The sequence below is a fragment of the Lawsonibacter sp. LCP25S3_E2 genome, assembly GCF_052117285.1.
GTDB lineage: Bacteria > Bacillota > Clostridia > Oscillospirales > Oscillospiraceae > Lawsonibacter.
In genome coordinates this window covers 111,430-167,925 of sequence record NZ_JBQKJL010000005.1, presented here as the reverse complement: position 1 = coordinate 167,925, position 56,496 = coordinate 111,430, and the positions used below count along the sequence as shown (strand labels likewise).

The 56,496-nt window shown below is 58.1% G+C and carries 54 protein-coding genes and 5 tRNA genes (2 of these 59 cut by a window edge); 29 read left to right on the top strand and 30 right to left on the bottom strand.

Annotation, left to right across the window (positions count from 1 at the left end):
• The 4 genes in view from ACTQ3R_RS06715 to ACTQ3R_RS06700 are tightly spaced (at most 36 nt apart) and all read right to left on the bottom strand, a layout consistent with a single transcriptional unit that may run on beyond the window.
• Positions 1–163 carry the start of a HAMP domain-containing sensor histidine kinase gene (locus ACTQ3R_RS06715; protein ID WP_441778370.1) on the bottom strand. It extends 1,328 nt beyond the left edge of the window, so 163 of the gene's 1,491 nt are visible here — the first part of the coding sequence; it begins with the start codon at positions 161–163; the stop codon falls past the left edge of the window.
• Positions 164–199: 36 nt separating this feature from the next.
• Positions 200–703 carry a hypothetical protein gene (locus ACTQ3R_RS06710; protein ID WP_441778369.1) on the bottom strand — a complete coding sequence of 168 codons (504 nt, stop codon included), beginning with the start codon at positions 701–703 and terminating at the stop codon, positions 200–202.
• A 13-nt stretch (positions 704–716) separates the two neighbouring features.
• Positions 717–1,394 (bottom strand): response regulator transcription factor, encoded by a 678-nt coding sequence (locus ACTQ3R_RS06705; protein ID WP_441778368.1) that lies wholly within the window; start codon positions 1,392–1,394, stop codon positions 717–719.
• An 18-nt stretch (positions 1,395–1,412) separates the two neighbouring features.
• A complete protein-coding gene (locus tag ACTQ3R_RS06700; RefSeq protein ID WP_441778367.1) occupies positions 1,413–2,048 on the bottom strand; it encodes a ubiquitin in 636 nt (211 codons plus the stop codon).
• A 193-nt stretch (positions 2,049–2,241) separates the two neighbouring features.
• On the opposite strand from ACTQ3R_RS06700, the gene ACTQ3R_RS06695 reads away from it, so the two are divergent.
• Positions 2,242–3,423 (top strand): hypothetical protein, encoded by a 1,182-nt coding sequence (locus ACTQ3R_RS06695; RefSeq protein WP_441778366.1) that lies wholly within the window; start codon positions 2,242–2,244, stop codon positions 3,421–3,423.
• A gap of 41 nt (positions 3,424–3,464) precedes the next feature.
• Here ACTQ3R_RS06695 and ACTQ3R_RS06690 read toward each other — a convergent pair whose 3' ends face one another.
• Positions 3,465–4,130, bottom strand: a complete 666-nt coding sequence (locus ACTQ3R_RS06690; protein WP_441778365.1) for a hypothetical protein — start codon at positions 4,128–4,130, stop codon at positions 3,465–3,467.
• A 190-nt stretch (positions 4,131–4,320) separates the two neighbouring features.
• Between ACTQ3R_RS06690 and ACTQ3R_RS06685 the strand changes: the two genes are divergently transcribed.
• Genes ACTQ3R_RS06685 through hslO form a run of 3 tightly spaced genes read left to right on the top strand, consistent with a single transcriptional unit; the run spans position 4,321 to position 6,257 of the window.
• On the top strand, positions 4,321–4,626 hold the full coding sequence (locus ACTQ3R_RS06685) for a YerC/YecD family TrpR-related protein (RefSeq protein WP_441778364.1): 306 nt from the start codon (positions 4,321–4,323) through the stop codon (positions 4,624–4,626).
• Positions 4,623–5,372 carry a class I SAM-dependent DNA methyltransferase gene (locus ACTQ3R_RS06680; RefSeq protein WP_441778363.1) on the top strand — a complete coding sequence of 250 codons (750 nt, stop codon included), beginning with the start codon at positions 4,623–4,625 and terminating at the stop codon, positions 5,370–5,372. The genes ACTQ3R_RS06685 and ACTQ3R_RS06680 overlap by 4 nt, the downstream gene beginning before the upstream one ends.
• A gap of 6 nt (positions 5,373–5,378) precedes the next feature.
• The gene (gene hslO, locus ACTQ3R_RS06675) at positions 5,379–6,257 is read left to right on the top strand and encodes an Hsp33 family molecular chaperone HslO (protein WP_441778362.1); all 879 of its coding nucleotides are present in this window, start codon (positions 5,379–5,381) and stop codon (positions 6,255–6,257) included.
• A gap of 35 nt (positions 6,258–6,292) precedes the next feature.
• On the opposite strand, the gene pfkA is transcribed toward hslO, so the two are convergent.
• On the bottom strand, positions 6,293–7,309 hold the full coding sequence (gene pfkA / locus ACTQ3R_RS06670; RefSeq protein WP_441778361.1) for a 6-phosphofructokinase: 1,017 nt from the start codon (positions 7,307–7,309) through the stop codon (positions 6,293–6,295).
• 258 nt (positions 7,310–7,567) lie between these two features.
• On the opposite strand from pfkA, the gene ACTQ3R_RS06665 reads away from it, so the two are divergent.
• From ACTQ3R_RS06665 to ACTQ3R_RS06635, 7 genes are all read left to right on the top strand, one after another.
• Positions 7,568–7,643, top strand: a tRNA-Val gene (locus ACTQ3R_RS06665).
• Positions 7,644–7,661: 18 nt separating this feature from the next.
• Positions 7,662–7,738: transfer RNA gene (locus tag ACTQ3R_RS06660), tRNA-Asp, on the top strand.
• Positions 7,739–7,741: 3 nt separating this feature from the next.
• Positions 7,742–7,817 (top strand) — tRNA-Phe (locus ACTQ3R_RS06655).
• A 34-nt stretch (positions 7,818–7,851) separates the two neighbouring features.
• Positions 7,852–7,927: transfer RNA gene (locus ACTQ3R_RS06650), tRNA-Gly, on the top strand.
• Positions 7,928–7,965: 38 nt separating this feature from the next.
• Positions 7,966–8,040: transfer RNA gene (locus tag ACTQ3R_RS06645), tRNA-Cys, on the top strand.
• A gap of 240 nt (positions 8,041–8,280) precedes the next feature.
• Entirely contained in the window at positions 8,281–9,567 is a 1,287-nt protein-coding gene (locus ACTQ3R_RS06640) for a hypothetical protein (protein WP_441778360.1), read from the top strand.
• 385 nt (positions 9,568–9,952) lie between these two features.
• Entirely contained in the window at positions 9,953–11,869 is a 1,917-nt protein-coding gene (locus tag ACTQ3R_RS06635; protein ID WP_441778359.1) for an oxidoreductase, read from the top strand.
• Positions 11,870–11,976: 107 nt separating this feature from the next.
• Here ACTQ3R_RS06635 and ACTQ3R_RS06630 read toward each other — a convergent pair whose 3' ends face one another.
• From ACTQ3R_RS06630 to ACTQ3R_RS06610, 5 genes are all read right to left on the bottom strand, one after another.
• A complete protein-coding gene (locus ACTQ3R_RS06630) occupies positions 11,977–13,398 on the bottom strand; it encodes an MATE family efflux transporter (protein WP_441778358.1) in 1,422 nt (473 codons plus the stop codon).
• A gap of 164 nt (positions 13,399–13,562) precedes the next feature.
• Positions 13,563–14,363, bottom strand: a complete 801-nt coding sequence (locus tag ACTQ3R_RS06625; RefSeq protein ID WP_441778357.1) for an enoyl-CoA hydratase/isomerase family protein — start codon at positions 14,361–14,363, stop codon at positions 13,563–13,565.
• Between the two features lie 95 nt (positions 14,364–14,458).
• Positions 14,459–15,877 carry a sodium:solute symporter family protein gene (locus ACTQ3R_RS06620; protein ID WP_441778356.1) on the bottom strand — a complete coding sequence of 473 codons (1,419 nt, stop codon included), beginning with the start codon at positions 15,875–15,877 and terminating at the stop codon, positions 14,459–14,461.
• Positions 15,878–16,000: 123 nt separating this feature from the next.
• Positions 16,001–16,945 carry an amidohydrolase family protein gene (locus ACTQ3R_RS06615; RefSeq protein ID WP_441778355.1) on the bottom strand — a complete coding sequence of 315 codons (945 nt, stop codon included), beginning with the start codon at positions 16,943–16,945 and terminating at the stop codon, positions 16,001–16,003.
• A gap of 296 nt (positions 16,946–17,241) precedes the next feature.
• Complete coding sequence (locus tag ACTQ3R_RS06610) at positions 17,242–17,889, bottom strand: TetR/AcrR family transcriptional regulator (protein ID WP_441778354.1); 648 nt, start codon at positions 17,887–17,889, stop codon at positions 17,242–17,244.
• 415 nt (positions 17,890–18,304) lie between these two features.
• Between ACTQ3R_RS06610 and ACTQ3R_RS06605 the strand changes: the two genes are divergently transcribed.
• From ACTQ3R_RS06605 to ACTQ3R_RS06580, 6 genes are all read left to right on the top strand, one after another.
• A complete protein-coding gene (locus tag ACTQ3R_RS06605; protein WP_441778353.1) occupies positions 18,305–18,562 on the top strand; it encodes a hypothetical protein in 258 nt (85 codons plus the stop codon).
• Positions 18,563–18,665: 103 nt separating this feature from the next.
• Positions 18,666–19,880: an ABC transporter substrate-binding protein gene (locus ACTQ3R_RS06600; protein ID WP_441778352.1), complete on the top strand. Its 1,215-nt coding sequence runs from the start codon at positions 18,666–18,668 to the stop codon at positions 19,878–19,880.
• Positions 19,881–20,042: 162 nt separating this feature from the next.
• Complete coding sequence (locus ACTQ3R_RS06595) at positions 20,043–20,954, top strand: branched-chain amino acid ABC transporter permease (RefSeq protein WP_441778391.1); 912 nt, start codon at positions 20,043–20,045, stop codon at positions 20,952–20,954.
• 10 nt (positions 20,955–20,964) lie between these two features.
• A complete protein-coding gene (locus ACTQ3R_RS06590) occupies positions 20,965–22,035 on the top strand; it encodes a branched-chain amino acid ABC transporter permease (RefSeq protein WP_441778351.1) in 1,071 nt (356 codons plus the stop codon).
• Positions 22,032–22,883 (top strand): ABC transporter ATP-binding protein, encoded by an 852-nt coding sequence (locus ACTQ3R_RS06585; protein WP_441778350.1) that lies wholly within the window; start codon positions 22,032–22,034, stop codon positions 22,881–22,883. The genes ACTQ3R_RS06590 and ACTQ3R_RS06585 overlap by 4 nt, the downstream gene beginning before the upstream one ends.
• A 16-nt stretch (positions 22,884–22,899) precedes the next feature.
• Entirely contained in the window at positions 22,900–23,601 is a 702-nt protein-coding gene (locus tag ACTQ3R_RS06580) for an ABC transporter ATP-binding protein (RefSeq protein WP_441778390.1), read from the top strand.
• A 95-nt stretch (positions 23,602–23,696) separates the two neighbouring features.
• Here ACTQ3R_RS06580 and ACTQ3R_RS06575 read toward each other — a convergent pair whose 3' ends face one another.
• From ACTQ3R_RS06575 to mraZ, 12 genes are all read right to left on the bottom strand, one after another.
• Positions 23,697–25,367 carry a putative manganese-dependent inorganic diphosphatase gene (locus ACTQ3R_RS06575; protein ID WP_441778349.1) on the bottom strand — a complete coding sequence of 557 codons (1,671 nt, stop codon included), beginning with the start codon at positions 25,365–25,367 and terminating at the stop codon, positions 23,697–23,699.
• Between the two features lie 155 nt (positions 25,368–25,522).
• Positions 25,523–26,665 carry a cell division protein FtsZ gene (gene ftsZ / locus ACTQ3R_RS06570; RefSeq protein WP_441778348.1) on the bottom strand — a complete coding sequence of 381 codons (1,143 nt, stop codon included), beginning with the start codon at positions 26,663–26,665 and terminating at the stop codon, positions 25,523–25,525.
• A 207-nt stretch (positions 26,666–26,872) separates the two neighbouring features.
• Entirely contained in the window at positions 26,873–27,784 is a 912-nt protein-coding gene (locus ACTQ3R_RS06565; RefSeq protein WP_441778347.1) for a cell division protein FtsQ/DivIB, read from the bottom strand.
• A 44-nt stretch (positions 27,785–27,828) separates the two neighbouring features.
• Positions 27,829–29,088: a UDP-N-acetylglucosamine 1-carboxyvinyltransferase gene (murA, locus tag ACTQ3R_RS06560; RefSeq protein WP_441778346.1), complete on the bottom strand. Its 1,260-nt coding sequence runs from the start codon at positions 29,086–29,088 to the stop codon at positions 27,829–27,831.
• A 282-nt stretch (positions 29,089–29,370) separates the two neighbouring features.
• Positions 29,371–30,489, bottom strand: coding sequence for an undecaprenyldiphospho-muramoylpentapeptide beta-N-acetylglucosaminyltransferase (gene murG, locus ACTQ3R_RS06555; protein WP_441778345.1), 1,119 nt, complete (start codon positions 30,487–30,489; stop codon positions 29,371–29,373).
• 21 nt (positions 30,490–30,510) lie between these two features.
• A complete protein-coding gene (locus ACTQ3R_RS06550) occupies positions 30,511–31,728 on the bottom strand; it encodes an FtsW/RodA/SpoVE family cell cycle protein (RefSeq protein ID WP_441778344.1) in 1,218 nt (405 codons plus the stop codon).
• Between the two features lie 97 nt (positions 31,729–31,825).
• Complete coding sequence (mraY, locus tag ACTQ3R_RS06545; protein ID WP_441778343.1) at positions 31,826–32,812, bottom strand: phospho-N-acetylmuramoyl-pentapeptide-transferase; 987 nt, start codon at positions 32,810–32,812, stop codon at positions 31,826–31,828.
• A 63-nt stretch (positions 32,813–32,875) separates the two neighbouring features.
• Complete coding sequence (locus ACTQ3R_RS06540; protein ID WP_441778342.1) at positions 32,876–34,390, bottom strand: UDP-N-acetylmuramoyl-L-alanyl-D-glutamate--2,6-diaminopimelate ligase; 1,515 nt, start codon at positions 34,388–34,390, stop codon at positions 32,876–32,878.
• Between the two features lie 136 nt (positions 34,391–34,526).
• Positions 34,527–36,968, bottom strand: a complete 2,442-nt coding sequence (locus tag ACTQ3R_RS06535; protein ID WP_441778341.1) for a penicillin-binding transpeptidase domain-containing protein — start codon at positions 36,966–36,968, stop codon at positions 34,527–34,529.
• Positions 36,969–37,121: 153 nt separating this feature from the next.
• Positions 37,122–37,688, bottom strand: coding sequence for a hypothetical protein (locus ACTQ3R_RS06530; protein ID WP_441778340.1), 567 nt, complete (start codon positions 37,686–37,688; stop codon positions 37,122–37,124).
• A gap of 16 nt (positions 37,689–37,704) precedes the next feature.
• On the bottom strand, positions 37,705–38,667 hold the full coding sequence (gene rsmH / locus ACTQ3R_RS06525) for a 16S rRNA (cytosine(1402)-N(4))-methyltransferase RsmH (protein ID WP_441778339.1): 963 nt from the start codon (positions 38,665–38,667) through the stop codon (positions 37,705–37,707).
• A gap of 75 nt (positions 38,668–38,742) precedes the next feature.
• On the bottom strand, positions 38,743–39,159 hold the full coding sequence (gene mraZ / locus ACTQ3R_RS06520) for a division/cell wall cluster transcriptional repressor MraZ (protein WP_441778338.1): 417 nt from the start codon (positions 39,157–39,159) through the stop codon (positions 38,743–38,745).
• Positions 39,160–39,548: 389 nt separating this feature from the next.
• Between mraZ and ACTQ3R_RS06515 the strand changes: the two genes are divergently transcribed.
• The 4 genes from ACTQ3R_RS06515 (at position 39,549) to ACTQ3R_RS06500 (ending at position 42,516) form a co-directional block, all read left to right on the top strand.
• The gene (locus ACTQ3R_RS06515) at positions 39,549–40,121 is read left to right on the top strand and encodes a uracil-DNA glycosylase (RefSeq protein WP_441778337.1); all 573 of its coding nucleotides are present in this window, start codon (positions 39,549–39,551) and stop codon (positions 40,119–40,121) included.
• Positions 40,122–40,253: 132 nt separating this feature from the next.
• Positions 40,254–40,811, top strand: coding sequence for an RNA polymerase sigma factor (locus ACTQ3R_RS06510; protein ID WP_441778336.1), 558 nt, complete (start codon positions 40,254–40,256; stop codon positions 40,809–40,811).
• Entirely contained in the window at positions 40,792–42,270 is a 1,479-nt protein-coding gene (locus tag ACTQ3R_RS06505; protein ID WP_441778335.1) for a stalk domain-containing protein, read from the top strand. The genes ACTQ3R_RS06510 and ACTQ3R_RS06505 overlap by 20 nt, the downstream gene beginning before the upstream one ends.
• 60 nt (positions 42,271–42,330) lie before the next feature.
• Positions 42,331–42,516: a hypothetical protein gene (locus ACTQ3R_RS06500; protein ID WP_441778334.1), complete on the top strand. Its 186-nt coding sequence runs from the start codon at positions 42,331–42,333 to the stop codon at positions 42,514–42,516.
• A 38-nt stretch (positions 42,517–42,554) separates the two neighbouring features.
• Here ACTQ3R_RS06500 and ACTQ3R_RS06495 read toward each other — a convergent pair whose 3' ends face one another.
• The 6 genes from ACTQ3R_RS06495 to ACTQ3R_RS06470 form a co-directional block, all read right to left on the bottom strand.
• The gene (locus ACTQ3R_RS06495) at positions 42,555–42,680 is read right to left on the bottom strand and encodes a hypothetical protein (RefSeq protein WP_441778333.1); all 126 of its coding nucleotides are present in this window, start codon (positions 42,678–42,680) and stop codon (positions 42,555–42,557) included.
• An 18-nt stretch (positions 42,681–42,698) separates the two neighbouring features.
• Positions 42,699–43,448, bottom strand: coding sequence for a tocopherol cyclase family protein (locus ACTQ3R_RS06490; protein ID WP_441778332.1), 750 nt, complete (start codon positions 43,446–43,448; stop codon positions 42,699–42,701).
• Positions 43,449–43,541: 93 nt separating this feature from the next.
• Positions 43,542–44,123: a peptidoglycan-binding domain-containing protein gene (locus ACTQ3R_RS06485; protein ID WP_441778331.1), complete on the bottom strand. Its 582-nt coding sequence runs from the start codon at positions 44,121–44,123 to the stop codon at positions 43,542–43,544.
• On the bottom strand, positions 44,120–45,376 hold the full coding sequence (locus ACTQ3R_RS06480; RefSeq protein WP_441778330.1) for a peptidoglycan-binding protein: 1,257 nt from the start codon (positions 45,374–45,376) through the stop codon (positions 44,120–44,122). The genes ACTQ3R_RS06485 and ACTQ3R_RS06480 overlap by 4 nt, the downstream gene beginning before the upstream one ends.
• An 8-nt stretch (positions 45,377–45,384) precedes the next feature.
• On the bottom strand, positions 45,385–45,792 hold the full coding sequence (locus ACTQ3R_RS06475) for a spore cortex-lytic protein (RefSeq protein WP_441778329.1): 408 nt from the start codon (positions 45,790–45,792) through the stop codon (positions 45,385–45,387).
• A gap of 298 nt (positions 45,793–46,090) precedes the next feature.
• Positions 46,091–47,419, bottom strand: a complete 1,329-nt coding sequence (locus ACTQ3R_RS06470) for a sodium-dependent transporter (RefSeq protein WP_441778328.1) — start codon at positions 47,417–47,419, stop codon at positions 46,091–46,093.
• A gap of 189 nt (positions 47,420–47,608) precedes the next feature.
• Between ACTQ3R_RS06470 and ACTQ3R_RS06465 the strand changes: the two genes are divergently transcribed.
• From ACTQ3R_RS06465 to ACTQ3R_RS06430, 8 genes are all read left to right on the top strand, one after another.
• The gene (locus tag ACTQ3R_RS06465) at positions 47,609–48,982 is read left to right on the top strand and encodes a DUF512 domain-containing protein (protein WP_441778327.1); all 1,374 of its coding nucleotides are present in this window, start codon (positions 47,609–47,611) and stop codon (positions 48,980–48,982) included.
• 55 nt (positions 48,983–49,037) lie between these two features.
• Positions 49,038–50,363: a ribosome biogenesis GTPase Der gene (gene der / locus ACTQ3R_RS06460; protein WP_441778326.1), complete on the top strand. Its 1,326-nt coding sequence runs from the start codon at positions 49,038–49,040 to the stop codon at positions 50,361–50,363.
• A 1-nt stretch (position 50,364) separates the two neighbouring features.
• On the top strand, positions 50,365–51,054 hold the full coding sequence (locus ACTQ3R_RS06455) for a glycerol-3-phosphate acyltransferase (RefSeq protein ID WP_441778325.1): 690 nt from the start codon (positions 50,365–50,367) through the stop codon (positions 51,052–51,054).
• 168 nt (positions 51,055–51,222) lie between these two features.
• On the top strand, positions 51,223–52,224 hold the full coding sequence (locus tag ACTQ3R_RS06450) for an NAD(P)H-dependent glycerol-3-phosphate dehydrogenase (protein WP_441778324.1): 1,002 nt from the start codon (positions 51,223–51,225) through the stop codon (positions 52,222–52,224).
• A 261-nt stretch (positions 52,225–52,485) separates the two neighbouring features.
• A complete protein-coding gene (locus tag ACTQ3R_RS06445; RefSeq protein ID WP_441778323.1) occupies positions 52,486–53,628 on the top strand; it encodes an alanyl-tRNA editing protein in 1,143 nt (380 codons plus the stop codon).
• A 12-nt stretch (positions 53,629–53,640) separates the two neighbouring features.
• The gene (locus ACTQ3R_RS06440) at positions 53,641–54,954 is read left to right on the top strand and encodes a putative ABC transporter permease (protein ID WP_441778322.1); all 1,314 of its coding nucleotides are present in this window, start codon (positions 53,641–53,643) and stop codon (positions 54,952–54,954) included.
• A gap of 32 nt (positions 54,955–54,986) precedes the next feature.
• Entirely contained in the window at positions 54,987–55,613 is a 627-nt protein-coding gene (gene tmk, locus ACTQ3R_RS06435) for a dTMP kinase (RefSeq protein ID WP_441778321.1), read from the top strand.
• A 126-nt stretch (positions 55,614–55,739) separates the two neighbouring features.
• On the top strand, positions 55,740–55,952 hold the full coding sequence (locus ACTQ3R_RS06430; RefSeq protein WP_441778320.1) for a hypothetical protein: 213 nt from the start codon (positions 55,740–55,742) through the stop codon (positions 55,950–55,952).
• A gap of 37 nt (positions 55,953–55,989) precedes the next feature.
• Here ACTQ3R_RS06430 and ptsP read toward each other — a convergent pair whose 3' ends face one another.
• On the bottom strand, positions 55,990–56,496 hold the end of the coding sequence (ptsP, locus tag ACTQ3R_RS06425) for a phosphoenolpyruvate--protein phosphotransferase (RefSeq protein ID WP_441778319.1). The gene runs 1,107 nt beyond the window's last position; 507 of the gene's 1,614 nt are visible here — the last part of the coding sequence; its start codon lies beyond the right edge, outside the window — the gene reads right to left on this strand; the stop codon is at positions 55,990–55,992.

Below are 56,496 nucleotides of genomic sequence, written 5' to 3'. Positions count from 1 at the left end.
CCAGGGTGATCATCAGCAGCAACAGCAGGTCCATTACCAAAAAAACTCCCAGCTGCCGCAAAAAAAATCCGATGTTCAGCCGGAAAGCCAGAGAGGAATCCCGAGCCGCGGAGATGGGATCCGCCGGAGGCGGCGACTGAAATTTATGGTGTTGTCTGCCCATGGCGGTCTCCCCCCTTTCCTCTGACATGCAGGATGTTTACTTCTGATCCTTCATCCAGGCCCAGATGGCCTCCAGGTGTTCAAAGGACACACAGCTGCCGCCTTTTTCCAAAAAATCCAGCTGCCGCTGCTCTTCCGGCGTGCGGCGGCTGCCCTTGTCCCGCAGGGACTGGCGCATGGAACGGGTCACCATGTTCACCATCCGCCGCTTGATCCACCCCACCTTTTTCGGGGCCCAGCCTCCCTGGAGGTAAAAAATGGGCGCGTCAGGCACATAGTTGGCCTTGGCCAAGGTGTCCAGCGTCTGTTGGGATGCGGGGGACATGCCCACGCCGCACACCCCTTTCACCTGAAAGCGCTTCACCGCCTGGTCCACGCCAGTGATGTGACCGGCCATCAGCGGCCCCATAAAAAAGACCTCAGTACCCTTGTCCAGCCCGCCGGCCTGGGCAAGGCTATAGACTTTCATCTTCTCCGCCTTGCCCAGCATTTCGGCATATTCCTTGGTAAAGCCGGTGTTGGAACGGTATACGATCACCATAGCATGTTCCTCCCTAGTCTTCCTTAATGACATAGCCCACTCCCCGGACGGTGTGGATGAGCTTGATGCCAAAGGCGTCGTCCAGCTTGCCCCGCAAAAAGCGGATGTACACATCTACGGAGTTGGTTTCGCCCACAAAGTCAAAGCCCCACACCGCATCCAGCAGGGCCTCTCGGGAGAGGACCCGCCCTTTGTTCTCCAGCAGATGGCGCAGAAGGTCAAATTCCTTCTTCGTCAGCTCCACCGGGGTTCCTCTCACGGTGACCTGGTGGCGCTCCACATCCATGGACACCTCTCCGGCGGAAAGACATGTCCCCGTCCCTGGCCCCGTCTGATTGCGCAGGGCCGCCCGGATGCGGGCCAGCAGCTCCTCAATGGCAAAGGGCTTGGTCACATAGTCGTCCGCCCCGGAGTCCAGACCGGACACCTTGTCCATCACGCTGTCCCGTGCGGTAAGCATGATGACGGGGACCCGGCTCTCCTTGCGCAGCCGGCGCAGCACCTCCATCCCGGAAAGCTGGGGCAGCATAATATCCAGCAGGATCAAATCAAACTCCCCGCTCAGCGCCCGCTCCAGGCCTTGCCGGCCATCAAAGGCCTTCTCCACGGTGTAGCCCTCATACTTCAGTTCCAGCTCCACCATCCGGGCTAATTTCTCTTCGTCCTCCACCAGGAGGATCCGTTCTCCCATGGATCTCACCTCATATCCTTACGGCTTCTCTTCGTCCTTGCTCTTGTCGGTCTCATGCTTCTCATGCTGAAGCTTCAGCTCGTCCATCACCTGGCGGCCCAACTCCGACGCCGTGTCCGCCACACTGCCCATCACGCCGTTTAAATCCTCCCGCTCCAGGTCGGGACCGGAAAAGCGGTAACGAAAGCCCACAAACAGCCCCAGAATGAGCACTGGGATCACCAGCCAATAGGCAAAAAACAGCAGCAGTACCAAAATAAGCACCGGCAGAGCGGTGATAGGCTTGTCTTTGCGCCAGATCTCCAGCTCATTGTCAATGAGCCAGCGGCGTAAGGTGGTAAACAGGTTCCTTCCGCTGCCTTTGGACCAGACCACCTTCACCCGAACGCTTCCCGGCTTTTTTTCTTTTTCCTTCCGGCCCTTCTTTTCCCCCAGGGGAGACAGTGTCTGCGTAACCGGCGGCGGGGGCGGCGGCATCTCGCTGCGTGTGGAGAAATACGCCCCCTCCTCCCGAGGAATCGCTCCCCGCTCCTCCAAATAGATGATGGCATCCAGCAGGTTTCCACCGCTGTATTCCAAGGCCTGCTTGGCCTGGGCGTAGGTAACGCCGGTCTTTTCCCGCAGCTGCTCCACCTGCTCCAGTGTGATCTCCATGTCTGCCACCCTCCTTTCCCGGCTGTCGCCCTTAGTTTGCTCCAACCATACCACAGATGGGTTGAAAGCCCGTTTATCTCACATTAAAATCCCATTAAAACCCGGTCTTTCGCCGCCTTAGGGGAGCTTGCCCATCCGATTATACTATGATATAATAGTTTGCGCAACTGCGCTGGAAAGGAGGAACCGCCCCATGAAATCCCTGCGCCGCACGGCCGTCACCCTGCTTACCCTGGTTTTGTGCCTGGGGCTGTTCCTGCCCCTGCCCGCCTCCGCCGCAGACCTCTATTTCACTGCCATTAACGAACGCATCGAGTTTCTCACTTCGGACACCATGCCCTTTTGGTCCGGCGGAACGCTCTATGTGCCCTATACTCTTTTTGATAAAAATCTCAACTCCACCCAGACGGATCTGGGGATCACCGTCAGCTACAACAGCCGTACCAAAACCTCGGTCACCCTCTATAACCTGCGCCAGCAGATGCTCACCTTCGACCTGGTCTCGGGCACCTGCCGGGATGATCTGACCGGGGAGGTGTTTCCCTACCGGGCCATCATGCGAAACGGAAAGCCCTACCTCCCTTTGGAAATGGTATGCAACTTCTTCGGCCTGAGCTGGTCCTATAACACCCTGCCCGACTTCCCCCAGAGTTATCTCATTCGGATCATGACCGACGAGGTGGTTTTGGACGACGCCGCCTTTATTGGTGCAGCAGGTTATCTGCTGGATCGCCGTCTCCAGGCCTATACCCAGAGCCTCAGCCCCGGTGAGACCACCACTACACCTGGGACCAGCGCCGTTCCGGGTGAGGAGATCGGTAAGGAGGAAGAGGTCACCCCCACCAACATTCCCACCTATCTGGCCATCCGCTGCGAGAGCGGGGAGAGCATCCCTTCCATCCTCAACACTCTGGACACCGCCGGGCGCTTTGGGGCATTTTTCCTGACCCCGGAACTTCTTCAGTCCCAGGGAGACCTGGTGCGCCGGATGCTGGGCACCGGTCACAGCGTGGGGATCCTGGCCATGGGTGAGACGGTTGAGGAGAGCACACAGCTGCTGGAACAGGGACAGCGTGCACTGGAACAGCTTACCCTTACCCGCACCACACTGGCCTATGTGCCCCAGGATCAGATGGACGCCTTGGAACAGGCCGGCTGGGTCTGCTGGGATGAGACTCTGCTGCTGGAGCCCTCCTCCAGCATCGGTGTGTCCGCCTATTGCAGCCGTATTATGGGCCGCCTGGAAGGCCGGAATCTGGTCACGTACCTCACCTTGTCCGGAAATGAAGACGGAGCACGGGTCCTGTCCACTCTGCTGCGGCAGCTGTCCGAGGAGCACTTCGTGGTAGGAACCCCCCTTGAGACCCGCCTTTGATCCATATTTGCATAAAAAAGGCAGCCTATCGGCGGCCTTTTTTATGCCTTATCCTGCCGCTCCAGCGTCAGTGTAAACACCGGGCAGCCCTCCGCTGCCGGAGCAGCTGCTGCTTGGGGCAAGGAGACCTCGATCCCATCCTGGGTCAGACACCAGCCCTCCAAAGGCCGGGCCGCCTGGGCTTTTTGGGTCCAATCCCCGTCCAGGAACGGATCTCCCCCTGCCCTTCTGCCCTCTCCTTGGCGGACCAGCTCCTCCCATAGCCGTCTCTTCCATCCCCGCTTTTTCCCCACAAGCGCCTTTAAGGGACAGGGAGCTCCCTGGCGCACCTTCCACACGTCTCCCCAGCGCACCCGGTTAGGACGCCCGTCTCCCCTGGTCTCCCATCCGGTAAAGCGCAGACTGAGCAGTCCTCCCTCCAACAGGGCGACCTCGCCCCGCAGCTCCCCTTGCCAGGGTGTAAAGGGCCGCGCCCGCTCCCTTCGCTCCCCCAGTTCCAAACAGGCCTTCCAATAGACCTCCCGCTCCCACCGTTCCCGCCAGCTCCGGGCCAGACGGGCATAGTAGCGCGTGATCCACCTGCCTCCCAGCCCGGCTCCGGATACCTCAGGCCAGCTTAGGGTATACTCCAATACCGGTTCCCCTTCCAAGGTCAGAATGCGATGTACCTCCTGCCAGCTCACCTGGACCCCATTTTCCCGGCTCATAACGGGCCCCCCTTCCGTCTTTTCCTCATCCTATGCGCCTGTGGTCAAAAAAGCTTCCCTTTTACGGTAAATCGCAAAAGAAAATTTACAGAATGTTGTTTACTTTTATATGGCACAGTGCTAAAATGTATACGGCTCGAAGATTGGCACTTTTTGGTTTGCCATATCGCAGATGAAGGAGGACAACACCATGTCAAAATTTCTGGACAAACCCGCCAGTGATACCCTGTATCGGGCATTTGCCGCCCTGGAGACCGAGGAGGAGTGCCGCCGCTTCCTCCAGGACCTGTGCACCGTGTCGGAGCTGAAGGCCATGGAACAGCGGATGGATGTGGCCATGCTGCTGGATGAAGGGCTTATTTACAGTGATATTCTCGAGCGCACCGGTGCCTCCAGCGCTACCATCAGCCGGGTAAACCGCTGTCTTCATTACGGAGCGGATGGCTACCGGGCCGTGATCCCCCGGCTGCGCAAGCAAGAGCAAGAGGAAGAATGAGCAGCTACGATTTTCTGGCCGGCTGTTACGACCGGCTGACCTATGATGTGGACTACGCCGCCTGGGCCGACTACATCGAAAAGCACTTTGCCCGCCGGGGTCTGCCGGGAAAAACCGTTTTGGATCTGGCCTGCGGCACCGGCTCTCTCACCCATGAGCTGGCCCTGCGGGGGTATGAAATGATCGGGGTGGACCTCTCAGCGGAGATGCTCGCCGAGGCGGCAGAAAAAAACCGGGGTGTGGGCCCCATTGAGCCCATCTTCCTGTGTCAGAGCATGGACAAGCTGGATCTGTATGGGACGATCGATGCCTGCGTATGCTGCTTGGACAGTGTCAACTATGTGACCCGCCCCCAGCAGCTCCAAAAGGCTTTTGAGCGAGTCCACCTATTTCTTATGCCCGGAGGTCTCTTTCTCTTTGATGTGAACACCCCCCAGAAGCTCCAGGCTATGGACGGCCAGGTGTTTTTGGACGAGACGGAGGACACCTACTGTGTGTGGCGGGGAGAATTTTCCCGCCGCAGTGGAATTTGCTCCTATTTTATGGATATCTTCCGTCTGGATGAGGAGACGGGCCTGTGGGAACGGGGCGAGGAGCTCCACCAGGAGCGGGCCTATTCCCTGGAGGAGCTTACCGCCATGCTGGAAAAGGCGGGCTTCCGGGACATCAAAACCTATGGCGAGCTGAAAATGCGTCCTCCCGTTCAGGGGGAGGGACGTGTATTTTTCGCGGCAAGAAAGGATTAATCAAGTATGCACGACGAGATCGTAAGAGCAATTACCGGAGACGGCCTGGTCAAGGCAGCGGCCGTCACCGGCCGGGATTTGGTGGAACGGGCCCGGAATATCCACACCCTGCTGCCTATGGCCACCGCAGCCTTGGGACGGGCACTCTTGGGCGCCTCCATGATGGGGGATATGCTCAAGGAGGAAGCGGGGTCCCTTACTCTCCAGATCAAAGGAGGCGGCCCTCTGGGTACTATTCTGGCCGTTTCCGACTGTGAGGGCAACGTCCGGGGCTATGTCCAGAACCCTCATGTGGAGCTGATGGAAAAGTACCAGGGCAAGCTGGATGTGGGAGCGGCAGTGGGCCAGGACGGCACCCTCACTGTGATCAAGGACATTGGCCTGAAAGAGCCCTATGTAGGGTCCATCGGGCTGTTCTCCGGGGAAATCGCCGACGATCTGGCCATGTATTTTGTGGAAAGCGAGCAGATCCCCACCGCCTGCGCTCTGGGGGTCCTGGTGGGGCTGGACCAGAGTGTCACCGCCGCAGGCGGCTATCTCATTCAGCTGCTCCCCGGTGCCAGCGAGGACATGATCACCAAGATCGAAACGGGGGTCCACGCCATGGGCTCCGTGAGCCACGCCTTGGCCGACGGTCTGGACGGTGAAGGGCTTTTGCGGGCTGTGCTGAAGAATTTTGATCTGGAAATTCTGGAAAAACACCCGGTGGAGTACCGGTGCTACTGCTCCCGTGACCGGGTGACCCGCGCCCTCATCAGCATGGGCAAAAAGGATTTGGGAGAGCTCATTCAGGACCAGGGCAAGGCGGAGCTTACCTGCCAGTTCTGTGATCAGGTGTACCATTACTCCAAGGAAGAGCTGGAAGAAATTCTTCAATCTATGTAAAAAAACCGAGGGGAACCATTCCCCTCGGTTTTCATTTACCGGTTGCAGCCAAACGAATCGTTGTTGGTCAGCGCTTCCAGTACATCATACCGGTCCATCTCAAAGGCCTTGGTCATGGCCAGAGCCTCCTCCATGTCCAAATCCACGATCCGTCCGTCCCGTGTGGCCACGATCCGGTTGCCCTTTCCGGCCATCAGAACCTGTACTGCCTCATAGCCCATGCGGCTGGCCGTCTCCCGGTCCCGTGCCGAGGGAGAACCGCCCCGCTGGATGTGGCCCAGCACAGTCACACGGGGATCAATGCCGATCTCTTCCTTAATACGGCTGGCAATCTCGAAGGCGCTGGCCGCACCCTCAGCCGTAACCACCATGTAATGGGTAGAACCGGCCAGACGAGCACGGCGGATATTCTCCACCACGTCATTTTCAAAGTCCAGAGGCCGCTCCGGGATGAGTACCGCCGTAGCGCCCACAGCAATGCCCACATACAGGGCCAGATACCCCGCGTGGCGGCCCATGACCTCTACCACCGAGCAGCGCTCGTGGGACTGCATAGTGTCCCGAAGCTTATCGATGCACTCGATGGCCGTATTGCAGGCGGTGTCAAAGCCAATGGTATAGTGGGAACAGCCGATGTCGTTGTCAATGGTAGCAGGAATGCCTACCACACTCAGCTTCTGTCCGCTCTCCGCAATCTGGCGGGACAGGGCCAGGGCTCCCCGGAAGGTGCCATCGCCGCCGATGGCCACAATACCGTCCAGCCCCAGGAGCTTGCAGGTGCCGATGGCCTTTTCTCTGCCCTTACGGTCCATAAACTCCTCGCTGCGGGCTGTATAGAGGATGGTGCCGCCCTTGTTGATGATATGGCTGACGCTGGAGCTGTTCAGCCGCACAAAGTCATTGGAGATCAAGCCGCTCCAGCCCCGCCGGATTCCAATACACTCGATCCCCTGACCTATCGCCGTACGCACAACGGCCCGTACCGCTGCGTTCATTCCGGGCGCGTCGCCTCCGCTGGTCAGCACTCCGATCCGCTTTACCTGATCGCTCATAATGGGAAGCCCTCCTTATTCTCTCATCAGCCATGGGTCCGCCTCATTTTTCCAGGCCGGGCCATGTGGCTTCATTATGTCATTATTCCCCGCCCTTGTCAAGAACAGCCGCTTCCTTCAAAAAACACCTGCAAAAAGAGCCTTTTCCACCAAAAACCAGCCTCAAAAATTTTTCGTGGAAAAATGTGATTTTCCTGTTGACAAGTGCTGGTTCCTCTTGTATAATAATCAAGCCGTCGCAAGTGAGGCGGCCGCTTCGGGAGCATAGCTCAGCTGGTAGAGCACATGCCTTACAAGCATGGGGTCACAGGTTCGAGCCCTGTTGTTCCCACCACTTCCCCCATGACTACCTGGCTCGGTAGTTCAGTTGGTTAGAACGCCGGCCTGTCACGCCGGAGGTCGAGGGTTCAAGTCCCTTCCGAGTCGCCACTTGCCTCTGTAGCTCAGTTGGTAGAGCAGAGGACTGAAAATCCTCGTGTCGTTGGTTCGATTCCGACCGGAGGCACCATCCCCCGTGAGCTCTCTTACGGGGGAGACAAAATGCGAGTGTAGCTCATCTGGTAGAGCGCCACCTTGCCAAGGTGGAGGTAGCGAGTTCGAGCCTCGTCACTCGCTCCAATTACGGAGCAAAGACCTCTTTGCTCCGTATTTAATAAGGTGCCATAGCCAAGTGGTAAGGCAGAGCTCTGCAAAAGCTCCACTCCCCAGTTCAAATCTGGGTGGCACCTCCAAAAAAGAAACACCAGCCTGTAGGCTGGTGTTTCTTTTTTGGATTCCGGCGGCTCAAGGCCGCCTCCTCCCTTCGGAGTTTCAAATGCTCGGGGTCGGCAAAGCCGAACCTGCGCAATTCTTCGCTGCGCTCCGAATTTACGCCGCACTCGCGGCGCGGCTCAGAAGGGCCGTTTGATGATTTGGCAGCGGCATCTAAGTGGTACAGACACCAATAATATGTAATTTGTGAGGAGATCTGCATGCCATTAAGAAACATTGATGGACAGTATATTCCATCTTTTTTTAGTATCATTTTGGAAACCAATGATAAGATCAATGTTGCAATCGAAGCGAATCCCGCAACGTTTGCGCATGAATTCGTTCACTATCTCCAAGACCTAATTTTACCGTATAATATTCGGTTAAATTTAAGTAAGATTCGTTGGTTTTATGATATTTCTGAAATTGCATGTCGCAAAGGGTATTTAAAACGTCCCTTCGAGGAGTGGAATCGCGATTCGCAACTTCTGAAACTTCAATATCAATACACCATCGGAGATGGAAAGTTTATAGATCAAGTAGCCGACATCGGTGAGCCTCTTATTTCATCCGAAGAATTCTGTGCATTTGATGAATCATTTACTCGCAAACAGCGAAAATCCACAATTTATAAATATTCTATACCAATAGACAACATGTCAGAAAATTATAATATAGGCGCCAGAGATTTATTAGAGTACATTGCTCACAAAATCGAAAGGAAACATTTTCCCGCTAATTCTGCAGTTTCACAATTTCCATATGAATCTGTAGATATCCTTTTTGAAAAGTATGGACTATCTCGCCTGCCAGTTGCCACTCGACTGTGCATCGCAGAATATTGTCTCTACAATGATAATCCAATTCGTTTTATGTTTCAGCAGTTTCTTAAAAACGACAGTATGCGAGCGTTCTTCTCCAGCTATGGCTTAGACCACAAAGGACTATATCAGTTACTTTTGCTCTCAGGTTTTCAAACGACCGACGGTATTGCAGAAAGCCTATTGCATAAAACCAACAGAAGGTTAGAGCAATTTAAAACTGATCTTCAAACTGGTTATGGTCAGTTTCCTCAAATAGTGGAATGGGTTTCGGAAGTAAGTAAATTTGCGAAAGATCGATTATCGAATCGTTTTATTTTTACGGATCTGTTTCACATGAGCACTCCAGAACTTCATAATTTTATGAAAGAAACCATTTCTACCGTTGGAATCCCTCTCGTTATGAATAAAAAGGGGGAATATATTTCTTTCCCAAACACTCAAAGCCAGGAAGAAAGAACTACACAAGAATTTATACAATTTTATATTCTTGAGAATTTCTTGCTTTTTATAGAAGATAGAAAAGCGAACTCCTGTCCTATTCGAAAATTCTGTCACTGCAACTATACCGTTGATTGCAATGGAGGCTATCTATTCGATCGAGAAAAAAGAATCAAGAAAAATGATGCCTGCCCATTTTGGAATTTTTTAAATGCGTACAAATTATCAGATATACAGTATAGATGATGAATTTAAAGAGAGGCTGCAAACTATTTCTACCAAAACGCTAACACTATGGTGTAAAAATTTTGAGGCAGACACCGCACTCTCCGCCCCTTTGGGCATAGGTTTGACAATGCCACTGGATTAAACTGTGCGGAGACATGTTCCATCAAATTCTGAACCTTACCGCGTATATCAACTACCTTATAAGAGGCACCTGCAAGCAGGTGCCTCTTTTTTAATTTTGGGAAAAACAAAGGACTTTGGAAGGACAGAACCGGCGCTCCTGGGCAATTCTTCCCCTGGGCTCGTTGACATTTTCCCACACCCATGGTATAATTTTGACGCGCGTAAAATTACTATTTTTCACCAAGAAACCGGTACGCTTAGAACAAAGGAGGGACTTGCTGTGAACGTTTCCAAACTATTTGAACCTGGCAAAATTGCAAATCTGACAATCAAAAACCGCATTGTTATGACTGCCATGGGCGTCTGCTTGGGCGGCGCCGATGGTCAGGCCACCCCAGAAATCATCAAATACTACGAAGCACGGGCCAGAGGGGGCGTAGGTCTTATCATCACCGAAGTGACCCGCGTAGACGACGTAGACGGAAAAGGCATGCCCCATCAATTGGGTGTCACCGACCTTAAACACATCGGGCCGCTCCAGCAGCTTACCGATACGGTCCACAGCTACGGCACCAAACTTTTTATTCAACTGCAGCACCCAGGCAAGGAAGGCATGGCTGCCCTGAATGCAGGCCGTCCCCTGGTGGCACCCAGTGCCATTCCCAACAGCAAGGGAGCCATGCCCAGGGAGCTGAGCATACAGGAAATCCATCAGCTCGTTCAGAAGTTTATTGCAGGCGCAAGGATTGCACGCCTGGGCGGTGCGGACGGCGTAGAAATCCACGCAGCTCACGGCTATCTTATCAACCAATTCCTCAGTCCCCGCCACAACCATCGGACCGATGAATATGGAGGCTCCTTTGAAAACCGGCTGCGTTTTGCTCTGGAGATCATTCAGGGAATCAAACAAGCCTGTCCCGGTTTCCCTCTGAGCGTACGCATCAGCGCCGACGAATTTATGCCCGATGGAAATAGCCTTCAGGACGGGGTCAAGATTGCACAGGCCATGGTGGAGGCCGGCGCCGATGTGATCAATGTAAGCAATGGACTGCATGAGAGCGGCGTCACCATTATGGAGCCCTATGCCTATCCGGAGGGCTGGAAAAAGCACCTGGCCAAGACGATCCGGGCCGCCGTATCGGTCCCTGTCATTGCGGTCAATACCATTAAGTCTCCAGAAACGGCGGAAGCATTGCTGGAGGAAGGTGTCAGTGACTTCATTGGGGCCGGCCGCAGCCTCCTGGCTGATCCAGATTGGCCCAACAAAGCAAAAAATGGGGTTCCTGAGACCATCCGCAGCTGTGTGGGATGTATGCAGTGCTTCTCCGAGCTGGCCATGGGGCGCCATATTGGGTGTGCAGTCAATCCGCGAACCGGTCGGGAGCTATACTTCCCCGCCCCCATCCGTGACCGCAGCGGTGAGTGCGCCGTGGTGGTCGGCGGCGGCCCTGCCGGTATGGAGGCCGCAGTTACGTTGGCCCATCGGGGATACCATGTGACGCTGTTTGAGCAGGAAGCTCAATTGGGCGGTGCTCTTAACTTAGCGGATAAGCCTCCTAAAAAGCACCTGATCACCCGTCTGCGCGACACCATGATCGGCGAGCTGGAGGAAGCCGGTGTCCAGATCCGGTTGAACACCAGAGCCACCCCCGAAGCAGTCCGTGCCCTGAAGCCTGCTGCTCTGTTCCTTGCCTGCGGCGCCCAGCCCATCGTTCCTACAATTCCTTCCGCTAAGACCATGTACACGTTTGCCGATGTGCTTACCGGCAGCGTCACAGTCACAGGCCGGGTCGCTGTCATCGGCGGAGGTCTTGTCGGCCTTGAAACCGGAGAATTTCTTGCCGAGCAGGGCTGCCACGTCGTGTTAGTGGAACAGATGGAGGAAGTTGGACAGGGCGTATACGCCAGCGTGGTCTTTACCCTCGTCAAGGCGTTAAAGGAACACGGGGCAGAGATTCTCACCGGCCATCGGCTCACCGCAGTCACACAGCAGGGTATCGAAGCCCAAACCGGAGAGCACAGCGTCCAAATTCCCTGTGATTTTGTGGTGCTTGCTCTGGGCTCCAAGCCCGATTCCCACACCCTGGCCGAATTCCAAACCGCTTTCCCCCAGGCTGTGGTGATTGGCGATGCGCTGGCAGGACGGCGCATTATGGAAGCCACCCGAGAGGGCTATCTCCAGGCCCTACACATTTAACCTCCCGCTCAGTCAAAATGTTCTGTCCTTTCTCTCCAGGCACAGCGGAATCATAACAAAATTCCGGAGAAGCAGATGTTTGCCTCTGCTTCTCCGGAATTGTTTTTTTAGGAACGTACTCGTTCCCCGCTCTCCCCCATCTGCTGCCAACGCCTGCTCTGCCAGCAGAATCGGGCATAGGACAGAACCGCCCTGACCAACCAATCGATGATCATGGCTCCCCAAATAGCTTCCAGTCCCCAGCCGAACACATGGATCAGCACATAGGAGAGCGGAATCCGCACCACCCACATACCTGCCAGCGAAATGTAGAAGGGCCAGCGCGTGTCCCGCGCACCGCGCAATACCCCGGCCAACACCACGCCCACAGCCAGGAAGGGCTCTGCAAACGCCTCAATCCGCAGCATTTTAGCCGCCAAAAGAATCGTTGGGCCATCATCGGTGAAAAAGCCAATAATGGGCGCCGCACAAAGAAACATGATCGTACTGGTCACCAGCATAACACCGATTCCCAGACGGTTGCACCACCGGCCGTAGCGCACTGCCAGCTCCCGCTTTCCCGCGCCCAGAGACTGGGCCACCAGCGTGGTCCCGGCGGTGGCAAAGCCGTAAACCGGCAAATAACAGAGCTTTTCACCCGTATCCGCCAGGAGATTGGCAGACAGTGCCATCGTGCCCAGCCCCGTGATCATAGCCGTAGCCGCAATCTGTCCCAGAGAGATGGTCACCCGTTCCATGGCTGCGGGAGTTCCCAGGGCAATGGCTCGCTTGATGATCTTCCTGTCCGGACAAAACCCCTCCTTCAGCCCGATCCGGTAGGCCGCAGGCCGCAAAAACAGCACCGCCATCAAGCTGACACCGGAAAACACAATAGAGGCAGCGGTGGCCGCAGCCGCTCCGCTGACTCCCCAGCCCGCCCGATGCAGGGTAAAGCTATGCCCGAACAGGGTCATTTGGGTGGTGGGATAAATCAAAAAATAATTGCCCACAACGTTGATCAGATTCGTCATGATATTGAACTTCATGGGCGTTTTCGTATCACCGGCACAGCGCAGAATGCTGGAACAGACAATCAATGATACATTGAACAAATACGCCATGCCAATAATCTGCAAGTAGCTCCGGGCCATGGGGATCACCACCGGGTCGGCATGCATCCAAACCGGAAGCCAGGGAGCCACCACAAGGGTCACCAGCGCCGTCAGCAAGAGGCCCACCACTACGGTAGCCAGAACCGACTGCCGGATAATTTTCTTTGCCTGATCAAAATTTCCTTCGCCAATGCTGTGGGCAACCAGCACGGAATATCCGACCCCCACCGCATTCATAAAGCCATTGATCAGCCAAATGGTAGACATGGTCACTCCCACAGCAGCTGTTGCATCCACACCGATGCTGCCTACCATGGCCGTGTCCACATAATTAACCGCCGTCTGCAAAAGCAGCTCCACGATCGTAGGCCACGACAGCAACACCACTTGCTTCCATGGTGGAATGCTTCCATCCAATATGCTTCCCGGTACCGCCATTTTCCTTGCCTCTTCTCCTTGACGGCCCCTCACAGGCCCGTCCGCTTACGCAAAAATTTCGTTCCCTATGTAAAACCAGGGAGATGATGCATCTGAATCTTTCAAGACACCACGCGGAGAGGGGGATTGTCTCCCCCTCTCCGCCGGCAATTCTGTGATACGGCCTACCTGCCGAAAAATTCGCAGTTGGGCACTCCATGATTTTCCACCACAGAGCGCAGGCCTCTCTTGCTGTCCTCGGTGGCAAATACGATCTCAGCCGCCTTCAGTTCAAACTCACGTGCCTGCTCAATGTTGTTCTGGGTGGCCATCCGGACGCAGTCCTTATAGTACTTTACCGCAATGGGCGCTGCTTTGGACATTTTTTTGGCAATGGCCAAACCAACTTCCTCCACCAGTTCGTCCGCCACTACCTTGCTGGCAAGGCCCAGCTCATAGCACTGCCGCCCGGTAAAGTCCTCGTTGAGGAACATATAATCCAAAACCTTGTTTCTGCCAATCCACATGGGCAGGCGAAGAGAACTCATGCCCCAGGACCCCACCGTACCATAGTAAATATCTCCATCGTGCATGCGGAACCCCTCACCCACGATACGGATATCAAAGGCATTGAACAGCGCCGTGGATCCTCCGATACACCGGCCTTTGGCCGCTACCAAAGTGGGCTTGGGATAGCAGTCTATGCGCTCAACCAGCCGATTTCCCAGCACGGAAAAGCTCTCCGAAATCTCCTCGGTTGCTCCGTTCAGGTTTTTTGTAATATCCCCGCCGTCCGCGCCATAGGAGAAATCCGGTCCGTTGCTTTTGAGCATGACCGCCCGCACTACGTCATCCTTTTCAAAGGTCTCCAGCGCATCCATCAGCTCTGCCATCATACGCTTGCTCACCGAATTGAGGGGCGGATAATTTAATGTAATCACGCCAACCCGCTCCACTTTTTCTGTAAGGATCGTCACATATTCCATAATCATTCTCCATTCTGCCCTTGCCCTGGGCTCTCAATGTTCTGTCCCCACAGGGCGTTTCGTGCCGCCCTGCCTGCAGTCACCATAGAGGAGGCCTACTTCTCTTCCTTGGCGGAAGCGACCACCTCTGCCACCTTCGCCGTATTCTCCGTGGGAGAGTGCTTGGTGCACAAGCTGACAATCACATAGGCGATGATGCCGGGAACCACGGGGAACACGCTGGAGAAGGGAACGGTAATCACTCCGAAAATACTCAGCAGTGCAGTGCCCATGCCCACAGCTGCCGCGGCGGCAGCGCCCTTGGTGGTGCCGCGTTTCCAAATAATTCCGCCTACCAGAGGCACCAAGGTACCGGCCAGCATGATGGTGTAGCCCACGGAAAGCAGGTCAATAACATTCTCAAAAATGGTGGCACAGATGACCGCCGCAATGGAGACGATCACATTGACCGCCAGATTCAAACGCTTCTGCTGGGCCTCGCTGGCATTCTTATTGATAAATCCACAATACAGGTCATGCACCACCAGAGCATCGGTGGCCACCAGAGCACCGCTGGCAGTGGACATGATCGCCGCCAAAATGGCACAAATCATGATGGCACACACCAGAGGGGGCACTTTATTCATCAGCAGAACAACAAATGCGCTGGTGCCGGCCTCGGGGAACTCCGCGCCGCCCCACATGCCAATGTAAACCATAAGGAACGCAAAGAGGAACATGGGGACACAGCTGAGCAGATGGCCCCAAAAAGCGGTATTCTCCGTTTTGGCGGAGGCTGCGCGCTGCACAGAGGTCTGATCCACCAACACAGAAAGCACCATGGGTCCCACAAACATCATCCACAGTTCCGGGGTAATGTTAAACAGGTCAAACTTTTCCGCCGGATAGTAGGAATGGACCACATCCAGGCCGCCCTGCGTGAGCATGGAGACACCTACCACCAGCACGCCCACGATGATCACTCCCACCTGGAACACCGCCGTGGCGTAAGACCCCCACAGGCCGGCAAACATGGTATATACCAGCATAACCGCCGCTGTGATCACCAGTCCAATGACAGGGTCAATTCCAAAGGCCGAAAAGATCGCCTTGGAGGCCACCAATTGCCCGCCCATGGAAGCGGCGCAGGCAAAGGGACCGATGCCGCTGTAAAGGAGGACAATGAAGTTTCCGGAATATCTTCTCTTAAAATAGTCCGAGAAGGACACCAGCTTATTGCGGTAAATAAACCGGGTCATGCAGAAGGCATGGACCACACAGGCCAGGCCGCAGGCGATGGCATACCAGGCGCCCGCCACGCCCAAGGAGACGGCATATTGTGTGGTGCCAATAACCACACCCGATCCAATGCTGGCGCCAACCGCCGATGCAATGATAAACCAAAATCCAGATTGTCCCGACGCGGTCAAAAAGTCCTTTGTCGTACTGGCGTGGGACCGGCCCCGCAAACCAATCACCACATTGATCACCATGAAAATGACGAACGTTAAAATGATAAGTGTATACAGATCCATTCCGATAGACGCCTCCTGTCAAATTACAATTTTTACACACACGGGCTATATTGTCTCTGGGCTATCTATGCGTTACCTCCTCCCTTTCTCCTTGTTCCACACATACCGGGCTTCCTGTTTCATTTATAGCTCTTCATAAAACCGCTTAGCATTATGATATAAAATGTGCTCCTTGGCATCGTCGCTGAAGGGCAGCGCTTCCACCTGTGCAATGATATCTTCCACCGGCACACTTTGCGTGCCCCAGTTGGAGGCAAAACAAATTCGCTCCTTCAGACTGTTCTCACCATAGTACAAATACGGCTCATAGCCCGATCCCCGCATAGCCATTTTTTCCGGCGAATGGGTTTCAAAGTTCAAATACACATTCTCATGGCGAAGGGCCAGACACATAAACTCCAGTACCCAGGGCCATCCGCTCACACCGGCCATGATCTTCAGCTCCGGGAAATCCCTGGCCACCTGGTCAATATAACGCGGATGGCCAATATCATAGGGCACAGCCTTGGAAAGATTCAGGCTGCAATAAATATGTACCGGAATCCCCAGCTCACACGCCTTGCTGTAAAGGGGATAATTCCGCTTATCGCTGGCAGGCAGCTTGGTGCGGAAAGCGGTCAGATACAGGGCATGCAGCCCATATTCTTTCACGCACGTCTCTAACTCGCGTACCGCTTGCTCCCCTTTATTGGGATCTACATAAATAAAGCCTTTCAATTTATTGGGATACGCCTGAACCAGTTCCGCCGTTTTTCTGTTGTCGTGATCTCCGTCGCAAGTAATGCCCCATTCAATTCCAATCTCATCCAGGTGGCGTACAAATTGCTCGGGCTTCATGGCATTCTGTTCCGCCGCTGCATGAACCACTTGTTGGAAGCCCTCTTTTCCCTGCTGCTCATATACCTCGTCAAGCTCCTGGATGGTAAGCCCTACCTGCGCGGCAATTCCTGGCCCATAGGAATTTTTGTAACCGCGATACTGGGGATCCAGACACATGGTACTGAGTGTGTTTGCCAATTCGTTTGCCCCCATGGGCATATCCAGGCACAAATCAATTACCTTTCTCATAGGCTCCTCCTTTACGTTTTGCTCTTTATCCAGTTTTTGCTTTACTCAAGTATTTCGTTAGTCAAAAAATAGCACAATTATTGACGCACGTCAATAATTGTGCTTTACAAATTTTTCTGGGCATTTTTGTGCAAATCAATGGTTTTCTTTCGTGCAGATCGCCCAGGTATTTGCTGCCTATCCTTCTCCCCAAGAAACCGGGAGGGATAAACCTTCCGGGCTGCGTGACTTTGTCCTGCGGGATTGCGGCACAGATCCGACAAAAAAGCGCCGGAGACGAAGCTCCGGCGCTTTCATTATTTCTCAGCTTTTTCAATCAATTCCGCAAGGACAAAGGTACGGTCTAAAATCGCCTCCATCTCTTCCTTCGTTAGGTCAAAGGTAGGCATAATCGCATACTTGCCCAGGCAATCCATAAATTCCCTGTCACTCAGTTTTATCGTACCATAGTATTCTCCCACTACCATAGCACGGCCTACGCCTTCTACCATCCGTACGTGGATACGGAATTCCTTGCCGTCCACAGGCTTTCCCCGGTATACAAAGGCATCCCGGCTATCGGAGTAATACCGCTCAATCTGATCCGCAGAAGCCGATACATCCAAAGTTGCAAATTCGGAAGCCACTATAAACTCAATAAACAACGGATTGAGGAGCATCATCCTGCGATACATCAGATATTTCAGCATCAGACGCACCATAGGCTCCTGCCCCAGGGGAAGAACGGTCGAGACAACCTGCTCAATTCCCTGGAATTCTTCCCGAAACAACACCTGCATGATGCTCTCTTTGTTTTTGAAATAATAGTACACCAAAGAGCGCGGTACACCCAGGTAGTCGGCCACATCTTTGATTGCCGTCTTTGCATATCCGTTTTCCCTGACCACATGCTTTGTCGCCTCAAGGATATTCTTTCGCATTTCTGCACTTTTTTTATAAGCCATGTCGCACAAACCCATCCGCTTTTATTTGGTTCATTATATCACCCTTTACCAATAGGGTCAATTATAAAGTCCTTATATGTCCTCGGTCAGCTGCAAGCGGGTTGTGAAACAGACACAGCGGGCCCAGTCCCCTTCCGGTACGTTCTGTGTTCGATTCAATGCTCCAGGCAAGTTTCATTGTCTCTTCCTCCTACGACGTTTGCCCCAATCCAGTCCCTGCGGCCTCTCCGCCTCTCGTCAGAGGAAAATTCCCCAGGTTTTGGGATATTCTTTTGTGAGAATCGCTAATTTTTCCGAAATTTTCCCCCTTTTATTCTGTCATTCCTGTGGAGAACGACAGTTGACTTTTGTTTTTCCTTCTCTTAGAATAAATGCATATATCGTTTGCCGCACTTGCAGGAAGGGAGAACCTGGGATGATGCTGGTTCATTGTAATCCAATGATGAATGCCGGCCGGTCCGCCGCCTATGGCGATGGGGACTCTTGTTCTTGCGCCTATTTTCAGGCTTCCAACGCCAATTTCATGATTTTTTCTGTGGACACCATGGTCATGGTGTCCATTTTTCTTATTTTAGTCGTGGCTGTCCTGTGCGGAGCACTGGCCCAAATGATTCCAGCCGCTATTTTTCTTTCCCTGGCCGGCACACTGTTTTACAATCTGAACACCCCCTAAAGAACAACCGTACCGTGACCATCTCTTCGATACAAAAGCGGCTTCGTTCTTGCGGGAATGAAGGCCGCTTTTTTGTATAATCACTTAAAAAGGAGCAATTAGAATGAAGAAGTTACTCTCTCTTGCCCTGGCTCTGGCCATGACCATGAGCCTGGCCGCCTGCGGCGGAGGCAGCAGTTCCTCCTCCAGCCAGAGCGGCGCCGCCTCCAGTGCTTCCGGCGCCTCCAGCAGCACCTCCGGTGAGGCCGCCAATGCCTTTAAGCTGGGCGGTACCGGCCCTCTGACTGGCGGTGCCTCCATCTACGGCTTGGCTGCCCAGCGCGGCGCCCAGATCGCCGTGGATGAGATCAACGCCCAGGGCGGCGACATCCAGTTTGTCCTGCGCTATGAGGACGATGTGAACGACCCTGAGAAGGCTGTCAATGCCTACAACGCACTGAAGGAGTGGGGCATGCAGATCTCTCTGGGCTCCGTCACTACCCAGCCCGGCATCGCCACCTCCAGCTACAACTTTGCCGACAGCATCTTTGCCCTGACCCCCTCCGCCTCCTCCCCTGATGTGATCTCCGGCAAGGACAACGTCTATCAGATGTGCTTCTCCGACCCCAACCAGGGTCTGGCTTCCGCCCAGTATATCTCCCAGCAGAAACTGGGCGAGAAGGTGTTCATCATCTGGAAGAGCGATGACAACTACTCCACCGGCATTAAGGATAAGTTCATGGCCGAGGCTGAGCAGCTGGGGCTGAATGTGGTAGGCAACGCCACCTTCACCACTGACACCGCCACCGACTTCACCGTTCAGCTGACCCAGGCCAAGCAGAAGGAAGCTGACCTGCTGTTCCTGCCCATTTACTATCAGCCCGCCTCTCTGATCCTGAACCAGGCCAACGCCATGGGCTATGAGCCCAAGTTCTTCGGCGTGGACGGCATGGACGGTATCCTCACCATGAAGGGCTTTGACACCTCTTTGGCTGAGGGTGTTATGCTGCTGACCCCCTTCAACGCCGACGCCCAGGATGAGGCCACCCAGAGCTTCGTGAAGGCCTATCAGGACAAGTACGGCGAGACCCCCATCCAGTTTGCTGCCGACGCCTATGACTGCGTCTACGCCTACAAGCAGGCCCTGGAGACCGCCGGCTGCACCCCCGACATGAGTGCGGCGGACATCAACACCAAGCTGAAGGAGACCTTCCCCACCATCACCTTTACTGGTCTGACCGGCGACGGCGCCGGCATCACCTGGGATGCCACCGGCGCGGTGTCCAAGAGCCCCAAGGGCATGGTCATTCAGGACGGCGCTTACGTGGGTATGGACTGATTCCCGTTTGACACAATACGCGCTTCCCAGGGGACTGCGTGGCAGTCCCCTGGGACACGTGTTTCCTTGCAGCAAAAGGGGACGCATGGGAAAGGGGCCGGAAGGGCCCGGCGTTTTTCCCATGCGCCCTGAGAGAGAAAAGGTGAGTGAATTATGGATTTCTTGACCCTGTTGGATTACCTGATCCGGGGCCTGAGCCTGGGCAGCATCTACGCAATTATCGCCTTGGGCTATACCATGGTCTACGGAATCGCAAAAATGCTGAACTTTGCCCACGGCGACGTGATCATGGTGGGCGGCTACATCTGCTTTTTCACCATGTCTGGCCTGAGCACCTCCTTTGCAGAGGGTTCCCTGGCCGCGGCGGTGATTCCCGCCCTGGCGGGCGTCCTGCTGTCCATGGTGGTATGTACCGCTCTGGGCGTAGTCATTGAGGGGCTGGCCTACAAGCCCTTGCGCCAGGCTCCCTCTCTGGCGGTACTGATTACCGCCATCGGCGTGAGCTACTTCCTCCAGAATGCGGCCCTGCTGATGTGGTCTTCCAGTCCCAAGGTATTTTCCCCCATCGTGGGCAACGGCCTGCTTCAGGTGGGCCCTCTGAGCATCTCCTATGTTACTCTGGTGACCATCGCTGCCTGCGTGGTCATCATGATCGTGCTGACCTCCTTTACCGGCCGCACCAAACTCGGGAAGGCCATGCGGGCGGTGTCAGAGGACAAGGGGGCTGCTCAGCTCATGGGCATCAACGTCAACCGCACCATCTCCATGACCTTTGCCATCGGTTCGGCTCTGGCGGCCATCGCAGGCGTGCTGCTGTGCTCTGCCTACCCCACCCTGACCCCCACCACCGGCTCTATGCCCGGCATCAAGGCGTTCACCGCCGCCGTGTTCGGCGGCATCGGTTCCATCCCCGGAGCTCTGCTGGGCGGACTGCTCCTGGGTATCATTGAAATCTTTGCCAGCGCCTATATCTCCACGCAGCTGTCCACCGCCGTGGTCTTCGGCGTACTCATTATCGTGCTGCTGGTCAAGCCCGCGGGCCTGCTGGGCAAGACCGTGCGGGAGAAAGTGTGAGGTGGCCGGCATGAAAAAGAATATTTTGACCATAAACAAATCCACCCGCTCCATGCTCTTTACCTACACCCTGGTCATTGGTGCCTTTGTGATCATCCAGCTTCTGCGCACCTTTAAAGACGGAGGCGTGGGTGCGGTACTGGAGGGTCAGCTCATCCCCATCTGTGCCTATGTGACCATGGCTCTGGCTCTGAACCTGGTGGTCGGCATTTCCGGCGAGCTGAGTCTGGGACACGCAGGCTTTATGAGCATCGGTGCCTTTATGGGCTGCTCCGCCGCCAGCGCTCTGGCCGGTGTGATCCCCTCCGCTCCGGTGCGTCTGGCCGTAGCTATGCTGGTAGGCGCTGCCCTGGCCGGCTTCTTCGGCTTTCTCATCGGAATTCCCGTACTGCGTCTCAATGGCGACTACCTGGCCATCGTCACTCTTGCCTTCGGTGAAATTATCAAGAGCCTGCTGACCAACGTCTACTTGGGTATGGATTCCAACGGCTTCCAATTCAGCTTCCTGGAAAACCGGAACATCCTGGGCGAGGGCAGCATCGAGCTCATCAAAGGCCCCATGGGTGTGATGAACGCCCAGCGCATCTCTTCCTTTATCGCAGGCTTTGTGCTGGTCGTCGTTACCCTGATCGTCATCTTCAACCTGGTCAACAGCCGCACCGGCCGGGCCATCATGGCCGCCCGTGACAACCGCATCGCCGCCGAAAGCGTAGGCATCAGCGTCACCAAGTACAAAATGATCGCCTTTGTCACCTCCGCCGCCCTGGCGGGGGCCGCCGGTACCCTCTATGGCTGCAGCCAGGTCACCTTCACCGCAACCAAGTTTGACTTCAACACCTCTATCCTTATCCTGGTGTTTGTGGTGTTAGGCGGCCTGGGCAACATGTGGGGCTCGGTCATCGCCGCCGCCGCCCTGACCGTCCTGCCTGAGGCCCTGCGCCAGTTTGCCGACTACCGCATGCTGGTCTACGCCATTGTGCTGATCCTGGTCATGCTGGCCACCAATAACCCCACGCTCTGGAACTGGTACGCCCGCTTCCAGAGAAAAAAAGCAGAGGAGAAGGGAGGCGCTGAGCAATGAGCAAATTTCAAAAAGAGCCGGTGAAGCTGGTGCCAGTGCCCAGCACCAACAAAATCCCCGAGCGTGATATTGACAAAAGTCCCATTTTGGAGTGCCGCCACTTAGGGATAGACTTCGGCGGCCTGGCGGCCGTGAAGGATTTCAACATGGCTATCGGCCGCACGGAAATTGCCGGCCTCATCGGCCCCAACGGAGCAGGCAAGACCACCGTCTTTAACCTTTTGACCAAAGTCTATCAGCCTACCCGAGGCACCATCCTTCTGGACGGCATGGACACCAACAGCATGAATACCGTCCAGGTGAACAAGGCCGGTATTGCCCGTACCTTCCAGAATATCCGCCTGTTCAATAACCTCACCGTGGAGGATAACGTGAAGCTGGGCCTTCACAACCACATTGACTGCGGCATGTGGAGCAGCATCTTCCGCCTGCCCAAGTACTGGAGCTCTGAGAAGAAGGCACGGGAAGAAGCCATGGAGCTTCTGTCCATCTTTGACATGGGCTATCTGGCCAAGTTCAAGGCCAGCTCCCTGCCCTACGGCGCCCAGCGCCGTCTGGAGATCGTCCGCGCCCTGGCCACCAAACCCAGCCTCCTGCTTCTGGACGAGCCAGCGGCGGGCATGAACCCCTCGGAGACGGCGGAGCTTATGGAGACCATCGTCAAAATCCGGGACACCTTCAACATCGCCATTTTGCTCATCGAGCATGATATGAGCCTGGTCATGGGCATCTGCGAGGGCATTGCGGTACTGAACTTCGGCCAGATCATCGCCAAGGGCACTCCCGATGAGATCAAGAATAACCCGGTGGTCATCGAGGCCTACCTGGGCAAGCAGAAGGAGGCGTAAGGACGTGGAAAACACCCTGCTCAATGTAGAAAATATCAACGTCTATTACGGCGCCATCCACGCCATCAAGGACGTGTCCTTTCATGTAAACCAGGGGGAGATCGTCACCCTCATCGGCGCCAACGGCGCGGGCAAGACCACCACCCTGCAGACTGTCTCGGGCCTGCTGCGGTCCAAGACCGGGCGCATCACCTTTGAGGGCAAGGAGATCCAGCATATCAGTCCCGACAAGCTGGTCTCTCATGGTCTGGCCCAGGTGCCCGAAGGCCGCCGGATTTTCCTTCAAATGTCTGTGGAGGAGAACCTTGAGATGGGCGCCTACACCCAGCCCCCCGCCGGGATTCCAAAGGACCTGGAGATGGTCTTTGACCTGTTCCCCCGGCTGAAGGAGCGCCGCAGGCAGATTGCCGGCACCCTGTCCGGCGGTGAGCAGCAGATGCTGGCCATGGGCCGTGCCCTGATGTCTCATCCCAAGCTGTTGATGCTGGACGAGCCGTCCATGGGCCTTGCCCCCATTCTGGTGGAGCAGATCTTCGAGATCATCCAGGACCTGAACCGCAAGGGCTCCACCATCCTGCTGGTAGAACAGAACGCCCAGATGGCCCTGTCTGTGGCCCACCGGGGCTATGTGCTAGAGACAGGCAATGTAGTCACCACCGGTACCGGCGAGGAGCTGATCCGCAGCCCGGAAATCAAGCGGGCCTATCTGGGCGGTTAAATCCCGAAGGCCTTTCCGCAAACCAAACAAACGCCGCCGGAAGCAGTGCTTCCGGCGGCGTTTTCTTATGCTTCAGGACGGTTTTTCCCGTTTTGTTACTCCTGCTCCTCTTCCCGGATGGTGTTGATGATCCGGGGCAGAAGCTGCTTTTTCCGGCTGACCACACCGGGCAGGATGGCGATCCCATCCTTCACCTCCACCTGGAAGGCTCGGGCCACCAGGGACTCAGCCCCCTTGCCGGCCATGAGCAGTTCGGTATTGGCCCCCCGTACGTCGGTAAACATGTAGAAAATGTAGTCCAGGCCCTGCTTCTCCAGGGCAACGGGCAGATAGGGGGCCAGGAGGGCCTGGCTGGCCTTCCGGTTGCGCTCCACCATGTAGCTGCCTTGGCCCACGCCAAAGCGCACAGCACCGCTGTCAAAGATCTTATAGTCGGTGTTGAAGATCTCCTCGGCGGTCTTGCCGCTCACGTCTCCGCCGTGCTCAAACATGGCGTCAGCATAGGCCTCCAGATCCACCCCGGCCAGCTCAGCCAGCTTCCGGGCCGTACGCTCGTCCACAGGGGTACAGGTGGGGCTGCGGAACATGAGGGTGTCGGATAGAATGGCCGAGAGCATAAGCCCCGCGGTGGTCTTATCAATTTCCACCCCGTTCTCCTCATACATCTGGTAGATGATGGTGGAGGTGCAGCCTACAGGCACGTTGCGGAAATACACCGGCCCGTCGGTCTCCATGGAGCCGATGCGGTGGTGGTCGATGATCTCCAGGATCTCCGCCTGTTCAATGCCCTCCACGGCCTGGTTCTTCTCGTTGTGATCCACCAGGATAAGCTGCTTTTTATGCAGGCCCATCATATTACGGCGGGAAACCACGCCCACATAGCGCCCCTCGTCATCCAGCACTGGGAAGTAGCGGTAGCGCACTGAGGTCATCACCTTGGTGGCCGCCTCTACCGAACTGTCGAGGGTGAAGGTAAGCAGGCCGTTCTCCGTCATATAGTGGCGGATCGGGGCCGCCTGACTGATCATCTGACCGGCCACATAGGTACTCTTGGGGGTGCCGATCATAATGCACCCCTGCTCTTCCGCCAGCATTTTGATGGTCCGGGACACCTTACTGTCTGCGCACACCACCACGCACCCCGCCCCCATCTCAATGGCGGCCAGCTGGCTCTCACTGCGGTTGGCTACGATGACAATGTCACCGGGGGAGATGGACTTCTCGATCTGCTCGGCGCTGCCCGAACCGATGATGATCCGGCCGTTTACCCGCTTGCCCTCAATATCTCCCACCAGGACGGTGCCCTCCAGAATGTCCAGGATATTTTGATAGCTGGTCCCGGCCTTTTCCAAAATGTGGGTATCCAGGCCGTCCATATTGGCAGTAGCCACGTCCTTAACGGTAATGACGCCCTTGAGCTTCTGCTCCTCGTCCACAATACAGAGGGTGTCAATCTGCTGGTCACGCATGGTCATCCAGGCCCGGCGCAGGCTGGTCTCCCCATCCACACCCTCCATAGTCCGGATATCCACGTCCCGGATCTGGGGGCTCACGTCGGTATAGAGCTGGGGAGAGGGGACCTGGAAATAGTCCAGAACAAACTCGGTCTCCCGGTTCAAGAAGCCCGCCCTACAGGGTTTGCAGGGGTGCTCCGGGTCCAGAATATTTTTCAGGCGGCTGTACGCGATGGCGGAACAGATGGAATCCGTGTCCGGGTTGCGGTGTCCGATGACCTTGATGGCGCGGAGATTTTCTTGACTGTTCATAGGCTGCCCTCATCTCTCCCCCCATACAGGGGGTATTGATTTTCTTCCATTATACCACGTCCAGGTCATTTCGTCTGGAAAAAAATACTCGTTTTTCTGCGTTATCTTGCCTTTTCTAAAAAAATCGTCCCGCCGTTACGGCGGGACGATCTCGATTATCTCTTCTTGCTGAAAATCCGCTCCAGAATGTCCCAGTCGTCATCGCTGACGGGGGACTTCTCCTGAGCCGGGGCGGCAGCGGGAGCCTCCTCCTGAGCGGAAGCCTGCACAGGGGCCGGGGCGGCCTGAGCCGAAGCCTCAGCCTGGGCGGGAGCCGCAGCAGAAGCAGCGGCCTCCTTGGCGGCCTCGTCAAAGCCGGTGGCAATGACAGTGACCCGGATCTCATCCTCCAGGGTCTCATCAAAGGCAGCACCGAAGATGATGTTGGCCTCGGGGTGGGCAGCCTCCTGAACCAGGTTGGCGGCCGTCTCCACTTCCTCCAGGCCGATATCCATGGAACCGGTGACGTTGATCAGAACGCCCTTGGCCCCGTTGATGGAAGTCTCCAGCAGGGGGCTGGAAATGGCCATCTTGGCGGCCTCCTCGGCCTTGTTCTTGCCTGCGGCCCGGCCAACGCCCATGTGAGCCCGGCCAGCGTCCTTCATAACGGCGGACACGTCGGCAAAGTCCAGGTTGATGAACCCGGTGTTCTTAATGAGGTCCGAGATGGACTGGACAGCCTGCTGCAGCACGTCATCGGCGATCTCAAAGGCATTGACCATGGTGATCTTCTGGTCGGTGGCCAGCTTCAGGCGCTCATTGGGGATGATGACCAGGGAGTCTACCTTGTTGCGCAGCTCCGCAATGCCCCCCTCGGCCTGCTTCATCCGGCGCATACCCTCAAACCGGAAGGGCTTGGTCACCACACCCACGGTCAGTACGCCCAGCTCCTTGGCGATATCAGCCACAATGGGGGCCGCACCAGTGCCGGTGCCGCCGCCCATACCGGCGGTGATGAAGACCATGTCGGCCTCCTCCAGGGCCTTGGAGATCTGGGTGCGGTTCTCCTCGGCAGACTTGCGGCCCACCTCAGGATCCGAGCCAGCACCCTGACCGTTGGTCAGCTTCTCGCCGATCTGAATCTTCTGGGTCGCGGCGGAGACGGTCAGCGCCTGCTTATCGGTATTGACGGCGATGAACTCCACGCCCTTGGTACCGGTGCGCACCATGCGGTTGACTACATTGTTGCCGCCGCCGCCTACGCCGATTACTTTGATATTGACTACGTTATCCGGTCCCATATCCAACCCGAACGCCATATTTCGTTCCTCCTATGTCCTATGTAAAGTGGGGTTGTCTCCGCATCAAGGTATTGTGTGGGCACCCCGAAGAAAATCAAGATTTAGTTAATCCATTGTATCGCGGTTTCCAGCGTTGGTCAAGAGGAAATCAGCGATCCTTCCAAACTTTCCGCGATTTTTTCGCCCCTGTTTCCCCAGTTTCTGACAGGAAACCAAGCCTTCTCCTCAGTCCGGGGAGAATACCACCTGATAGTCCTCCTGAGTCAGATCCATGGTGCCGCTCACCTGGGGCCCATGCTTCTTCTCCAGGTCCTCCCGGACGGTGGAAATCACCTGCAGCTCATAGGCAAAATCAGCCCCCAGATCCATCTTCACCGTAAAACGGTCCAGATAGCGCAGCTCCATCTGGGTAGAGCCCAGGGCGATGGAGGAGAAGTCCTGTATCATCCCCTTCTGCTCTATTTCCCCCAGCAGGGACAGCAGGGCATCTAACTTTGTTTGCTGGGACTGAGGTACTGCAAGGGCCGTGCCCGCCTGGGGCACCAGGGCGGCAAGGCCGGTCACGGAGATGGCGTTGCCGCTGCCGGCAGCCTGCTCCAAAAGCTTCCCTTTTACGCTGATCAGCCAGGGCTGCTGGGCTACGGCGGACACTTCGGTGACTCCGCCGCCCTCCGCGGCGGTCTCAGAGGTGTCCCCGGCAGAGGTATCCGCTTCCTTCTCCTTTGCCGGCTCTTCCTCCCCCAGTTCTCCCTGAATGGCCAACAGCTCCTGGGCTGTGGGCGGCTCTACCCTGGCCACCGCATCCCACTCCACCACTGTGATGAGGATGGTACTGGGCAGGGCCCGGCGGATGGTCACCTCTCCAATATAGGGGAGGGTCTGACGCAGCCGCTGGGCAATGGCAAATTTATTCCATCCATAGAGGTTGTCACCTTGTTCAATGCCGGTGACTTCCACAATTTCTTCCTGGGTGTAGCGGCTGTTGCCGGTGACCACCACCTGCTCCACCCGGAAAAAGACCGTAGCACCCGCTGTCAGGGCAACTACCAGGGCCAGCAGGCACAACAGCTTGAACAGCGGTCCCAGTCGGCCCCTGCTGCGTCTTCGTTTTCTGCTGCGGCTGCTTCTTCTTGCCATGGTAAACTCCTTGCCTGCGGCCGGAAGTTCCGGCCGGTGTTTTTCTAAGGAAACTCCCGGATCTCCGCTCCCAGATGGCGCAGGTTGCCGGCAAAATTCTCATAGCCCCGGCGGATGTGGCGCAGCTGGGTCAAGGTGCTGGCCCCCTCCGCCCCCAGGGCGGCCACAGCCAGTGCCGCAGCCCCCCGCAGATCGGTACCCCGCAGGGCAGCTCCATGGAGCCGTCCCACCCCGGTGACTACCGCTACCCGGCCGTCGATCTGGATCTCCGCCCCCATGCGGCGCAGTTCGTCCACATGGCCGTAGCGGCTTTCAAACATGTTTTCCACAAACATGGTGCTCCCCCTGCCTCCGGCCAGGGCAGCCATCAAAACCGCCTGGGCATCGGTGGGAAAGCCGGGATAGGGGGCGGTGCGCACCGGGGGAATCCCGGTAAGCAGTCCCTGGTGCTCCAGGGCAACGAAGCCTTCCCCGGTATGTAACCGGCATCCCGCCTGGCTGAGGCAGGCGAGGACCGCGGTAAGCGTATTGGGGTCCACAGCGGCAATCTCCACCTGCCCCCCCGCCGCGGCAGCGGCGCACAGATAGGTAGCCGCAGCCATCCGGTCCCCCATCACCCGGTAGCGGGCAGGATGAAGGGGTGCGCCTCCCTCTATGGTAATGACGCTTTCCCCCGCGCCACAAACTCGGGCTCCCATAGCCAGAAGGAAATTTTGCAGGTCTACGATCTCCGGCTCTCGGGCAGCCCCCACGATGGTGGTAGTGCCTTCCCGGCCGCAGGCGGCCAGCATGGCGTTCTCCGTAGCCCCGACACTGGGGATGGACAGGCAAATTTCCCGCTCCCCTGGATTTTTCCTACCTCGGTGGCAGCACAGGCTCCCCTGTTCCTCCAAAATCTCCGCCCCCAGGGTACGCAGGGCGGCCAGATGCAAATCAATGGGCCGTGGGCCCAGTTCACATCCTCCGGGATAAAAGAGCTCCGCCTCTCCCACCCGTGCCAGCAGCGCCCCCAGAAAGATGACAGAGGAACGCATTTCCCGCATCAAGCTCTCCGGCACACAGCAGCGGCTGAGGGCAGAAGCATCCACCGTAACGGTGTCCCCCTCCCACTCCACCCGGCAGCCCAGCAGGCGCAGAATGTCCAGCGTGGCGGACACATCGGACAGGCGGGGACAATTTTCAATGACACTTTCCCCAGGGGCCAGAAGGGTGGCAGCTAAAATGGGCAGAACGCTGTTCTTTGCCCCATGGATCTCCAATCTGCCCTCCAGGGGCCGTCCGCCCTGAATTTCGTAATAACTCATGGGATAGCCTCCAAATTATCTGGATTTGGGCTATCCTATGCCAAAGGCCGAGCCGTGGTGCGCAGGGCGGATGGACCGCAGCGAGGGCGAGAAACCGAAGGCCCGCCCGTCGGGCCTGTTTCAAGCCCGAGTCGGAGGGAAGCCGCCCGCGGCGCACAGGCGAGGCCCGCCGATGCCAAAGGCCGAGCCGTGGTGCGCAGGGCGGATGGACCGCAGCGAGGGCGAGAAACCGAAGGCCCGCCTGCCGGGGCAATCCGCGCCGCCCATCGGTGGGTGCGTTCCTTACTTCATGATTCCAATCAGCGTCTCATAGATCTTCTCACTGGCATCGGGCACCGCCATATTTTTCAGTGCCTGAATCATCTTCTCCCGCCGGTCCTTCTCCCGCAGGATCAGGGCCGCCTCATCGTAGAGGGTATTTTCCACACAGTCCTGCTCCCGCAGGAGGACTGCCGCCCCCTGGTCAGAGAGGATCCGGGCATTTTTCTCCTGGTGGTTGGCGGCCACATTGGGAGAGGGGACCAGGACCGCGGGCTTTGCAATAGCGGTGATCTCCGAGATGGTAGAGGCACCTGCCCGGCACAGCACCAGGTCCGCGGCGGCCATGACCAGAGGCATATCATAGATATACTCCCGGACCTCCACTCCGTTGTCTCCCAGCTTCAGGCCCCGGCGCAGCAGCTCCTCCTGCATCCAGGGGAAATCCCGGCCCGCACCGTGGATGTGCCGCCAGGGAGCCCCTTCATAGCACTCTTTGGCAATGAAGTCCACCATTTTCTGGTTCATGACCTCCGCCCCCAGAGAACCCCAGTAGGACAGCAGCAGAGGCCGCTCATCGGTAAAGCCCAGCTTTGCACGGGCCTCCTCCCTAGTATAGCGGAAGAAATCTCCACGGACGGGGGTTCCGGTGACCACCACCTTGGAGGGATCATCATAGTGGCTGCGGCTCTCCTCAAAGCCCACCATCACCCGGTCCACGACCTTGGACAGGGCCTTTGTGGTCAGTCCGGGGACGGCGTTGGACTCGTGTACCGCGGTGGGGATGCCCCGGTGGGCAGCCTCGTTGACCACCGGGTAGGAAGCATAGCCGCCCGTACCTACCACCAAGTCGGGTTTAAACTCATTGAGAATCGCCCGTGCCTGACCTTTGGAACGCTGCATATTCACCAAGGTGCCCAAATTATGGACAATGTCTCCCGGTGCAAAGGAGCGGCGGAAATTGGTAATGGTCACCGAGCGAATCTGGTAGCCCTCCTTGGGCACCAGCTTATTTTCCATTCCGCCGTCAGCCCCCACAAAGAGCACCCGACAGCCGGGATTTTTTTCCTGAAACACCCGAGCCAGGGCCACTGCAGGATTTACATGGCCGGCGGTACCGCCGCAGGTAAAGAGAATATTCATGTCAACACCTCAGTTGTGAATTTAATCCTTCTTTGGGGCGGGAATCTGCCGAGAAACACTCAGGATGACGCCCATCTGAGCCAACTGGATCATCAGGGCCGTGCCTCCGTAGCTGAAGAAGGGCAGGGAGATACCGGTATTGGGGATGAGGTTTGTAACCACGCCGATGTTCAAAAACACCTGGGCGGCCAGCAGGGTGGTGATGCCCACCACGGTCAAGGTGCCGAACTTATCCCGTGCATGGAGCGCCAGCCAGTACCCCCGCAGAATGAGCAGGGAAAACAAAAGCAGCACCAGCCCGCCGCCCAAAAGGCCCAGCTCCTCCACCACAATGGAGAAGATCATGTCGTTTTCCGGCTCGGGCAGGTAATTGAACTTCTGAATACTGTTTCCAAGCCCCTTGCCCAAAAGGCCTCCGGAGGCGATGGACAGCAGGGACTGGATGATCTGATAGCCGCCCTCCTGGGGGTAGGACCAGGGATCGAGCCAGAGGTTCATCTTTCGGGTCATGTAGTCGGTAAAGCGGATGATCACCGCCAGTCCCAGCACTGCTATGCTGCCCAGGCCAATAAACCAGCCCAGGTTGATACCGGAGACAAACAGCACCGATGCCGCTCCCACCATAATGAGAATGGTACCCGACATATGGGGCTCAAACACCACCAGGACCAGCACGATGAACAGCACCACCCCGTAGGGCACCAGCTCCAGAAAGCCGATTTTTTCCAGCCAGTTGAGAAACCGTCCCCAATTGGTGCGGCGGGTAAACTTTTTCTTTTTCTCCGTATCCCGTTTGGACAGGCGGGCGGCAAAGAAGATAATGACCGCCACCTTGGCGATCTCAGAGGGCTGAAAAGTGGGACCACCCACCAGGAATACATAGAGCCAGCGGGTCACCCCGTTGATGTTCACCCCAAAGGGGGTGTAAATGAGCAGCAGCAGAAAAATAGAGCCGCCCAGCAGGGGAAAGGACAGGGCCCGCAGAGTTTGGTAGTTAATTTTGCTGACCACATACATAACCGCTATGCCCGCCACGGCAAACAGTGCCTGGCGCTTAAAGTAATACAGCGGGTCGTTCCCTACCGTAGAATCGTAATAGGCTGTGGCATAGGATGCGGAAAAGAGCATAATGAGGCCGATTCCTACCAACAGCAGCACCAACATAAGAAAGGGCAGATCAATAGGCCCCCTGGCCAACTGTTCCTCCAGGGTCAGGTCACGCTTTGGTTTTCGGGCCATGGGAATCACCGCCTTTCCGCCTCTCATGGAAGCTTAACTTGCCGAGCCTCCCCTTTGGCCATGGCACAGCCACGGTCAAAGGGTTCTCTTCATTCTATTACACCGGATACCGGTCCATGACCCCCAAAAAGGCCAGGCAGCACAGGGCCAGAGTCAAACCGGAAAAGACACAAAAGAGCTTTGTTTCGCTCCAGCCGCCCAGCTCCAGATGGTGATGCAGGGGGGCCATACGGAAAAAACGCTTGCCGTGGGTTTTCTTGAAGTACGCCACCTGGATAATGTCGGAGAGCACCTCCGCCACATACACAAGGCCAATGATGGGAATCACCAGAGGAATGTCCAGGGCAAAGGCCATACCGCACACCATCCCGCCTAAAAACAGGGAACCCGTATCCCCCATAAAGACCTTGGCGGGGTGGAAATTATAGATGAGGAAGGCGGCCAGGCCGCCAGCCAGTGCGGCAGCCAGAATGGCCAGGTCATTGCGGCCAAACCAGGCGGACACTGCCATGTAAAAGAGGGCTACGGGGAGGGTCACTCCGGTGGCCAGGCCATCAACGCCGTCGGTGAGGTTGACCGCGTTTACCGTACCCACCATGACAAAGGCGGCAAAGACCATGTACACCACCCAGGGCATGGGAATGGCCATATTGAGGAAGGGAATAAAGAGGTTGGGGGTCAGATAGCCCTGGCCCCGCATAAGCACGGTAAAGGCAATGGCCGCCGCCAGCTGAAGCAGGAACTTCTGGGGAGCGGTAAGGCCCTCATTGGCGTGGTGGCGCAGCTTCTGAAAGTCGTCAATGAAGCCGATGATGCCAAAGACCAGGGCAAAGAGGAACACATACACATGGTTCCAGTTCCCATGGTGGATCTCCTCCCACCCCGAGGCGAGGATGGCCACGGCGATGGCCAGAATAAACATCACCCCGCCCATGGTGGGGGTACCCTGCTTTGCCATATGCCAGGTGGGGCCGTCCTCCTTAATGGCCTGGCCCGCCTTTAAACGGTGCAGCAGGGGAATGAGCACCTGCCCCAGAATAGCGGCCACCCCAAAGGCCACGATGAAGCTGAGGATGAATGTCATGGTCAAAACCTCTTTCTCTTTTGAACATCGGCCCGCACAATGGGCCGCACAGATAGCAAATGATTATACTACATCCACGGGCACTTTTCCAGTCTCATTTTGTCCTTTTCCCGGCAAAGAGGAGCTTTCTTCCTCCCGGCGGGCAAACCACGCCGCCACGATCTCCCGTTCGTCCAGGTGGTACTGCACCCCCTGGATCTCCTGGTAGGTCTCGTGCCCCTTTCCGGCCAGGACGATCACATCTCCGGCTCCGGCCTGGGACAGGGCCCAGGCGATGGCCTTTGGCCGGTCGGGTTCCACATAAACCTGGGCACTCTGCCCCTCCAGTCCGGGAAGGATGTCGGCAATAATGGCCTCCGGCTGCTCCGTACGGGGGTTGTCGGAGGTGACCACCACCACATCGGCCAGCTCCCCCGCCACCGCCCCCATAATGGGGCGCTTGCTCCGGTCCCGGTCTCCGCCGCAGCCAAACAGGCAGATGAGCCGTCCGGCGGTGAAATCCCGTGCGGTCATAAGAATATTCTCCAGGGCGTTGGGAGAATGGGCATAGTCAATGAGCACTGTGTAGGCCCTTGGTACCGGCACTACCTCCACCCTGCCCTTCACTCCGTGGACGGCAGGCATGGCTCGTGCCATGTCCCCCAGATCCAGTCCCAGCACCAGGCCGGTACCCAGAGCGGCCAGTGCGTTGTAGATGGAAAAGCCCCCTGGGATGGGCAGATAGACCCGCGCCAGACGGCCCAGGGTCAGGGCTTCAAACTCCACGTGGCTGGGAAACAGGCGGATATTCCGGGCACACAGGTCCGCCCGAGCCTGATTCTCTGAGTAGGTCACCGCCGGGCAGGCAATGTGCTCCAGATACCACTGTCCCGCCTCGTCGTCCAGGTTGAGCACGGCCTTCTTACACTGGGCAAAGAGCAGTCCCTTAGCCCGGCGGTACTCCTCCATGGTGTGGTGGTAATCCAGGTGGTCCTGGGTGAGGTTGGTAAACACCCCCGCCTCAAACATAAGCCCCGCCGTACGGTGCTGGACCAGGGCGTGGGAGGAGGCTTCCATTACCACATAGGTACAGCCCTCGTCGGCCATCTGTCTCAGCAGACTCTGGAGCTCATAGCTCTCAGGGGTCGTACGGTGGGCGGGCAGCTCCCGCTGGGCGATCATGTTCCGGTTGGTGCCGATCAGGCCCACCTTTGCATGGAGCACCCGCTCCAGAAGCTCCTTCAACAGGCTGGTGGTGGTGGTCTTGCCGTTGGTGCCGGTGACGGCCACCAGCTTCATCCGCTCTCCCGGCCGGCCAAACCAGTTGGCGGACAAAAGCGCCAGGGCCAGCCTGGGGTCTTCCGTCACCAGCCAGGGGCCGGGTTCGTCCGGCGGCGCGGCGCATACCACCGCCGCCGCCCCCTTCTCCAGCGCTTGCCGGATAAAGCGGTGCCCGTCGGTCTTCTCTCCGGGCAGGGCCACAAACAGCGCGCCGGGCTCCAGGGTCCGGCTGTCATAGGATATGGAAAAAATTTCCATATCCAGGTTTACCTCTCCCCCTGTGAGGGGGACGCCGGCCAATAAATCGCACAGCTTCATAGGATCACCCCTCACAGGGTGAGTTTCATTCTCTATAAGAAGTGCCGAATTCCCGAACGGGGGAGCTTGGAACGGAGCGGGGAACACAAACCAGGCGCCCCCGCCTGCGGGCAGGGACACTCCTGGGCAAGCCTTTTTATTCCACCGCTACCGCGCCGTCCTCCACCATGTTGAAGAACTGGACATCCACCACCGTGCCGATGGCGGCGGTCTCTCCACCGGCGATGCTCTGACTGTCAGCGGTGGTAGAGTTGGTGTAATAGGTACTCACACCAGCCGCCCGCATAAAGAAGCCGGCATTTTCCAGCTTGCTCTTAGCCGCTTCATAACTCAGACCCGTCACATCAGGGACCGTGCCCGTCTCAGAAGGCTGGGCATCTCCCAGATATAGGATGACGGTGGAACCGCCGGGCACACTGGCTCCGGCCGTGGGGATCTGGGCCGTAATGGCATCTCCAGAGCCCATGGTACGGTAGTCCAGGTTCTTTGCTTCCAATGCGTCCTCTGCCTCGGCCACGGTCATGCCGGTCACATTGGGGGTGGACACATCCACAGCGGCGGACTCCTCGGCTGTGTATTCCTTCTCAATGCCTAAGTAGTCCAGCATATCGGCCAACATGGGGCCGGCGGTCTTCGCGGTCATGTTGCCGCCGCTGATATACACACCGGTGGTGGACCAGTTGCTTCCCTCGTAGGTCTGCTGAGGCTTATCAAAGGCCATCAGCACCACCAGCTGAGGATCATCCGCCGGGGCAAAGCCCACGAAGGAAACGATGATACGGCTCGTGTCCCCCGTCTCAGAGGAACCGGTCTTGCCGCCGATGCGGTAGCCCGCCTGATAGGCGTTGTGGCCTGAGCCCTTGGGGGCGCTGACCACACTCTCCAAAATGGCGGTGGCCCGGCGGCTGGTCTGCTCACTGACCACTTGGCGCACTAAGGTAGGCTCGGTGTTCTGAATCACATTGCCGTTTTGGTCGGTGACGCTCTTGACGATGTAGGGCTGCATAAGCCTGCCGCCGTTGATAACAGCGGAGAAGGCGGTGATCTGCTGGATGGGGGTGGTGGTGAAGCGCTGGCCGAAGGAAGCCACCGCCAGGTCCACGTTGGTCATGTTTTCGCCCCAGTTGATGCCCTCTTCTTCGCCGGGCAGATCCACCCCGGTCATCTCCGTATAGCCAAAGGCCTGAAAATATTCATAGAACCGTTCCACGCCCAGCCGCTGGCCAATGGCAATAAACGCGGGGTTACAGGAGTTCTGCACCGCCTGGGCAAGCGTCTGGGTGCCGTGACCCTGACGTCTGGAACAGCGAATGACATTGGGGTAGCCCTCCACCTTTACACCGCCGGTACAGGTAAAGGTGTCGCTCTCGGTCACCAACCCCTCCTCCAGTGCCATGGATAGGACGATGGCTTTAAAGGTGGAACCGGGCTCGTAAGTGTCGTTCACCGCCTTGCTGCGCCACTGGGCCATCACCGCCTGGTTATAGGCCTGGCCCTGGGCCTGGGAGCGGAGCTCCTCGTCGGTAAGCTTTTCCGTGTTGTTGGCCTTGAGCTGCTGGTAGATGGTCTCGGCGTTGGCCTGAATGGAGGCGTTTAAAATCTCGTCAGAAATGAGCGAGTAGTTGTTGGGATCAAAGTCCGGAGAACTGGCAATGGCCAGAATTTCTCCGGTCTGGGGATTCATGGCGATGCCGAAGGCCCCGTTCTGGACGGCGTAGTCCTGGATGCCCTCCTCAATGGCTTTTTCCAGATAGGACTGGATGGTGGCGTCAATGGTCAGGGTCACGTCGTAGCCGTCCTGGGCATCGATATACTCGGAATAGGTATTGAACATCTCCACGCCGTTGCCTGTCTTGGTGGTGACCACCCGTCCGGCGGTCCCCTCCAAAAGGTCGTTGTACTTGGCCTCGATGCCGTAGGCGCCGCCGTCCGCGTTGACAAAACCCAAAGCCTGGGCCGCCAGGCTGGAATAGGGGTAGTAACGCTTGGTACCGGGAATGAGATAGAGATAGGCAGAGGTCTTGTTTTCGGAGATGTATTCCCGGATAGCCTCGGCGTCCTCCTCCTCGATGTTGGTCTTGACCTCTCGGTAGGAATATTTGGTGGCATGGATCTGGGTGTCCAGCCTCTCCTCGTCCAGGGTTGGGATCAGGGCCATCAGGTCCCGTTTCACCTGCTCCTGCTTGGCGGAAACGGCCGCATCGTAGAGGGAATCGCTCAGTTCGTTGCCCTCTTCGTCCTCGGTAGGTACGCTCTTGACCAGGTCGTTAGGGGACAAGATCAGATTGTACACCGTGGCTGACATCGCCATTACGTTTCCGTTTCGGTCATAGATGTTCCCTCTGGAGGCAGATACTGCCATATCCAAGGTCTGTTGGTTGCTGGCTTTCAGCTGATATTCATCGTGGTGGACAATGGCAATGTCCCACAGCTTCCAGCCCAAAGGGATAAACATGAGTACTCCGCACACCAGCATCATCAGCACGGTGCGGCGGAAGATACTCCGCTTGGAATGGGTGCCACGGGTCTGGGTGGGGGCGGCTCCGCGCCGCTCCTGCCGGTCATATCGGTCTGTCATAGTATGGATTCCCCCCTTGGGAACATGGCAAAAAGCTCCTCTCTTGCTCCTCCGGTTGCCAACTAAAAGGAGCAAGAGAGGAACTTTTTTCGCCCCTTGTTTCTCTCTTTCGTCTGGCCGCTGGGGCCGTTTCTGATAATCTATACGGTCCGCTCAGCGGAAATATTCCACAATACTGCCCAGTACCTGGCCAGCCCCTTTCAGAGCACCCAGGATCCCGTCGGAGCGCTCCTCCCCGTACACGGTGACGGAGTCGGGCTCGGACAGGTCGATGTACACCACCTGGTCGCTGCTGGGCCGGACCATCTCGCTGCCCACGGCGGCCTGGAGCTTGTCCATATCAAAAACCTTCTCATATTGGGCGGTGAGGGTGGCGTTCTCGGTCTGCAGGTCACTGAGCTGGCTGCGCAGGGAGACCATCTGGTCATTGGCCACCGCCAGCTGGGCATAGCTCATAATGAGCATAACGGCAAACACCGCTACCGCCAAAAAGCCCACCACCGCAAAAGGAGCAACCTGGCCGGCCTGACGTACCTCAGCCTGGGCCCGAACCAGGGCGCGCTTGCGCACCAGCGGCCGCTGCCGGGGACGGGGTGCAGGCTGGTAAACCTCCTCCTGCCGCCGGGGTACCCGTACGGCGGAACCGTCATAAGCAGGGGCATAGGCCACGCTGCCATAAGTGTTATACGTGGTTGTGCTTCGGCGGCGATAGGCAGCCATGGCACTCATCTCCTTTTCATCCGTTTTTTCCAAATCCAATTTCTTTCAATTTCTCCGCCACCCGGAGCTTGGCACTGCGGGCACGGGGATTCTCCTCCAGCTCCTGCTCAGAGGGGAGGATGGGCTTTTTATTCACCAGCCTCACGTCCGGTGTCTTTCCGCATACGCAAACCGGAAAGTCCGGGGGACAGGTGCAGCCCCGTGCAAAGCCTGCAAGGCCCGTCTTTACGATCCGGTCCTCCAGAGAGTGGAACGTGATGACGGCCAGCCGCCCGCCCTTGTTGAGCCGGGGTACTGCACGGTCGATCATCCGCTCCACCGACCCCAGCTCGTCGTTGACGGCGATGCGGATGGCCTGAAAGCTGCGCTTGGCGGGGTGCTGCTTTTCCTTCAGCGCCCGTGCAGGCATGGCCCCTTTGATGACCTCTACCAGCTCCAAGGTGGTGGCGATGGGCCGCTCCGAACGGCGGCGGACCATGGCGGCGGCAATCTGGGGAGCATAGCGCTCCTCACCGTACTGAACGAGAATGCGCCGGAGCTCCTCCTGGCTCCAGGTGTTCACCACATCGGCGGCGGTGAGGCCCTCGTCCCGGTCCATGCGCATGTCCAGGGGGGCGTCAGCCATATAGGAGAACCCCCGCGCCCCGTCGTCCAGCTGCGGAGAGGACACCCCCAGATCAAAAAGCATCCCGTCCGCGCCGGGAATTCCCAGCTCGTCCAATATTTCGTCCACCCGGTCGAAGTTGCTGTGGACCAGGGTGACCTTGTCCATCCAGGGGCCGAGCCGCTCCTGGGCGGCTTCCAGAGCCGCATCATCCCGGTCCACACAGATGAGCCGTCCGGAAGTCAGCCGCTTTGCGATCTCCCGGCTGTGGCCCGCCCGGCCCAGGGTGCCGTCCAGATAGATTCCCTCCGGACGGATGGCAAGCGCCTCAATGCACTCGTCCAGCAGGACAGGGCGGTGGGTAAATTCACTCATACATCGCCCCTCCTTCCCGAAGCCCTGCAGAGTCTGCGCCCCCCAGGCGCAATGTAATTCAAGCCTTTGTGCTTTTTAAAATCCCAGTTCTGCCATACAGGCAGCCATCTTCTCCGGGGTCATTTCTTCCTCCTCCTGGGCGTTCCAGGTATCGGCCGCCCAGATCTCTGCCCGGTCGTTAACTCCGATAATGACCACGTCCTTCTCCAGACCCGCATACTTGCGCAGCTTCTGGGGGATGACGATGCGCCCCTGGCTGTCCAGCTCGCATTTGGCGGCATTGGCAAAAAGGGGACGCATAGCCTTGGACTGGCTCATGGGCAGGGAGGCAAACTTTTCGGTGAAGCGGTCCCAGGTGGCCTGGGGGTAGATGGCAAGGCAAGCGTCCACACCCATGGCCAGATAGAAGGTGATCCCCAGCTCCTCCCGGAGCTTGGCAGGGATGAAGAGACGGCCCTTGGCATCGATGCTGTGCTCATATGTGCCGGTCATCTCCTCACCTTCCCTCCACATTTATGGTCAAACAAGGGATTTTACTCCACTTTGCTCCACTGTGAATTTTAGTATAAAGGTTGTTGACATAAAATGCAAGAGTTTTTTTCTTGTAATTTTGTAGAAAACCCACTGATTTCAGGCAAAAAACGGCTCTTTTTTGTGTAAAACATTTGTTCTATTCCATCTTTTATTTCAACCAGTTCTCTTTCTCCCCCTATATGTTTAGGTGTCCTACAAAAGAGACCACTATATCTTGTGATTGTTCCCCTCTCAGACATGGAAAAAACTGGACTTTCCCATGGAGAAAAATTTTTTCGAAAAATTTTCCACACGCTCTGTGGAATATGCTATACTTAGACCCACAAAGCAGGAAGGGAGCGGCGCATATGTGGAAGAACTGGGAGGAGCTGGAACAGGCCTGTCTGGGCTGTCAGAAGTGCGCTCTGGCGGACACCCGGCACAATGTGGTGTTCGGAGTGGGTCCCCAGAATGCAGAGATCATGTGCATCGGCGAGGGCCCCGGAGAGCAGGAGGACCTGCAGGGCATCCCCTTTGTGGGCCGGGCGGGGAAGCTGCTGGATGACATGCTGGAGCTCATTGACCTGAGCCGGGAGACAAATGTCTACATTGCCAACATCGTCAAGTGCCGTCCACCCCAGAACCGGGACCCGCTCAACACCGAGCAGGACGCCTGCATCGACTACCTCCGCTCCCAGGTGGCCCTGATCCGTCCCAAAATTATCGTATGTCTGGGTCGCATCGCCGCCTGCCGCCTGATTCGTGAGGATTTTAAGATCACCCGTGAGCACGGACAGTGGACGGAAAAATCCGGGGTCTGGATGACTGCCGTGTACCACCCCGCCGCCATCCTCCGGGACCCCTCCAAACGGCCGGACACCTTTCTGGACCTGAAATCCATTCAGGAGAAGATCCGCACCGTCTGCACCCACACCTATTAAAAATGCCCGCACCGAAAACGGTGCGGGTTTTTTCAAATTGTTGAAACCTGGGGCCGTGCTTTCTCGTACCTAGAAGCAGAACCGAACCTGCGCGGGGGTTCCCAATTGATGAAATGGAAAGGAGGAAACTCCTTGGACGAACAAAACCTGATTTTGCGGCTCCAGGCCGGTGAGCGCCGGGCCCTGGAGGAGATCATCCAGGGCTATACCCACTATCTTACCGCCGTGGCCGCCCGTGCTTTGGGGAACGCCCCCAGCCGGGAGGACCTGGAGGAGGTGGTCTCCGACGCTTTCCTGGCTCTGTGGCGCTTTCGGGACAAGCTGGAGCCGGGCCGCTCCCTGCGGCCCTTTCTGGCGGTGACCGCCCGGAATCTGGCTTACAGCAAGCTGCGCAGCCGCCGAGAGACGGAGGAGATCCCCAACCACCTCCCCGACAGCCGTCCCGGCCCCGAGGAGCTGGCGGAACAGCAGACCCTCCACCGCCACCTGCGGCAACTGGTGGAGGAAATGGAGGAGCCCGACCGAACCCTGTTTCTGTGCTATTACTTCCAGGAGCAGCCGCTTCATCAGGTGGCCGACGCTTTGGGGCTGAACGAATCCACTGCCAAAACCCGGCTGGCCCGTGGTCGGCAGAGGCTGAAGATCGCCCTGAGCGGGAAAGGAGGAAGCTATGTCCAGTCACATTCATGAGCTGTGGGACGACCTGGAGCTCCAGCCCCTGTACCCGGAGCTGAACCCGGACGACATCGCCCGGCGGGTCAGCGCCGCCCTGGACCAGGACAATGAGCTGCCCCCAGCCCAGGCCGAGCCAAGGAAAACGCCTATGAAACGCAGTATAACATCCATCGTCCTCTTTGCCGCCGTGCTGGCCCTGATGGCCGGGTCGGTGCTGGCGGTGGCCTACCGCTCCGGGGTGCTGGAGCTCTTCTTCCCCAAGGGAGATACCAGCCAGGTGGAGCCCTATGTCCAGACCGCCCTGGACACCGCTGAAAATGAAGATTACCGCCTGCGGGTGGACAGCTGTCTCTACGATGGACAGAATGTCTACGCCGTGGTCACTGTGGAGGCCCTCAACGACCATGCCGCCGAAGACCTGATGAGCAACAAGATCATCGCCGAATCCCACCGGGAAATGTGGGGGGAGGACATGGTAAATCGTTTGTTGGAGAGCGGCTCCACCGGCCCGGAAACCTTCCACTGTAATTTTGGAGACTATTATAACGAAGAGGAATCAGACGTACCCATGAGCGTGGGGGGCATGGGCAGCAAAGAGCTGCCCAACCCCGACGACCACAGCCGCTCCTGGCAGATCGATATCCAGTTTGGCTCCTATCAGGGTCTTCAGGAGCAGCCTTTGAACTTCTGGGTGGACTTTATGGGCAAGGACTGCGCCGTGGACATTCCCCTTGACAATATGGCCGAGCCCATTCGCCTGACCCCCAACGAGGAGGTCATCTACAACCCCTACACCAACAGCCAGGGAATTTTAAAGGAGTTCATCCTCACCCCCACCTCCTTCTCCGTCACCGTGGAGCCTCTGGAGAAGCCGGACAGCACATACCACACTACTTTGGCCGACCAGGGAGAGGACTGCTTCTTCCTGCGCATGAAGGACGGCACTATTCTTACCCGGATGCAGCTGGGCGCGTTCAACGATCAGTTTGACACCGTGGTGGATCTCAGCCAGGTCCAGTCCATCATCTACGGCTATACCGAGTTCCCCGCAGACGGCTCTCCCTCTTTCCCCGCCGATCTGCCCGAAACCCTATACCCCTTTACCTGCACGGAGATCATCCTGGAGGGCACCCATTTCTTCCGCTTCCCGGTGGAGGAGCTGTGCCAAAAGCTGGGGGCCGATTACCAGTGGGACGAGGACACCCAGACCGCCACCGCCGCCTACCGGGGGGTCACCCTCACCATGACAGCGGGAGAGAGCTGCTACAAGATGAACGGAGAGACAGTGGAGCTGCTCTTTGAAACCCGCTATGACAAAACTGACCCCGACTACCAGGCGTTTCCGGAGTATATCACCCTGGAGGACGGGGTGCTCACCGCGCCGGTCACTGTGCTGGATCACTGGTCGCTGAACTACATCCCCCTGCACACCGCCGACAACGAGCTGGCCGGGCAGATGCTGGTCATTCCGTAACTTGTTTGTCCGTGGGATAAAACCCGCTCCACCCCGGCATACTAAAGCCGAGGTGATACCATGAATCAAGCAAACAATCAACTGGCAGCCTTCGGGGTGCTCCTGCGGCAGAACCCCCAGTCCTCCCGCTTCTATGACAGCTGCACCCCCCAGCAGCGCCAGGCCATCTTGGACCAGCTGCCCAAAATGACCTCCCAGGCCCAGCTTCAGGGCTTTGTGGACCACTTGCCCAGCGCCGCTTTATAAAAGAGTAATCCGGCCATCTCCACGGAGATGGCCGGATTTTATTGTGCGGTATCGGACCACTCGAAGCTGGCCTGGGGGTCGGTATGGTCAAAGAGCAGCTTTTCCCCCTCCCACAGCCGGTACCGGACGGTGGCAAAGAGGCTCTCGTGGATGGTGCGGCTCATCTTTCCCCGGTTGGGGGCCTAGAGAGGCAGAGCATGGCGCTCCAGCACCTCCGCCTCCAGGCAAAGCCGCCCCTGGCGCACCTTCGCCCCATTCTCCCCCCACTGCTCCACCCTGGCCCCCCGGTAGGTGGCCAGGCGAATGAATTGGCCGGCAAAGAGGACTTCAGAGATAATTCCCGTGAATGAGCCGATTCCCATCGGGATGTGGGCAATGGCCAGCATAAGGCTCACCTGCTGCCGCTGCTGCCAGGCACACTGGGTCCACAGATACCGTTTGGGGAAGGACCGGCCCCGGTCGGTCTCCCAGTAACCCCGGCCCTGGTGAAAATAGAGCGTTTTCCCATTCAGCTCCACCGCTCCGTCCACTCCATGGCCCATGGACAAGATTCCGTGGACGCACTGCATGTGGGGCACATGGCGAAAGGGGCCCATAATATCCTCCGCCGGGACGGCCAGGGGACCGTACTGCAGTTCTCCTTTCAGAGAAAACCCCGGCTCCTCCACCGCGACATAAACTCCGTCCCTGGAGAACCAGCTCTCCCCCAGCCGCAGCTCCGCCCCGTCTTCCCGCTGGAAAAAGGCCGTAATGGGATAGGAGATCATCCGGCTCTCCCAAGGGGTGATGACCTGGAGGGACGCACTCCATTCCCCTTTCCGCTCCCGGTGAACGGCGGGGATGAGGGCCAGGCCGCCCTCCTCCCCCTGGTGCTTGAAATACCAGCCCTCAAAATAGGCTCCCCGCCCGGAGGGCAGCGGTTTTTCTTCCATACATCTCTCTCCCCGTGTTCGCTCTCAGGGGATAGTATGGATATCCGGTGGCAACGTTATTCATGGTTGTTTTGATATGATAAAAGGCAGTTTTCAGCCCCAACCGCCGATAAACAGCGGCTTTTTCTCCAGTTCCCGGACCACAAAGACCTCATAGAGCCGGCTGAGGACGTCCCAGGTGGAGCGGTCCAGAGTACCCGTCTGGGGCAGTCCTGCCGCCTTTTGCAGCCAGCGCACATTTTCCGCCGAAGCGCTGCCGTGGATTCCATCGGCCGGGTGGGGGACAATGCCCTCCAGCTGCCGGGAGAGGATCTGAAACATGGTCTGGGGCAGCACCATATACTCCCGCTCCTGGCCCTCCTGGACCGTGGTCCCCTCAGAGGGGAAGAGCTGGGTGGGGCGGGTATCCCCCGTCCGGCCCTCCAGAGCCACCCAACGGTCCCGGACGGCATCCCAGGTCTCCCGGTTCACCACCCCCGTCACCGGCAGCCCAAAAGCCTTTTGGAAACGCATCACTGCCTCCAGGGTCCGCTCTCCAAACACCCCGTCCACCATAATGTGCAAAAGCTCCGGATACCCCTGGGCCAGCTGGCTGAGCATATACTGAAGCCCCGCCACCGGCCGGGACAGCAGCTCCCGCTCGGTGAGTTCCTGCTGGGTCATACTCCCGTTCATACCATTCCCTCCCCCTGCCGTCTTGTATTCTGGTCCCGCTGTCCCAGGTGCAGATCCTCTCCGGGGAACTGCCCGATTCTGGGAGTGTCGGAAAAGTCCTTCTCCCCCTCCGGGCGTCCGCCGCCCATCACCTGAACGGCATCGCTGCCCAGAGTCTGGGCCCGCACCGTGTCCCGGCGGAGAAAATACTCCGCCCGGACAAAGCTGTCGTAGATGGAGTTCCAGGTCTCCTCGTTCACCACGCCGTCCGGGGTGAGACCGGCCAGGTGCTGATATTCCCGCACCGCCCGTGCGGTGACCGGGCCAAAGATGCCGTCCATGGCCGGAGCCTGTATACTCACGTCAAATTCGGCCAACAGGGAGAGCATATATTGCAGTACCTCTACCTCGCCCCCCTGGTCTCCCTGGCGCAGCACCCCTGGGAACTGAAACTGCACGGCGATAAAGGTCTGGCCCTTGCTTACCAGCTCGGAAAGCTGCATGACCCCCACATAGAGATAGACCAGCTTATACCAGGTGGCCTTGCCCACGATACCGTCGGGGGTGAGGTGGAAAATCCGTTGGAAGGTCTTGACCGCCTCCTGGGTGGCCTCGTTAAAGACCCCGGTGGCGGGATAGACCTTTGGAATGGCGGGGTAATTTTGGGAGATGCGGTTGAGCATGGCCTGGATGATGACCACATCGGGTCCCGTATCCCCCAGGCGCAGGGCTTTGCCTGGGTAGGAGAGGGACAGGTCCTTCACTGGGGCATCCACCACCAGCTCGATGTCCTCTCCATAGTAGTTTTTGAGAATCTCCACCGAGTTATAGCCCTCCTGGGCCAGATACTGGCTGCCCCACTGGGACAGGCCGTCGCAGGTGGAGGTGGTGCCGTTGCAGAATTTAGCGGCCAGGGGCTCAAGAAAGCCCTGACGGCGGATGTAGTCGTTGAAAATCTCATCCACGATCTGACTGATGTTTTCAAAGATATTCCGCCCCCGAATGAATTTCTGGTCGTACTGGGTGGTGGAAGTGATCTGAAAGTCATAGCCCCGGCTGGGGTAAAATTCCGTATACACCCGGTTGAGGGCAAAGGAGATGATGGCCAGCACATTGGCCCGGATGGCTGAGGGCTCCCAGGTGGGGTAGATCTCGCTGGAAGCCACATTTTTTACATATTCCGGAAACTCCACTGTCACGTTTTCCGCCCACTGGTCGGGAAGGCCCAGATGGACGGTGATGGTCCGGGGGACATAGGGAATGATCTCTGCCATGGCCCACCTCACAAGCTCTGGGGCGGGATCTCCCGCACGTCCAGGTGCTGCAGGCTGTTCTGTCCACGGGGCAGTGGAATAAGCTCCATGTCCTGCACCGTCTCCACTCCAGGGAAAATCTGAACGCCCTCCGCCTCCAGCATAGTATAGCCGGGGTGCTCCGCCCACACATTGCATACCGCAAAGGGGGCCTCAGCTCCCTGCCCATGGGGCGAGGTGCTCTCCTCCAGCTCGGGCGTCGGGATGGAGATGGTGCGCACCTCGCCGCTTCGGTCAGTGGATTGGACGGAGAGGAGCTTTCTCTTTCCGTTTTTTCCCGGAGCGGTGACCACCACCGTGGCCCCGGCAATGGGGATCTGAGCCTGGGAGGTGTACACCCGCACCGTCAGCTTTCCCGCCGCTTGTTCTGTTTGCATAGAATCAACCTCCTGGGCGGGCGCACCCGCCGGTTTTCCCCATTCTATGCAGCGGCGGGCCAAACGGGCCCATAAAAAAACCGCCGGCCAAATGGCCGGCGGCACGCTTGAAATGCCCTCCTGCAAGGAGTTTCGCCGAGACGCAGGCGGCGAAATAAATTTTAATCTCGTCATTTCCGGCGACATGCGCGTCGGAAATGACACTTCTCGCACAAGGTGGGCCGACTTTTCCGCAAGGAATCGAGGCCCACCTTGCGCGCAGCCTATCTCGAACCAGTGCCGCAGGCACTGGTTCGAATTATCCAATTCCGCCCTTCACGGCGCCCAGCACCAACACCACCAGGGTCACCCCGCAGAAGAGGTACTTGGCCATGGGGTAGAACCAGCCGCCCAAGGGCTTTGTCCGTGCCAGGTTCACCTGCTCCAGCACATAGTCCTTTCCGCACACCCAGAAGAACATGACCCCCGCCAGGAAGGCCCCAATGGGGCAGATGTAGATGGAACACACGTCCATCCACTGGGACACAATGGGGGCAATAACCAGCCCCACACCCAGACCCAGCACACCGATGATGGCTACCGCCGCCGGGCGCTTCAAGTGGAACATCTCCTGGAGGGTTGCGGTGGGGGCCTCAAAGAGGTTCACCAGGGAGGTAAGGGCGGCAAAGACCACCGCCAGGAAGAACACGGCCAGGATGACCGGGCCGCCGGGAATGCCCGCAATGACGTTGGGCAGGTAGATAAACATCAGGCCCGGACCGCTGTCATTGAGCTGCTGCCCCGCCACAGCCATGGCGGGGATAATCACCAGGGCGGCCAGCACCGCGGCACAGGTATCAAAAATGGCCACCATCCGGGCATCGGCGGGCACATCGGAGCCGCGGCTTAAATAGGAGCCGTAGATCAGGGTTCCATTGCCCGCCACAGACAGGGAGAAGAAGGCCTGGCCCAGGGCATAGACCCACACCCAGGGGTCCAGCAGCCCCTCGGGCCTCAGGATAAAAATGTACTCATAGCCCGCACGGGAACCGGGCAGAGTAAAGAGGTAGACTGCAAGGCCGATAAATAGCAGGAAAAACAGGGGGGTCATGATCTTGTTGGCCTTCTCAATGCCCTTGCCCACACCGAAGGCCATAATGAGAATGGTCACCCCCATGCCCACCGCCTGCCACAGGGTATTGCCCCCCGCGGTGGCGCCGAAGTTGGCATTGAAGGCCTCCACACCCCGCATATTGGCCAGAGTACCGCTGAGGGACTGGGCGGTGTATTTGAAGATCCATCCGGTGACCACCGAATATCCGATGGCCATGGCCAGAGAGCCCAGCACCGGAATAAGCCCCAGCAGCCGTCCAGGCTTGTCGCTGCCAAAGCGCATCTGGGTGGCCTGCCCAAAAGCATGAATGGGGCCGGACCGGGTGGAGCGGCCAAAGGCCATCTCACCAATGACCCCGGTGGAGCCGATGATGACTACAAAAATCAGGTACGGAATCAAAAAGGTGGCTCCGCCGTACTTGGACACACGGGCCGGGAACAGCCAGATGTTCCCCATGCCCACCGCCGAGCCGATGCAGGCCAGGATGAAGCCCCACTTGGAACCCCAGGAATCTCGTTTTGTGCTGTGCGCCACAAAGATCACGCCTCTCTCTTTACCCGCGGCCTGGGCCGCGTGGATGTAGCATATCATATTATGGAAAAAATGCAAAGGGTTTTCCTGCTTCTCCCCCGAAATCTTCTGCAAAATTCTTCGGCCTCTTGCAATATGCCGGAAGCTATTGTACAATAAATTGATATGGCAAAAGAAAGGCGGAGGGACGGCATGAGCATGACGGCCATCCGGGCAGTGGAGCCCAGAAGCCCCGCCCACCGGGCAGGAATTCGGGTGGGCGAGACCCTCACCCACATTAACGGCCACCCAATTCTGGATGTGCTGGACTATAAGTTTTATAGTTACGACCCCCGGCTGGAGCTGGTTCTGAAAGAGGCCAACGGCTCTGAGCGCACGGTCCGCCTGCGCAAAGATGAGGGGGAAGACCTGGGGCTGGAGTTTGAGACCTATCTCATGGACCGGGCCCGGTCCTGTGCCAACAACTGCATTTTCTGCTTTGTGGACCAGATGCCCCCAGGCATGCGCCCCTCCTTGTATTTTAAAGATGACGATGCCCGGCTGAGCTTTCTCATGGGCAACTATCTGACCCTCACGAACCTCTCAAAGCGGGAAATTGAGCGCATCTGCGCGCTGCGCATCTCCCCCATCAACATCTCCGTCCACACTACCGACCCCGTCCTTCGGGAGGAGATGCTCCACCACCGCCGGGCGGGCGAGGTGCTGGAGATCATGTCCCGCTTTGCCCAGGCCAACATCCGCATGAACTGCCAGATTGTCTCCTGCCCTGGGATCAACGACGGCCCCGCCCTGGAGAAAACCCTTCAGGACCTCTGCGCCCTCTATCCGGCGGTGGAGAGCGTGGCCATTGTCCCGGTGGGCGTAACAAAATTCCGGGAAGGGCTTCATCCCCTCTCCCCCTACACACCGCAGCAGGCTTCGGCGGTCATCGACCAGGTGGAGGCTTTCGCCGCCGCTTCCCTGGCCCAGCGGGGCACCCGTCTGGCCTGGTGCTCGGACGAATTTTACCTTCTCGCCGGCCGTCCCCTCCCCGAGAAGGCCTTTTATGAGGACATGAACCAGCTGGAAAACGGCGTGGGCATGCTGCGGCTGCTCCTCAGCCAGGCCCACATGGCTCTGGAGGACCCCATGGACGGCGCCCCCCTCACCCCCTTCTCCGTGGCCACGGGGGTATCCGCTGCCCCCTTTATCCAGCAGATCGCCGACGCTGCCCAGGCGAAGTATCCATCCCTTCAAGGGTGGGTCTACCCCATCCGCAACGAATTTTTCGGGGAGACCATCACCGTCTCCGGCCTTATCACCGGCGGAGACCTCATCCGACAGCTCCGGGGCAAGGAGCTGGGGCAGCGGCTGCTTATCCCCTCCAACATGCTCCGCTCCGGGGAACAGGTTTTCCTGGACGACATTACCGTGTCTGATGTGGAGCGGGAGCTGGGTGTCCCGGTGACAGCTGTAGATGCGGAGAGCGGCTTTGACCTGGTGGATGCCATGCTGGGGCTGGAAGTGACTTCCCCGGAAGTTTGCCATCAGCGGGAGGAAACCGAATACTATCAGTATAATCAGTAATTTATAATACAAAACGCGTGGGGTTTTTCCCCACTGGAAGAGAGAGGAACCTGATATGAAGCCATTAGTAGCCATCGTGGGCCGGCCCAATGTGGGCAAGTCCATGCTGTTTAATAAGCTGTGCGGACAGCGCCTGTCCATCGTGGAGGACACCCCCGGTGTCACCCGTGACCGGCTGTACGCCCAGTGTGAGTGGAGAAACCGAATCTTTGACATTGTGGACACCGGCGGCATCGAGCCGGGCACCGATGACCAGATTCTCTCCTTCATGCGGGAGCAGGCGGAGATCGCCATCGCCACTGCCACCGTCATCGTCTTTGTCTGCGACATCAAGACCGGGATGACCGCCTCTGACCAGGAGGTGGCCAACATGCTCCTGCGTTCGGGCAAGCCTGTGGTGCTGGCGGTGAACAAAGCCGATCAGACCGGCCGGGAGAACCCGGACATCTACGAATTTTATAACCTGGGCCTGGGCGACCCCATCGCCGTCTCCGCCGTCCACGGCCACGGCACCGGCGATCTGCTGGACGCCTGCTTTGAATACTTCCCCCCGGAGGAGGAGGAAGAGGAGGAGGACGACACCATCAAGGTGGCCGTCATCGGCAAGCCTAATGTGGGCAAGTCCTCCCTCATCAACCGCATTCTGGGGGAGGAGCGGGTCATCGTCTCCAACGTGGCAGGCACCACACGGGACGCGGTGGACAGCTCCTTTGAAAATGAGCACGGCAAGTACCTCTTTATTGACACCGCCGGTATGCGGAAAAAGTCCAAGGTGGACGACCGGATCGAAAAGTTCTCCGTGCTGCGCTCCACCATGGCCATCGAACGCTGCGACGTGTGCCTCATCATGATCGACGCCCAGGAGGGGGTCACCGAGCAGGACACCAAGGTGGCCGGTCTGGCCCACGAGGCGGGCAAGGCCTGCATCATCGTGGTCAACAAGTGGGACGCCATCGAGAAGGACGGCAAGACCATGGACAAGATGCGCCAGGACGTCATGCGGGACCTCTCCTATATGACCTACGCCCCCATTCTCTTCATCTCCGCCTTGACGGGGCAGCGGGTAGAGCGGCTGTTTGAGCTCATCAACTATGTGAATAACCAGGCCGCCACCCGCATTTCTACCGGCATGCTCAACTCCCTTCTGGCCGACGCCACCGCACGGGTACAGCCCCCCACGGACAAGGGCCGCCGGCTGAAGATCTACTATATGACCCAGGTTGGGGTGCGTCCGCCCCACTTTGTCTGCTTCTGCAACGACGCAAGACTGTTCCACTTCTCCTATCAGCGCTACCTGGAAAATCAGATCCGCTCCACCTTCGGACTGGAGGGTACCCCGGTGCGCCTCACCGTCCGGCAGAAGAGCGAGAAGGAGGATTAACATGGGCGAGGTCATCTTGTTCGTCCTGACCCGGATGGATTTTTGGCTGGTGGCCGTAATCTCCTATTTCTGCGGCTGCTTCAACGGAGCGGTCATCGTCTCGAAGTATATTCTCCGGGACGATGTGCGAAAGCACGGCAGCGGCAACGCGGGCCTTACCAACTTCTTCCGCACCTTCGGCGGTCCCCTCACCTTTGTGGTCATCCTCACCGACGTATTGAAGGCAGTGGTGGCCATCCTCATTGCCGCCAAGATCGGCGGCAGCTATGACCCCCGCATTATGCCCGACATGCCCCTGGAAGCGGCCATGGTGGCCTACTATGTAGTTTTGTTCAAGTACTGGGCGGGTCTTTGGTGCCTGCTGGGCCACATGTTCCCCTGTATGTTCCACTTCAAGGGGGGCAAGGGCATCCTCTCCGGCGGGGCCATCGCCATCATGCTGGACTGGCGCATTGCCCTGGTGGTGTGGGGCGGTTTCCTCATTCTGGCTGTCCTCACCCGGTACGTCTCCCTGGGCTCCTGCTGGGCGGGGGCCAGCTTCCCCTTTGTCACCTGGTTTGTCTACCACGACCCCCTTATCACCGGCCTGGGGGCCTTTATCGGACTTCTCATTTTGTATATGCACCGGGGCAACATCCACCGGCTGCTCACCGGCACAGAAAACAAGTTCAGTCTGCATAAGAAGAAATAGCGTCCGAGCTGTTGTGAGCAGCACGGATGGACCGAAGCGTGGGGGAGAAACCAAGCTGCTGCTGCGGCTGTTTCGAGCCCAAGTGCAGGGAAGCCGTGCGCCGCGAACAGGCGAGGCGTGAATCAAACCATAGGATAGGCTCCACAAGAATTAAAGGAGGTCCATATTATGAAGATCACCGTACTGGGCAGCGGCGCTTGGGGCACCGCTCTTGCCATGCTCCTGCTGGAAAACGGAAACGATGTCACCCTCTGGTCCTATACCGAGGAGGAGTCCAAGGTTTTAAGGGAGACCCATGAAAATCCCATGCTCAAGGGTGTGCGTCTGCCCCCTGAGCTGAAGTTCTCCACCGATATGGCCTGCGTCAAGGGCTGCGGCCTGGTGGTCATGGCCACCCCCTCCTTTGCCGTGCGCGCCACCGCCGCCAAATTGAAGGTGCTGGCCGATCCGGGCACCATTCTGGTCTCCGTCTCCAAGGGCATTGAAAAGGACAGTTCCCTGCGTCTGAGCCAGGTCATCGAGGAGGAGCTTCAGGGCCACTGCCCCGTAGTGGTCCTCTCCGGCCCCTCTCACGCGGAGGAAGTGGGCCGCCGCATTCCCACCGGCGTAGTGGCTGCCGCCGACGATCTGAAGATTGCCGAGCAGGTCCAGGACCTCTTCATGAACCAGCGCTTCCGGGTGTACACCAGCGACGACAAGATCGGCACCGAGATCTGCGCCGCGCTCAAAAACATCATTGCCCTGTGCGCCGGCTGCTGCGACGGCATGGGTTACGGAGACAACACCAAGGCCCTGCTCATGACCCGCGGCCTGGCCGAGATGGCCCGCCTGGGTGTAGCCCTGGGGGGCAAGAAGGAGACCTTCACCGGCCTTGCCGGGGTGGGCGACCTGATCGTCACCTGCTGCTCCATGCACTCCCGCAACCGCCGCTGCGGTATCCTCATCGGCCAGGGCAAGGACGTGCAGGAGGCCATCAAAGAGGTGGGTGCCGTGGTGGAGGGCTACTATGCCGCCGCCAACGCCCGCACGCTGGCGCAGAAGGCCGGGGTGGAGATGCCCATCGCCCAGGCCGCCTACGAAGTCCTCTACGAGGGCCGGGACGTGCACAATGTCATTGCCGACCTGATGGGCCGGGCCAAGCGCTCGGAGCTGGAGGAGAGCTGGAGCTAAAGCTCTTCAAACAAGGGGCAGTGCCCCTTGTTTGAGAAAAGCTGCACGCAAAACCTGCCTCGATTCCATTCGGAAAAGTCGGCCGGTTTTGCGCGAGAAGTGTTTTTAGAGACGGCGAAGCCGCTCTAAAAACGGATTTCAATTTATTCCATCGCCTGCGGGCGATGGAACTCCTGGGTTGGGCTTTTCTTCCGCTCAAGACACAGAAACTTGACTAGGTTTGCCGCCTCCGGGCGGCAAACGTCCTATGGAGGCCTTTTTATGGAACGTCTCTATGAAGCAAATCCCTTTCTCACCTCCTTTGATGCGGTGGTGGAGTCCTGCATTCCGAGCAAGAAGGGATATGACATCATTCTGACCAAGACCGCCTTCTACCCCGAAGGGGGCGGCCAGCCCTATGACACTGGTACTTTGGGTCCTGTGCGGGTGCTGGAGGTACATAGCCGGGACGGCCGGGTGGTCCACACCTGCGACGGTCCTCTGGAAGCGGGAACCGCCGTCTCTGGGGAGATCAACTGGGAGAGGCGCTTTGACCTTATGCAGCAGCACTCCGGGGAGCACATCGTCTCCGGCATGGCCCATGCCAAATGGGGCTGCGACAACGTGGGCTTTCACCTGGGCAGCGACGTGGTCACCATCGACCTCAATGTGCTTCTCACGCCGGAGCAGCTTCAGGAGCTGGAGGAGGACGTAAACCGCTACCTGTGGGAGGACCACCCCATTGCCATCGCCTACCCCTCGCCCCAGGAGCTGGAAGCTATCGACTACCGCAGCAAAAAGGAGCTCACCGGACAGGTGCGCATTGTCACCTTCCCTGGGGCGGACTGCTGCGCCTGCTGCGGCACCCATGTGCGCTCCTCCGGGCAGATTGGGCTGGTGAAGCTGCTGAGCATGGAGAAGTTCCGGGAGGGGGTGCGTATCCAGCTGGTGTGCGGTGGCCGGGCCCTGCGCTATTTCTCCGCCCTCCAGGCTCAAAACGCCCAGGTCTCTCACCTGCTCTCCGCCAAGGTGATGGAGACAGGCAGCGCCGTGGAGCGGCTGATGGAGGAAACTGCCGCCCTGAAAGCCCGGTGCGCCGCCATGGAGGATGCCCGCTTTGCCCATCTGGCTGAGGAGCACCGCGGAGAAGGGGACATGCTCCTCTTTGAGGAGGGTCTCTCCCCTGACAGCCTGCGCCGGCTGTGCGATGCGCTCCTCCACACCCGTGAAGGCCGGGTCGCCTGCTTCTCCGGTACAGAGGAGACCGGCTACAAATACGCCATAGGCCAGCTGGGAGGCGACCTGCGCAGCCTGACCAAAACCATGAACCAAGCTTTGAACGGCCGGGGCGGCGGCAAGCCGGACTTTGTCCAGGGCTCTGTCCGGGCTTCCCAGGCTGAGATCCGCAACTTTTTCAACCAATAATTTGAGGTTTTTATGGAATATTCAATTGATCAGCTCCTGTGGCTGTTCCTCTGCTACGCCTTTCTGGGCTGGCTGAGTGAGACGGCCCTGGCCGCAGCCCGCAAGGGCCGGCTTTTAAACCGCGGTTTTCTGAACACCCCCTTCTCCCCGGTCTACGGCCTGGGCGGGGTGCTCTTTGCCCTGTTCCTGCCGGAGCTGCGGGACGACCCCTTCTTCCTGTTTCTGGGCGGCATGATCCTGGCCACCGCCCTGGAGCTGTTTACCGGTATCTTGCTGGAAAAGCTCACCGGCCAGAAGTGGTGGGACTACTCCCAGCGGCGCTTTCAGTTTGAGGGCCACATCAACCTGACCTACTCGGTGATCTGGGGCCTGTGCGCCCTGTTCTGCCTGTTTGTGGGCAACCGGCTCATTCTGTCCCTGGTGGGCTTGATCCCCGCCGCTGTGGGGCGGCTCATTCTGCTGGGCATCTATGTGGTGCTGGGACTAGACATCCTTACCTCTCTGGCCGCCCTGTTTCAGTGGCAGCTCTCCCTGCCCGACACACGGGAACTGTCCCGGTTCCTGTCCCGGCTGACCCAGACCCTGGACAACGCCGTCACCCGGTACGTCCAGCGCCGTGTGACCCGTGCCTATCCCAACCTGGACCCCACCAAGGGCCGCGCCCGCACCAAAGCAGTTCCCACCGTCTTTGCCCAGGGCTGTTGCTTTTACAAGCTGGCCTGCCTCTTCTTCCTGGGGGCCTTTCTGGGGGATATCATCGAGACCATTTTCTGCCGGGTCACGGCGGGGGTGTGGATGAGCCGCAGCAGCGTGGTCTGGGGTCCCTTCTCCATTGTGTGGGGCCTGGGCGCGGTGCTGCTCACCGCTCTGCTCTATAAATACCGCCACAAAAGCGACGGGTACATCTTCTTTGTGGGCACCGTGGCCGGAGGCGCCTACGAGTACTTCTGCTCGGTCTTTACCGAGCTGGTCTTTGGCACCGTGTTCTGGGATTACAGCAAAATCCCCTTTAACCTGGGCGGGCGCATCAACCTGCTCTACTGCTTCTTCTGGGGCATTGCGGCGGTGGTATGGCTGAAGCTTATTTACCCCGTCCTGTCCGGGTGGATCGAAAAGCTGCCCATCCGTGCGGGCAAGCTGCTCACCTGGGTACTCATCCTCTTCATGCTCCTCAACATCGTCCTGTCCGCCCTGGCTATGGGCCGCTTTGTCCAGCGCCGGAACAATCCCGCCCCGGCGGGCAATGCCCTGAGCCGGTTTTTGGACGAGCGCTTCCCCGACGAGCGTATGGAGCGGATCTATCCCAACATTCTCTTTGTGGATTAAACGGGGCAGACGCCCCTTTGGGAGGAATGACCATGAACGATACCAAGGGACGCTTCTTTGCCCTGGAGGGCATTGACGGAAGTGGAAAATCCACCCAGCTCAGGCTTTTGGCCCAGCGTCTGGAACAGGCAGGCCGACCCTGCCTCACCACCTGCGAGCCCACCGGCCGTCCCATGGGCAAGCTCCTGCGCCAGGTACTCACCGGACAGGTGCGCTGCGACAGCCGGGTGGTGGCCCCCCTCTTTGTGGCTGACCGGCTGGACCACCTGCTCAACGAGGAAAACGGCCTGTGCAAGGCGGTGGAAGAGGGGCTCACTGTCCTCACCGACCGGTACTACTTTTCCTCTTACGCCTACCAGAGCGTGGACCTGCCCCTGGAGTGGGTGATCGAAGCCAACCGTCCCTGCGCCGAGCTTCTCCGGCCTACGGCCACTCTCTTTATCGATGTGGAGCCAGAGCTGGCTCTGGAACGCATTGCCCAAAACCGGGAGGGCACCGAGCTCTTCGAGACCATGGAGCGCCTCACCCGCACCCGTGAGCAGTATTACCGTTCCTTTGAGGCTCTCAAGGGGGAGGAACGGGTCATTCTCCTGCCTGGAAATCAGAGCGTGGAGGCCATCGCCCAGGCCATCTGGGAACAGGTGGACGCATTCTTTTAACCTGTAGGGAGGGGGATTCATGCCCCTCCCTTTTTTGCACCCTGCCGACCTCCAGGGCATAGGATGTCATGGACCTCAGGAGCCTCCGCTTCTGGGGGCCCACCGAAAAAATGTGAGGTGTCTTTTATGGTGACTATGACCGCCACCGTCCTCCAGGCCTGGGGCAGCCAGGTTCTGGTTCGGGACAACAGTAACAACCAGGAGGTACTGGTGCACACCCGCTGCTCCACCTCCAACCTGTCCGCTGGGACCCAGGTGCGCATTGTCTATAACGGCGTGATGACTGCCAGCATTCCGCCCCAGATCAATGCCCAGAGCATCTGCTACTTCGCCGACTGAGCACAAAAAGGACCGCCCAAACCGGGCGGTCCTTTCCTTATTCAGACAGGTCAAGGGTACTCACATGGGCCTTCAGTTCCAGCACCTCGCCTACCGGGACAGACAGCTCATCCACTCCCATTTGGAGCAGCGTTTTCGTCATGCTTCGGTCAGCCCCCAGCTGCCCGCACAGGGCTACCCGGCGTCCATGGCGGTGCCCCTCCTCCACCGTACGGCGGATGAGCTCCAACACGGCTGGATGATGGGGGTCGTACATTCCGTCCAGCTCCGGGTCCTGCCGGTCCATGGCCAGGGTGTACTGGGTCAGATCGTTGGTACCGATGGAGAAGAAATCCGCCTCCTTTGCCAGTTCGCCGGCCATGAGAGCGGCAGCAGGAGTCTCGATCATCACCCCCACCTCCACCTCCCCGGCGGGAAGGCCCTCCGCCTCCAACTCTGCCCGGCACCGCTCCAACAAGGCCCGTGCCGCTCGCACCTCCTGCGCTGAAGAGACCAGGGGGAACATCAAGGCGGCCTTTCCATAGGAAGCCGCGCGAAGGATGGC

Coding starts and splice junctions, on each gene's coding strand:
- ACTQ3R_RS06710 (WP_441778369.1), bottom strand. CDS start 703: ATGGTGATCGTATACCGTTCCAACACCGGCTTTACCAAGGAATATGCC.
- ACTQ3R_RS06705 (WP_441778368.1), bottom strand. CDS start 1,394: ATGGGAGAACGGATCCTCCTGGTGGAGGACGAAGAGAAATTAGCCCGG.
- ACTQ3R_RS06700 (WP_441778367.1), bottom strand. CDS start 2,048: ATGGAGATCACACTGGAGCAGGTGGAGCAGCTGCGGGAAAAGACCGGC.
- ACTQ3R_RS06695 (WP_441778366.1), top strand. CDS start 2,242: ATGAAATCCCTGCGCCGCACGGCCGTCACCCTGCTTACCCTGGTTTTG.
- ACTQ3R_RS06690 (WP_441778365.1), bottom strand. CDS start 4,130: ATGAGCCGGGAAAATGGGGTCCAGGTGAGCTGGCAGGAGGTACATCGC.
- ACTQ3R_RS06685 (WP_441778364.1), top strand. CDS start 4,321: ATGTCAAAATTTCTGGACAAACCCGCCAGTGATACCCTGTATCGGGCA.
- ACTQ3R_RS06680 (WP_441778363.1), top strand. CDS start 4,623: ATGAGCAGCTACGATTTTCTGGCCGGCTGTTACGACCGGCTGACCTAT.
- hslO (WP_441778362.1), top strand. CDS start 5,379: ATGCACGACGAGATCGTAAGAGCAATTACCGGAGACGGCCTGGTCAAG.
- pfkA (WP_441778361.1), bottom strand. CDS start 7,309: ATGAGCGATCAGGTAAAGCGGATCGGAGTGCTGACCAGCGGAGGCGAC.
- ACTQ3R_RS06640 (WP_441778360.1), top strand. CDS start 8,281: ATGCCATTAAGAAACATTGATGGACAGTATATTCCATCTTTTTTTAGT.
- ACTQ3R_RS06630 (WP_441778358.1), bottom strand. CDS start 13,398: ATGGCGGTACCGGGAAGCATATTGGATGGAAGCATTCCACCATGGAAG.
- ACTQ3R_RS06625 (WP_441778357.1), bottom strand. CDS start 14,363: ATGGAATATGTGACGATCCTTACAGAAAAAGTGGAGCGGGTTGGCGTG.
- ACTQ3R_RS06620 (WP_441778356.1), bottom strand. CDS start 15,877: ATGGATCTGTATACACTTATCATTTTAACGTTCGTCATTTTCATGGTG.
- ACTQ3R_RS06615 (WP_441778355.1), bottom strand. CDS start 16,945: ATGAGAAAGGTAATTGATTTGTGCCTGGATATGCCCATGGGGGCAAAC.
- ACTQ3R_RS06610 (WP_441778354.1), bottom strand. CDS start 17,889: ATGGCTTATAAAAAAAGTGCAGAAATGCGAAAGAATATCCTTGAGGCG.
- ACTQ3R_RS06605 (WP_441778353.1), top strand. CDS start 18,305: ATGATGCTGGTTCATTGTAATCCAATGATGAATGCCGGCCGGTCCGCC.
- ACTQ3R_RS06600 (WP_441778352.1), top strand. CDS start 18,666: ATGAAGAAGTTACTCTCTCTTGCCCTGGCTCTGGCCATGACCATGAGC.
- ACTQ3R_RS06590 (WP_441778351.1), top strand. CDS start 20,965: ATGAAAAAGAATATTTTGACCATAAACAAATCCACCCGCTCCATGCTC.
- ACTQ3R_RS06585 (WP_441778350.1), top strand. CDS start 22,032: ATGAGCAAATTTCAAAAAGAGCCGGTGAAGCTGGTGCCAGTGCCCAGC.
- ACTQ3R_RS06575 (WP_441778349.1), bottom strand. CDS start 25,367: ATGAACAGTCAAGAAAATCTCCGCGCCATCAAGGTCATCGGACACCGC.
- ftsZ (WP_441778348.1), bottom strand. CDS start 26,665: ATGGCGTTCGGGTTGGATATGGGACCGGATAACGTAGTCAATATCAAA.
- ACTQ3R_RS06565 (WP_441778347.1), bottom strand. CDS start 27,784: ATGGCAAGAAGAAGCAGCCGCAGCAGAAAACGAAGACGCAGCAGGGGC.
- murA (WP_441778346.1), bottom strand. CDS start 29,088: ATGAGTTATTACGAAATTCAGGGCGGACGGCCCCTGGAGGGCAGATTG.
- murG (WP_441778345.1), bottom strand. CDS start 30,489: ATGAATATTCTCTTTACCTGCGGCGGTACCGCCGGCCATGTAAATCCT.
- ACTQ3R_RS06550 (WP_441778344.1), bottom strand. CDS start 31,728: ATGGCCCGAAAACCAAAGCGTGACCTGACCCTGGAGGAACAGTTGGCC.
- mraY (WP_441778343.1), bottom strand. CDS start 32,812: ATGACATTCATCCTCAGCTTCATCGTGGCCTTTGGGGTGGCCGCTATT.
- ACTQ3R_RS06540 (WP_441778342.1), bottom strand. CDS start 34,390: ATGAAGCTGTGCGATTTATTGGCCGGCGTCCCCCTCACAGGGGGAGAG.
- ACTQ3R_RS06535 (WP_441778341.1), bottom strand. CDS start 36,968: ATGACAGACCGATATGACCGGCAGGAGCGGCGCGGAGCCGCCCCCACC.
- ACTQ3R_RS06530 (WP_441778340.1), bottom strand. CDS start 37,688: ATGGCTGCCTATCGCCGCCGAAGCACAACCACGTATAACACTTATGGC.
- rsmH (WP_441778339.1), bottom strand. CDS start 38,667: ATGAGTGAATTTACCCACCGCCCTGTCCTGCTGGACGAGTGCATTGAG.
- mraZ (WP_441778338.1), bottom strand. CDS start 39,159: ATGACCGGCACATATGAGCACAGCATCGATGCCAAGGGCCGTCTCTTC.
- ACTQ3R_RS06515 (WP_441778337.1), top strand. CDS start 39,549: ATGTGGAAGAACTGGGAGGAGCTGGAACAGGCCTGTCTGGGCTGTCAG.
- ACTQ3R_RS06505 (WP_441778335.1), top strand. CDS start 40,792: ATGTCCAGTCACATTCATGAGCTGTGGGACGACCTGGAGCTCCAGCCC.
- ACTQ3R_RS06500 (WP_441778334.1), top strand. CDS start 42,331: ATGAATCAAGCAAACAATCAACTGGCAGCCTTCGGGGTGCTCCTGCGG.
- ACTQ3R_RS06495 (WP_441778333.1), bottom strand. CDS start 42,680: ATGAGCCGCACCATCCACGAGAGCCTCTTTGCCACCGTCCGGTACCGG.
- ACTQ3R_RS06490 (WP_441778332.1), bottom strand. CDS start 43,448: ATGGAAGAAAAACCGCTGCCCTCCGGGCGGGGAGCCTATTTTGAGGGC.
- ACTQ3R_RS06485 (WP_441778331.1), bottom strand. CDS start 44,123: ATGAACGGGAGTATGACCCAGCAGGAACTCACCGAGCGGGAGCTGCTG.
- ACTQ3R_RS06480 (WP_441778330.1), bottom strand. CDS start 45,376: ATGGCAGAGATCATTCCCTATGTCCCCCGGACCATCACCGTCCATCTG.
- ACTQ3R_RS06475 (WP_441778329.1), bottom strand. CDS start 45,792: ATGCAAACAGAACAAGCGGCGGGAAAGCTGACGGTGCGGGTGTACACC.
- ACTQ3R_RS06465 (WP_441778327.1), top strand. CDS start 47,609: ATGAGCATGACGGCCATCCGGGCAGTGGAGCCCAGAAGCCCCGCCCAC.
- der (WP_441778326.1), top strand. CDS start 49,038: ATGAAGCCATTAGTAGCCATCGTGGGCCGGCCCAATGTGGGCAAGTCC.
- ACTQ3R_RS06455 (WP_441778325.1), top strand. CDS start 50,365: ATGGGCGAGGTCATCTTGTTCGTCCTGACCCGGATGGATTTTTGGCTG.
- ACTQ3R_RS06450 (WP_441778324.1), top strand. CDS start 51,223: ATGAAGATCACCGTACTGGGCAGCGGCGCTTGGGGCACCGCTCTTGCC.
- ACTQ3R_RS06445 (WP_441778323.1), top strand. CDS start 52,486: ATGGAACGTCTCTATGAAGCAAATCCCTTTCTCACCTCCTTTGATGCG.
- ACTQ3R_RS06440 (WP_441778322.1), top strand. CDS start 53,641: ATGGAATATTCAATTGATCAGCTCCTGTGGCTGTTCCTCTGCTACGCC.
- tmk (WP_441778321.1), top strand. CDS start 54,987: ATGAACGATACCAAGGGACGCTTCTTTGCCCTGGAGGGCATTGACGGA.
- ACTQ3R_RS06430 (WP_441778320.1), top strand. CDS start 55,740: ATGGTGACTATGACCGCCACCGTCCTCCAGGCCTGGGGCAGCCAGGTT.